At 45.4% G+C, this 45,412-nt stretch carries 40 protein-coding genes, 1 other RNA gene, 1 pseudogene and 1 other annotated feature (1 of these 43 running past the window's edge); of the genes and pseudogenes, 10 read left to right on the forward strand and 32 right to left on the reverse strand.

The annotated features are described in order from the left end of the window. Nucleotides 1-406, reverse strand: the 5' portion of a protein-coding gene (locus tag QOS07_RS02265; RefSeq protein WP_283587384.1) for a redox-sensing transcriptional repressor Rex. It extends 236 nt beyond the left edge of the window; the window shows 406 of its 642 coding nt (coding positions 1-406); it begins with the start codon at nt 404-406; the stop codon falls past the left edge of the window. A 226-nt stretch (nt 407-632) separates the two neighbouring features. Between QOS07_RS02265 and QOS07_RS02270 the strand changes: the two genes are divergently transcribed. Next, entirely contained in the window at nt 633-2,576 is a 1,944-nt protein-coding gene (locus QOS07_RS02270; protein WP_283587385.1) for an ABC-F family ATP-binding cassette domain-containing protein, read from the forward strand. A gap of 53 nt (nt 2,577-2,629) precedes the next feature. On the opposite strand, the gene QOS07_RS02275 is transcribed toward QOS07_RS02270, so the two are convergent. Both QOS07_RS02275 and QOS07_RS02280 read right to left on the reverse strand, forming a co-directional pair. After that, nucleotides 2,630-3,805 (reverse strand): pyridoxal phosphate-dependent aminotransferase, encoded by a 1,176-nt coding sequence (locus QOS07_RS02275; protein WP_283587386.1) that lies wholly within the window; start codon nt 3,803-3,805, stop codon nt 2,630-2,632. A gap of 24 nt (nt 3,806-3,829) precedes the next feature. Then, nucleotides 3,830-4,615, reverse strand: coding sequence for a carbon-nitrogen family hydrolase (locus QOS07_RS02280; protein WP_283587387.1), 786 nt, complete (start codon nt 4,613-4,615; stop codon nt 3,830-3,832). Nucleotides 4,616-4,997: 382 nt separating this feature from the next. On the opposite strand from QOS07_RS02280, the pseudogene proC reads away from it, so the two are divergent. After that, a pseudogene (proC, locus tag QOS07_RS02285) lies at nt 4,998-5,765 on the forward strand (pyrroline-5-carboxylate reductase). Between the two features lie 126 nt (nt 5,766-5,891). On the opposite strand, the gene tsaD reads toward proC, so the two are convergent. The 19 genes from tsaD to tadA all read right to left on the reverse strand — a co-directional run bounded on the left by tsaD (nt 5,892) and on the right by tadA (nt 22,344). Further along, nucleotides 5,892-6,917 carry a tRNA (adenosine(37)-N6)-threonylcarbamoyltransferase complex transferase subunit TsaD gene (gene tsaD, locus QOS07_RS02290; RefSeq protein ID WP_283587388.1) on the reverse strand — a complete coding sequence of 342 codons (1,026 nt, stop codon included), beginning with the start codon at nt 6,915-6,917 and terminating at the stop codon, nt 5,892-5,894. 4 nt (nt 6,918-6,921) lie between these two features. Beyond that, entirely contained in the window at nt 6,922-7,485 is a 564-nt protein-coding gene (gene rimI / locus QOS07_RS02295) for a ribosomal protein S18-alanine N-acetyltransferase (protein WP_283587389.1), read from the reverse strand. Beyond that, the gene (gene tsaB, locus QOS07_RS02300) at nt 7,469-8,194 is read right to left on the reverse strand and encodes a tRNA (adenosine(37)-N6)-threonylcarbamoyltransferase complex dimerization subunit type 1 TsaB (protein WP_283587390.1); all 726 of its coding nucleotides are present in this window, start codon (nt 8,192-8,194) and stop codon (nt 7,469-7,471) included. Before tsaB ends, rimI begins: the two co-directional genes overlap by 17 nt. Before the next feature lie 183 nt (nt 8,195-8,377). Continuing rightward, nucleotides 8,378-9,373, reverse strand: coding sequence for a UDP-glucose 4-epimerase GalE (galE, locus tag QOS07_RS02305; protein ID WP_283587391.1), 996 nt, complete (start codon nt 9,371-9,373; stop codon nt 8,378-8,380). A gap of 119 nt (nt 9,374-9,492) precedes the next feature. Continuing rightward, complete coding sequence (locus QOS07_RS02310; RefSeq protein ID WP_283587392.1) at nt 9,493-10,437, reverse strand: Ppx/GppA family phosphatase; 945 nt, start codon at nt 10,435-10,437, stop codon at nt 9,493-9,495. Then, complete coding sequence (locus tag QOS07_RS02315) at nt 10,424-12,673, reverse strand: RNA degradosome polyphosphate kinase (RefSeq protein ID WP_283587393.1); 2,250 nt, start codon at nt 12,671-12,673, stop codon at nt 10,424-10,426. The genes QOS07_RS02310 and QOS07_RS02315 overlap by 14 nt, the downstream gene beginning before the upstream one ends. A gap of 2 nt (nt 12,674-12,675) precedes the next feature. Then, nucleotides 12,676-14,190 carry an exopolyphosphatase gene (locus tag QOS07_RS02320; RefSeq protein WP_283587394.1) on the reverse strand — a complete coding sequence of 505 codons (1,515 nt, stop codon included), beginning with the start codon at nt 14,188-14,190 and terminating at the stop codon, nt 12,676-12,678. 177 nt (nt 14,191-14,367) lie between these two features. Continuing rightward, on the reverse strand, nt 14,368-15,138 hold the full coding sequence (locus QOS07_RS02325) for an acyl-[acyl-carrier-protein] thioesterase (protein ID WP_283587395.1): 771 nt from the start codon (nt 15,136-15,138) through the stop codon (nt 14,368-14,370). Nucleotides 15,139-15,140: 2 nt separating this feature from the next. Continuing rightward, on the reverse strand, nt 15,141-16,010 hold the full coding sequence (rsmI, locus tag QOS07_RS02330; protein WP_283587396.1) for a 16S rRNA (cytidine(1402)-2'-O)-methyltransferase: 870 nt from the start codon (nt 16,008-16,010) through the stop codon (nt 15,141-15,143). A 5-nt stretch (nt 16,011-16,015) separates the two neighbouring features. Then, nucleotides 16,016-16,375: an initiation control protein YabA gene (locus QOS07_RS02335; protein ID WP_283587397.1), complete on the reverse strand. Its 360-nt coding sequence runs from the start codon at nt 16,373-16,375 to the stop codon at nt 16,016-16,018. After that, entirely contained in the window at nt 16,372-17,403 is a 1,032-nt protein-coding gene (holB, locus tag QOS07_RS02340; RefSeq protein WP_283587398.1) for a DNA polymerase III subunit delta', read from the reverse strand. Before holB ends, QOS07_RS02335 begins: the two co-directional genes overlap by 4 nt. A gap of 14 nt (nt 17,404-17,417) precedes the next feature. Further along, the gene (locus QOS07_RS02345; RefSeq protein ID WP_283587399.1) at nt 17,418-17,741 is read right to left on the reverse strand and encodes a cyclic-di-AMP receptor; all 324 of its coding nucleotides are present in this window, start codon (nt 17,739-17,741) and stop codon (nt 17,418-17,420) included. A gap of 12 nt (nt 17,742-17,753) precedes the next feature. Then, the gene (gene tmk / locus QOS07_RS02350) at nt 17,754-18,407 is read right to left on the reverse strand and encodes a dTMP kinase (RefSeq protein WP_283587400.1); all 654 of its coding nucleotides are present in this window, start codon (nt 18,405-18,407) and stop codon (nt 17,754-17,756) included. Between the two features lie 13 nt (nt 18,408-18,420). Continuing rightward, nucleotides 18,421-18,669, reverse strand: a complete 249-nt coding sequence (locus QOS07_RS02355; protein WP_283587401.1) for a YaaL family protein — start codon at nt 18,667-18,669, stop codon at nt 18,421-18,423. Nucleotides 18,670-18,672: 3 nt separating this feature from the next. After that, the gene (gene recR / locus QOS07_RS02360) at nt 18,673-19,272 is read right to left on the reverse strand and encodes a recombination mediator RecR (RefSeq protein ID WP_283587402.1); all 600 of its coding nucleotides are present in this window, start codon (nt 19,270-19,272) and stop codon (nt 18,673-18,675) included. Between the two features lie 5 nt (nt 19,273-19,277). Next, a complete protein-coding gene (locus QOS07_RS02365; RefSeq protein ID WP_283587403.1) occupies nt 19,278-19,586 on the reverse strand; it encodes a YbaB/EbfC family nucleoid-associated protein in 309 nt (102 codons plus the stop codon). Nucleotides 19,587-19,614: 28 nt separating this feature from the next. Beyond that, a complete protein-coding gene (gene dnaX, locus QOS07_RS02370; protein ID WP_283587404.1) occupies nt 19,615-21,444 on the reverse strand; it encodes a DNA polymerase III subunit gamma/tau in 1,830 nt (609 codons plus the stop codon). Between the two features lie 268 nt (nt 21,445-21,712). Further along, nucleotides 21,713-21,799: signal recognition particle sRNA small type (gene ffs / locus QOS07_RS02375), an RNA gene on the reverse strand. A 41-nt stretch (nt 21,800-21,840) separates the two neighbouring features. Continuing rightward, a complete protein-coding gene (gene tadA / locus QOS07_RS02380; protein ID WP_283587405.1) occupies nt 21,841-22,344 on the reverse strand; it encodes a tRNA adenosine(34) deaminase TadA in 504 nt (167 codons plus the stop codon). Between the two features lie 229 nt (nt 22,345-22,573). Here tadA and nrdH point away from each other — a divergent pair, with 229 nt between their 5' ends. From nrdH to QOS07_RS02410, 6 genes are all read left to right on the forward strand, one after another. Next, a complete protein-coding gene (gene nrdH / locus QOS07_RS02385) occupies nt 22,574-22,795 on the forward strand; it encodes a glutaredoxin-like protein NrdH (RefSeq protein ID WP_283587406.1) in 222 nt (73 codons plus the stop codon). Nucleotides 22,796-22,902: 107 nt separating this feature from the next. Continuing rightward, complete coding sequence (gene nrdE, locus QOS07_RS02390; RefSeq protein ID WP_283587407.1) at nt 22,903-25,074, forward strand: class 1b ribonucleoside-diphosphate reductase subunit alpha; 2,172 nt, start codon at nt 22,903-22,905, stop codon at nt 25,072-25,074. Between the two features lie 88 nt (nt 25,075-25,162). Then, nucleotides 25,163-26,182, forward strand: coding sequence for a class 1b ribonucleoside-diphosphate reductase subunit beta (gene nrdF / locus QOS07_RS02395; RefSeq protein WP_283587408.1), 1,020 nt, complete (start codon nt 25,163-25,165; stop codon nt 26,180-26,182). Between the two features lie 407 nt (nt 26,183-26,589). Then, nucleotides 26,590-29,226 (forward strand): bifunctional acetaldehyde-CoA/alcohol dehydrogenase, encoded by a 2,637-nt coding sequence (adhE, locus tag QOS07_RS02400; RefSeq protein ID WP_283587409.1) that lies wholly within the window; start codon nt 26,590-26,592, stop codon nt 29,224-29,226. A gap of 165 nt (nt 29,227-29,391) precedes the next feature. Beyond that, complete coding sequence (mscL, locus tag QOS07_RS02405) at nt 29,392-29,766, forward strand: large-conductance mechanosensitive channel protein MscL (RefSeq protein ID WP_283587410.1); 375 nt, start codon at nt 29,392-29,394, stop codon at nt 29,764-29,766. Between the two features lie 275 nt (nt 29,767-30,041). Beyond that, on the forward strand, nt 30,042-30,329 hold the full coding sequence (locus QOS07_RS02410) for a hypothetical protein (RefSeq protein ID WP_283587411.1): 288 nt from the start codon (nt 30,042-30,044) through the stop codon (nt 30,327-30,329). Nucleotides 30,330-30,487: 158 nt separating this feature from the next. Here the strand turns inward: QOS07_RS02410 and QOS07_RS02415 are convergent, their stop codons facing one another. The 3 genes from QOS07_RS02415 to QOS07_RS02425 form a co-directional block, all read right to left on the reverse strand. Continuing rightward, a complete protein-coding gene (locus tag QOS07_RS02415) occupies nt 30,488-31,525 on the reverse strand; it encodes a DUF5692 family protein (RefSeq protein WP_283587412.1) in 1,038 nt (345 codons plus the stop codon). Nucleotides 31,526-31,725: 200 nt separating this feature from the next. Next, the gene (locus QOS07_RS02420; protein ID WP_283587413.1) at nt 31,726-32,946 is read right to left on the reverse strand and encodes an NAD(P)/FAD-dependent oxidoreductase; all 1,221 of its coding nucleotides are present in this window, start codon (nt 32,944-32,946) and stop codon (nt 31,726-31,728) included. 21 nt (nt 32,947-32,967) lie between these two features. Continuing rightward, the gene (locus tag QOS07_RS02425) at nt 32,968-33,879 is read right to left on the reverse strand and encodes a prenyltransferase (RefSeq protein WP_283587425.1); all 912 of its coding nucleotides are present in this window, start codon (nt 33,877-33,879) and stop codon (nt 32,968-32,970) included. A gap of 59 nt (nt 33,880-33,938) precedes the next feature. On the opposite strand from QOS07_RS02425, the gene QOS07_RS02430 reads away from it, so the two are divergent. Further along, on the forward strand, nt 33,939-34,919 hold the full coding sequence (locus tag QOS07_RS02430; protein ID WP_283587414.1) for a polyprenyl synthetase family protein: 981 nt from the start codon (nt 33,939-33,941) through the stop codon (nt 34,917-34,919). Nucleotides 34,920-34,938: 19 nt separating this feature from the next. Here the strand turns inward: QOS07_RS02430 and cydC are convergent, their stop codons facing one another. The 7 genes from cydC to QOS07_RS02465 form a co-directional block, all read right to left on the reverse strand. Further along, on the reverse strand, nt 34,939-36,687 hold the full coding sequence (gene cydC / locus QOS07_RS02435) for a thiol reductant ABC exporter subunit CydC (RefSeq protein WP_283587415.1): 1,749 nt from the start codon (nt 36,685-36,687) through the stop codon (nt 34,939-34,941). Continuing rightward, on the reverse strand, nt 36,687-38,396 hold the full coding sequence (gene cydD, locus QOS07_RS02440; protein ID WP_283587416.1) for a thiol reductant ABC exporter subunit CydD: 1,710 nt from the start codon (nt 38,394-38,396) through the stop codon (nt 36,687-36,689). The genes cydC and cydD overlap by 1 nt, the downstream gene beginning before the upstream one ends. Continuing rightward, nucleotides 38,396-39,412, reverse strand: coding sequence for a cytochrome d ubiquinol oxidase subunit II (cydB, locus tag QOS07_RS02445; RefSeq protein ID WP_283587417.1), 1,017 nt, complete (start codon nt 39,410-39,412; stop codon nt 38,396-38,398). Before cydB ends, cydD begins: the two co-directional genes overlap by 1 nt. Continuing rightward, complete coding sequence (locus QOS07_RS02450) at nt 39,413-40,846, reverse strand: cytochrome ubiquinol oxidase subunit I (RefSeq protein WP_283587418.1); 1,434 nt, start codon at nt 40,844-40,846, stop codon at nt 39,413-39,415. A 336-nt stretch (nt 40,847-41,182) separates the two neighbouring features. Then, nucleotides 41,183-41,548, reverse strand: coding sequence for a 50S ribosomal protein L7/L12 (rplL, locus tag QOS07_RS02455; protein WP_283587419.1), 366 nt, complete (start codon nt 41,546-41,548; stop codon nt 41,183-41,185). 62 nt (nt 41,549-41,610) lie between these two features. Next, complete coding sequence (gene rplJ / locus QOS07_RS02460; protein ID WP_283587420.1) at nt 41,611-42,111, reverse strand: 50S ribosomal protein L10; 501 nt, start codon at nt 42,109-42,111, stop codon at nt 41,611-41,613. 30 nt (nt 42,112-42,141) lie between these two features. Next, nucleotides 42,142-42,260, reverse strand: a sequence feature (ribosomal protein L10 leader region). 340 nt (nt 42,261-42,600) lie between these two features. After that, on the reverse strand, nt 42,601-43,794 hold the full coding sequence (locus tag QOS07_RS02465; RefSeq protein ID WP_283587421.1) for an aminotransferase-like domain-containing protein: 1,194 nt from the start codon (nt 43,792-43,794) through the stop codon (nt 42,601-42,603). Nucleotides 43,795-44,463: 669 nt separating this feature from the next. Between QOS07_RS02465 and QOS07_RS02470 the strand changes: the two genes are divergently transcribed. After that, nucleotides 44,464-45,255, forward strand: coding sequence for a 2-keto-4-pentenoate hydratase (locus QOS07_RS02470; protein ID WP_283587422.1), 792 nt, complete (start codon nt 44,464-44,466; stop codon nt 45,253-45,255). The last annotated feature ends 157 nt before the right edge of the window (nt 45,256-45,412 follow it).

Below are 45,412 nucleotides of genomic sequence, written 5' to 3' on the forward strand. Positions count from 1 at the left end.
CAGTGGCCGGGTAAACCGGAATTCCGCTCTTAATCTTGTTAGCTAGTTCCGGCTTAGTATCAAAGGCCGCACTGATCCGCAAGTTAGTATCCTGGTGGAAGTTAAAGTTAAGCAAGGCGCTACCAAGACTCCCGACCCCTACTAGTGCAACACTGACTAATGAATCCTGGTGCAAGATTCCCTTAAAGAACTTCAATAGGCTCGCAACATCGTAACCATAGCCACGCTTACCAAGCTCACCAAAGTAGGAAAAATCACGCCGGATGGTTGCTGAATCAACTTGAACTGCTTCTGACAGCTCAGTTGAAGAAACTCGTTCCTTATTTGCATTTAGTAAAATAGTTAAATAACGGTAGTAAATAGGTAACCGTCGGGCAGTTGCCCGTGGTATTTTCTTTGTCGTCATATTATCCCCCTGTCTCTCTACAGCATTTTTTGCCCCACAGTCCATGAAGTGCTATGCCAAATTTTACAGGGCTCGCTGCACTTGTGAAATTAAGTTCCTACTCATTCTAGCAATTTATTGATTATTTGTGAAGGGTTATACAATGCAATTTCACTTTTTTAATAAAATAGAAAGAAATCTGCTAAAATAATTTAGAAGGTAAATATTGATTTAGCGAGGTTTCAAAATGATTCTTTTGCAAGCAAATGACGTTGAGCGCCGCTTTGGTGCTGATGTACTATTCCATAACATAAATTTACAAGTTCAAGACCACGGGCGAACCGCCCTTGTTGGTCGTAACGGTGCCGGGAAAACCACCCTGCTTAAAATGATTGCCGGAATAACCGAGCCCGATGAAGGAACCATCAGCAAGGTTAAAAATCTTTCCATCGGCTACCTTGCCCAGGACCAGGGGCTCGATAGTCAAAATAACATCTGGGCTGAATTGGATACTGTCTTTGCGCCTCTTCACGAAGAGGAGAAGGAAATCCACCAGTTAGAGGAGCAGTTGGCAACGCTTGATTCAACGACGGATAGGTATCAGCAAATTCTGAAAAAGTACGACCGGCTCCAAACCGACTTTAAGAAGCGTGGTGGTTTCGAATACGAATCACGCATGCGGGGGATTCTGACTGGGTTCGGCTTTGGTGAAGAATACTACGATACACCGGTTAACGCCCTCTCTGGTGGCCAGAAGACTAAGCTAGCACTGGCAAAGATCCTTTTACAAGCGCCAAACTTGCTGATCCTTGACGAACCGACCAACCACCTAGACATGAATGTATTGGCCTGGCTAGAAGACTATTTAAAGAGTTATTCAGGTGCATTACTAGTTGTCTCCCACGACCGTTACTTCCTTGACCACGTTGTTAAGGATGTTTACGACTTAGATAACCGCACTCTGCGCCACTATACGGGCAACTACACCCAGTTCGTCCAGCACAAGCAGGAACGGCTAAAGGCCGAATGGAAGCATTACGACCAGCAGCAAAAGAAGATTGCCAAGCTGGAAGATTTTGTTAACCGCAACATCGTCCGTGCATCGACAACCAAGCAGGCCCAGGCACGGCGAAAGCAACTGGCAAAAATGGATAAGTTGGAACGGCCAACCACCGATAACCAGTCGATCCACTTCCACTTTCACAGCGATAAGGACAGCGGAAACGAAGTCCTTGATGTTGACCAGCTTAAAGTCGGCTATGATGATCAAATTCTTGCCGGACCACTTTCATTTGCAGTTCGCAAGCCACAACGAATCGGGATTATTGGCCCGAACGGGATTGGTAAATCAACACTCTTAAAGACATTGCTGCACCGGATTCCAGCAATTAGTGGGACCATCAAGCTTGGCGCAAACCTGGAAATTGGCTACTATGACCAGGAACAGCAACAATTACACCCGGATAAAACCGTCCTTGATGAAGTGTGGGATGACCACCCGGAAGTACCTGAAAAAGACATCCGGTCATTGCTTGGTTCCTTCTTGTTCGTTGGTGATGACGTATACAAGGTCGTTCACGAATTATCTGGTGGTGAAAAGGCACGCCTAGAATTAACCAAACTTTCCTTTAAGCCGATTAACTTCCTTATCCTTGATGAACCGACTAACCACTTGGACATTGATAGTCGTGAGGTTTTGGAAAGCGCCATTAATGAATTTACGGGAACCGTCCTCTTCGTCTCTCACGACCGCTACTTTATTAACCAGGTTGCCACGGATATTTTGGATATGCACAAGGATGGCATTAAGCATTACGAGGGTGATTATGATGATTACCTTGCCGCAACCACTGCCACCAGTTCAGAAAATTCAACTGCCACGGTTACTACTGCTACTAAGGCACCAATTTCACAAGGTAAGAAATCCTACCAACAAAGCAAGGAACAACAACGTGCCCGGCGGAAATTGCAGCGCGCTGTTGATAGCCTAGAAAAAGAAATGGGTGAATTAGAAGAACAGCAGGCCGCAATTGAAGAAGAAATGAGTCAGCCGACAGTTGCTACGGATATCGGTAAGTTGACCGACCTCCAAAAGAAACTCGACGGGCTGAAGGAAAAATCTGAAGAAGTCGAGCTAGAGTGGACCGACGCTGCCGAAAAACTGGAAAACTTTGACCAAGAAAACCAATAAAAATTGGATACTGAAAATTAAAGGGGAGTTGTTGCGGAACTCTTAGCCCATTTTTAAAATAAATCGAGTTTTCCGATCCGTTCAACCGCTTCTTCCAGCCGTGCTGGTGCAATCAACAGGCCAATCCGTACGTAACCCTCGCCATGTTTCCCAAAGCCCGCGCCAGGAGCTACGGCAACGCCTGCTTTATCAAGTAACAAGTCTGCAAATGATTCACTAGTATACCCTTTTGGTACTGGCATCCACGCATAAAAGGTCCCCTTTGGCACAAAGGCATGCCAGCCAATTTTTTCAGCGGCACTGACGAATGCATTCCGTCGTTTCTCATAACGACTAACAATCTTTTTGATTTCACCATCCCGTTGAGGGTCAGTCAAAGCATCAATCGCTGCATACTGTAAAGCAGGAAATAGGCTGACAAATAAGTGGTCTTGAATTAAATTCAGTGCACCAATAATATCCTTATTTCCAACCGCAAATGCGACCCGCCAGCCGGCCATATTAAAGGTCTTAGAGAAGGTGTAAAATTCGATTCCAACCTCCTTTGCTCCGGGAGTTTGCATAAAGCTGAGTGGCTCTTCCCCATCAAAGCCAAGCGCACCGTAAGCAAAGTCACTAATAATTCCAACATGGTATTTCTTAGCCCAGGCAACTAGTTCGGTATAAAACTCCTTAGTTGCCACCGCACCAGTGGGGTTATTTGGATAGTTTAAATAGAAAAACTTAGCGCGCCGGGCAACTTCTTCCGGGATTGCCTTTAAATCCGGTAAGAAATTATTCTCCGCTAATAACGGTACCGTTTCAAAGTTTACTTCGCCTAGCGCAGCGCCGGAAAAGTAATCAGGGTAGCCTGGGTCCGGTAGCAGGTAAGTATCACCCGGGTTCATCAATGCCCATGGCAGCTCAACCAGGCCAATTTTTGACCCACCCAGAATTGCTACTTCCTGTTCAGGATCAAAGTGGGCACCATACTTTTCGGCATAAAAGTTGGCAGCTGCTTTTTTAAAGGCCGGCAACCCCTGGAATGGCGAATATTTATGGGTTTTGGGATCTGCCACCCACTTTTGCGTTGCTTTAACAATGTAATCTGGTGTTGGCTTGTCCGGGTTCCCCTGCCCCAAGTTAATCACATCAACCCCGGAGGCTATTTTTTGGTTAACCTTCGCCACCAGGCTAGCAAAGAATTGTTTAGGTAAAGTATCGAGTAATTTTGACTGTTGAAATTCCATTTAACTTTCCTTCTCTCCTGATTCTTATTGGTACAACTTTGGCCGCCGGTCCGCAAATACTGGAATTGGTCCCCGCACCTTATTTAATTGGTCCAGGTCAAGGGTCGCAAAAGTAACCCCATCCTTTTCAACAGCATCAGCGATGACGTTTCCCAGCGGGTCGATTGCTAATGAATGACCGTTAAAGTGGTTATCCGGATCATCCCCCACCCGGTTAACTGCCACCACAAAGCATTGGTTTTCAACGGCCCGGGCTTTTAGCATAATTTCCCACTGTGGTATCCGTTCCGCAGGCCATTCAGCAGGAAAATACAATACCGCGGCCCCGTGCATGGCAACGGTCCGTACCCATTCTGGGAAACGAAGGTCGTAGCAAATAAAGCTTGCCCCGGGCACCCCTGCTAGCCGAAAGTAGTTTTGCTGGTTCCCCGCCGTCAAGTACCGATGCTCATTCATTAAGCGGAAAAGGTGGACCTTGTCATACTGGCCAACAATCTGTCCCACGGGGTCAACAACGAGGGTTCGGTTGTAGAACTTGCCATCCTCTTTTACTGCTACTGACCCGCCAACAATTCCTACCTGGTATTGGCGGGCTAATTGGTAAAACAGCTCCTGAGTTGACTTGCCACGGTCATCAGCTAAATCTGCTAACTTACCTAGTGCATATCCCGTATTCCACATCTCTGGAAAGACGACGACATCGGCATTGCCGGCCGCTGCCTCCTTAGTTAACTCGGTTACCCGCTGCCGATTTGCTGCCGGATCAGCATATTGAACATCAAATTGTGCAAGTGCGACTCTAATTTTCACAACTATCACCTCATTTAAAATTAAAACCCCGCCCATAAAGGACGAGGTTCCCCGTTTTACCACCTTAATTTACTGCCACTTCGCAGTGACCGCCTCAACAAGTTTAAAACTCCAAGTTGCTAACGGGACTAAACCGTCACGGGCTTACCATTTACTGGCTCACCCGCAAGCTATTAACAGGCCATCTTCCCTGGGCTGACAGTTTTTTCTCACCAACCAAAAACTCTCTTAAATGTACAACTACTAGGTACTCACCCGTTACGCGATTAAATTATCATTGCATGTATTCTAATTTAATTTTAATTTATTGTCAAATTATTCTAATGATTTTAACCGCCAGCTTTTTAGTGTAGAATTGAGATGTTTAAGGAGGTACTGAATGATGAAAATTACGGTAATTGGTGTTGGTAACATGGGGTCGGCAATTATAAAGGGGCTGCTTAATCGGGGCAATGACGAAGTAGCAGGAATGAACCCGGTTAATCCACGAGTCAGTAAACTAGCAAAGAAAGCCGGTTTTGCGCTCTACCACAGTGGTGAAGAAGTAGTCAGTCAAAAGCCAGACGTGGTAGTACTAACCACTCCAGCACCAGTTACCCTTTCTGTTCTTAAGAAACTCCAGGGTCTAGGAAAGAAAACGGTTATTATTTCAGCCGCCGCAGGTATCCGCATTGCTGAAATCAGCTAACTCTTTCCGGACAACCCAGTTGCGGCAATCATTCCCAATACTCCCGTTGCCGTTAATGCTGGAACAATCGGCTTAGCACTCAGTGAGAATACCCCCGCACCAGCCTATGATAAAATCAACCATGTTTTAAGCCAACTTGGCGACGTGATTACCGTCCCTGAATCCCAACTAGGTATTGTTGGTGTCGTTGGCGGTTGTGGTCCCGCCTTTGTCGATGTCTTTATGGATGCTCTCGGTGATGCAGCGGTTAAGTATGGTTTAGACCGGCAAACCGCTTACCAATTAATCGCCAGCATGGTCAAAGGGAGCGGGGCCCTTGCTTACCACAGTAAGTTAACTCCCGCCCAACTCCGTGACCAGGTCACTTCACCTGGTGGAACAACGATCCGTGGTGTAGAAGCACTAGAAAAGGCCGGCTTCCGTTACGCGGTCATTGATGCCGTTAATAAAGCTAACCACTAAATTCTGACAAATAACTAGCCAGCGATGTTTTCCATGCGGAATCGATTATTGTGAAATATACGAAAAAACAAGAGAGCCTGGAAAGAAAAATTTTCCAATCTCTCTTGTTTTTTATTCATCCCTAAATTACTTCATCCGTGCAAACATCAACCCGGGATCCGCATTAAGGTCTAATGCTGCCCGGTCACCATTCCGGTAATTGATGTAGCCAGCCGCACCGATCATCGCTGCGTTATCGCCACAAAGCTTTAGTGGGGCTTGCAGCATCGATACTTCGGGGTGGTACTTTTGCATATCATGGTCTAGCCGGCTGCGCAAACCATGGTTAGCGGCAACCCCGCCGGCGAGAATCAATTGCTTGACCGGGTACTCGTCCAGTGCCCGCATTGTTTTTTCGGCTAGCACATCGACCACGCTTTGTTGGAAGCTGGCTGCTAAGTCATACTTATCAAGTTTCTGTCCCCGTTGGTCAGCATTGTGGACCGTATTAATAAACGCACTCTTCAGTCCACTGAAACTAAAGTCGAAGTTTTCTTCCTTTTCCATTGCCCGTGGAAAGTGGAAACTATCCTTTCCCTTAGCTGCCCACTCATCAATTGTCTTTCCGGCCGGGTAATTTACGCCAAGCACCCGGCCAATTTTATCGTAGGCCTCACCGGCCGCATCATCACGAGTTTCACCAATAATTTCATACTCGTGTTCCCGTGGCATGTAAACCAGCTCGGTATGACCACCGGACACTAATAGTGCCATCTGTGGGTACTTAAATTCACCAACGTAACGAGCAGCGTAGAGGTGCCCCGCCATATGGTTAACTGGAACCAGTGGTAAATTATGCGCCCAGGCAACTACCTTCGCTGCGGTTACCCCGACCAGTAAGGAACCAACTAGGCCAGGACCATAGGTAACCGCCACCGCAGTCAGGTCATCATAGCTTACCCCCGCCTCTGCTAATGCCTGGTCAATACACCGGGTAATCCATTCGATGTGGTGACGGCTGGCAACTTCGGGTACGACACCCCCAAACCGCTGGTGACTATCAATTTGGGTCGCCACAACATTGCTAAGGATCTTAGTGCCATTTTCAATCACCGCAACACTCGTTTCGTCACAACTTGTCTCAAAGGCAAGAATTAAATTTCGTTCTGCCATGTACCTATTCTCCTCTGCTCAGTAAGTTTGCTTGCATATCAACTGCGTCCTCATGGTTATCCAAGTAGTAACGCTGCTTAATTTGATTTTCGCGAAAACCCAGCCGCTCATACAAATGGCGGGCAACAAGGTTATGAACCCGGACTTCAAGGCTTAAGGAGTGTAGTTGTAAGTGACGGGCATACGCAATTGCCGTTTTAATAAGGTAGGTCCCAATGCCCCCCTTTTGCCAATCAGGAGAAATTCCAATATTGGTAATATGAAGGTCAAGGTGGTACCAGTCAACTGCCATCCCAATAAAGCCAACCAGTTCTTCTTTGTGTTCCACCACGATATACAGCCGGTCATGATGCCGACTTAGTTCTAATTGAAAAGCAGCATAACTCCACGGGGCGGTACCGTAAATTTGCTTTTCTACTTCCACTAACCGATTAATATCTTTTTCTGCTGCTTGGCGGACAACGTAGTGGTGACCACCAATCATAATCAACCGCCGGCTATAATCCAAAAAAGGCTGCCGCCGTGCATTAACGGTACAGTGGTACCAGTATTTAAACTTCTCGAACATAATTCTTTTTTGCTTCTCCTGGATGAAGTTTTTGCCAGTTAGCTTCAGCTTCAGTTATCCGCAAATAGTGCGGAACAAACGGGTCAATTTCTGCTACTACCGGTAGCTGTTCACCGGCAATTGCTAGCTGGTATGTTGACGGAATGCTGTAAGCACGCGGTGCTAACGTTACGTTTGCTGGTAATTGGTCAAACTGCTCCGCAATCTTAGTGGTCATGTGGCCGACGAGGGTAACTGGCCGTTCAACCTTTTTTAGCTGTTCTAACAAGGTTGCCATTGCAAGGTGCTGGTCCTTAATCACGTTAACCAGTTGACCATCCTTCCACTGGTAGGCTCCAGCGAAGACATTGCCACGACGAGCGTCAAAGAAGGGCACTATGACCTGCTCGCTGTTTGGAAGCACGTTTCTTGCAACTACTTCGAGACTGGAAACACCTACCAGACCAACTCCCAATGTATCGGCAAGGACTTTGGCAGTGGTAGCAGCGATTCTAATTCCCGTGTATGAACCGGGACCCTGGGCGACTACTACCCGGTCCAGGTCTGCTGGTGCCCATTTTACTAGTTCAAACAGCTTATTGATGGTTGGCATCAAATAGATGCTATGGTTACGTACCATGTTAAGAGTGGTTGTTGCCAATAATTGGTCATCTTCAACCAGCGCCACACTCATTGGATGGTTTGAGGTATCAATGGCAAGTACTTTCATTCTCGATCATCCTTTCAATCATAGACCATCTTATCACACCAACCTGACTTATGGCGCTCAAATTACTCGGTTTTTAATAAGAATATTTTAATAGAAGAGACAAAAAGCCTCCTGGTGTTCAGCCTTACTCTGCCAAACATCAGGAGGTAATTAAAGTAGACGTAATTTAGGTCGATCGACTAATTAGTCGCGGTCATCATAGCCCTTTGGGTGGGTTGAGTGCCACTTCCAAGCAGTGGCAATAATGTCGTGGACGTCATCATACTTCGGCTTCCAACCAAGTACTTCCCGTGCCTTATCACTGGCAGCAACCAGTGAATCAGGGTCACCAGGGCGCCGCGGTGCCATTTTGGCAGGAATTGGCTTGCCAGTAACTTCCCGTGCTGCTTCCAGCATTTGCTTGTTGGAGAAGCCAGTAGAGGAACCGAGGTTAAAGGCGTTACTCTTGTTGCCAGCTTCCAAGTACTTAATGGCGAGGATGTGAGCATCAGTCAAGTCCATTACATGAACATAGTCACGAACATTGGTCCCGTCTGGTGTGTTGTAGTCATCACCAAAGATACTCAATTCGTCCCGCTTGCCTTGAGCAACTTGTAAAATAATTGGTACCAAGTGGGTTTCTGGGCCGTGATCTTCACCAATCGTCCCATCTGGAGCAGCACCAGCAACGTTAAAGTAACGAAGGGCGACAAACTTGATCCCGTATGCTTTGTCAGCCCAAGTCATCATCTTTTCCATCATCAGCTTACTCAAGCCGTATGGGTTAATTGGCTTTTGTGGGTCGGTTTCCTTGATTGGCATGTGTTCTGGAACACCATAGGTAGCAGCAGTCGAACTGAAGACGATGTACTTAATGCCGTGGTCATGCATTGCTTCCAGTAAGGTGATCATCCCACCAGTGTTGTTGTCAAAGTACTTCAGTGGCTTGCTCATTGATTCCGGCACAATAGAGAAGGCCGCAAAGTGAACAACCGCCGTGATGTCTTCATTGTCAAAAATCTTATCCAAGAACTTCCGGTCCCGAATATCGCCTTCGTAAAACTTAGCCTTCGGGTTGATTGCTGCCCGGTGACCAGTTGACAGGTTATCAGCAACCACTACATCTTCACCGTGTTCAACTAAATTCTTAACCATGTGGGAACCGATGTAACCAGCTCCACCAGCAACTAGAATTGCCATCTTGTTTCCTCCTTGTCACAGCTACCGCCATCATTATAATGGCGCTTTCATTTTCTTCAATTTGATTGTAGCACAGACTTGATAAAATGATTAGTAAATTTTAGTAAAATTAAGTAAACTTAGTCAAAGCTTAGTGATTGTTCGCGGTACTTAAAGAGAAGGCCTTCCCGTAGACCACTATTACTAAACTTTACCTCATCAATTGCCAACTGGCGCATCAATGCCAATAATGGCAACAAACCACCAACAATGACATCTGCCCGTTCCTTGTTAATTCCGCGGATTGCAGCACGGCCAGCACGGTCAGTTTCTAGCAATTCGTGCATAATGCCAAATGCCGTCTCCGAGGTCAGGGTTAAGCCATGGATCGGCGCCGGTTTGCCATCAATCGCATTACGCCAACGGTAAATTTTTGCCAGCGCCCGGTTGCAGCCCCCAAGTGCCACAATGTTAGTTTGCCGGAATCGGCTCAGCCAGCGCTGGTGCGACAATGCTTCATCAACTTCAACCATCGCGTCAAACAGGTCCGCTGGGTTAACTTGGTCGCCCAGGTGGTAACGCTGTGAAAGGATGACCGACCCCATCGGAATGCTAATCGTCTCTTCCGCCGCGCCATTGTCGACTGCTACTAATTCCATGCTTGCACCACCGGTATCAATGATTAAGCCATGGTTAACCGGCAAAGTGTTGCTAACGCCAACGTAATCAAGGTATGCTTCCTGGGCACCAGAAATCACCTTAATGTCAAAACCAGTCTCTTCTTTTACCTGATCGAGGAATTCTTGCTGGTTCTTAGCCTGCCGAACCGCCGCCGTTGCAACCGCCATTATTTTGAGCCGATCGTAACCATCACAAATCTTGCGAAATTCGTGCAAGGCCTCGAGCGTCCGCGCCATTGGCTCCTTTTTTAAGAGCTTTTCTGGTCCCATTTCGGAAGATAGTCGGACATAACGCTTTACATACTGCTTCGTGATTGCTTCGCCATCCTCCATCAGTTCACTAATTTTGAGCCGAACTGAGTTGGAACCAAGATCAATCACTGCCAGCATATTATTCTTCGCCATCAGAATCACCTTTCCCCTTTAAATGAAGTGTTGGCACATGCTTTGTTAGAGTTTCAAAAACCCCCGTAAAGTGGCGCCGGTCCTTCTGCTGGTCACTATCTTTCTTATTAAGCTGGACCGCTTCTTGAACAAAGTATTCTTGTGAATTAAATGGCTCTTCACCATGGCGGTCGATCCGTTCGTAGTGGTCTCCCACTAAGATCCGTGATTTAACATTATCCTTCCACATCACATTGAAGATGTGAATTGCCCGCGCCTTAGTATCCGGCTGGGTTACCGGGTATAATTCTTCAACCCGCCGGTTCAGGTTCCGGGTCATCATATCAGCACTGGCCAGGTAAATTTCCTCATGACCATTGCTAGAGAAGTAGTAAATCCGGGAGTGTTCGAGGAAGCGACCGACAATTGAGTGCACCTCAATGTTGTCATGTAATTCTGGAAGGTCGTTCCGTAGGCAGGTAATCCCCCGCACAAGTAGCTGAACCTTAACCCCGTTTGCCGCCGCATCATAGAGGTGGGCAATAATCTGCTTGTCAGATAAGGAGTTCATCTTCATTCTAATCAGTGCCGGGTTACCAGACTTGGCAACCTTAATCTGGTCATCAATCTTTTCATTAATAAAGTTACGGATCCCATCCGGCGAAACACGGAGCTTATAGAAGTACGGTGGGCGGGCAAAACCAGACAGCATGTTGAAGAGGTTAGTCATATCAACGCCCAGTTCATGGTCACAGGTAAACATCCCCATGTCGGTATAGAAGTGTGCGGTGACATCGTTATAGTTACCGGTCCCAAGGTGCATATACCGCCGGAGACCATCTTCGTCCCGCCGGATAACCAGGGCAACCTTACAGTGAGTCTTCAGGCCAACCAGCCCGTAAATAACGTGGCACCCCATCTGCTCCAGTCGTTGAGCCCAGCGAACGTTATTCTGTTCATCAAACCGGGCCTTTACTTCAACCAGAACGGTTACCTGCTTCCCCTGCTGCGCTGCCATTCCAAGGTACTTAATGATCGGCGAATTACCGGATACCCGGTAAAGGGTCATCTTAATTGCCAGCACTGCTGGATCGGTAGCCGCCTGGTGGATAAAGTTAACCACGGCATCGAAATTGTCATATGGGTGCTGGACCAGGTAGTCCTTTTGCCGGATCGACTGGAAAATGTTGTGTTCCATATCTAATGCCGGGTTGAGATAGGACTTAAATGGTTTAAACCGCAAGTCGTCGTGACCATCCACCATCCCTGATAACTTTTTCAAGAAGGTTAAATCAACGGGGCCATCAACCCGGTAAATTGACCGTTCGTTGACGTGCAGATTATCAATCAACTGTTCTTCAAGCCAGGGTTCAATCTCATGCTCGACTTCTAGCCGCATTACCTGTCCGTGTTCACGTTCACGTAACTGACGCTTAACCGCCCGTAATAAGTCAGAGGTATCTGCATCAGCGACATCAAGGTCCATATCACGCATTACCCGGTAGGTAGCACTGGCAAGAATTTGGTAACCAGGGAAGAGGAAACTAAGGAATTCCTTAATTACATCATCAATCAGGATGAAATTATTTTCCCCTGGCAGGCGAACTAAGCGCTTATAAATCTCGGGAACCCGTACAGTAGCAAACTTAATATCCGGTTCCTTGCTGTCATCATGGGGTTCAACCTGGTGACGGTTAACTTCCTGGTCCCCTTCCAGCGTCTGGTGCTTAACTTGTTTAGACGTTGGGTCCCGCCGCAACTGAATGGCAATATTCAGTGAACTATTTGAAATAAATGGGAATGGCCGGGAACTATCATCTGCCATCGGGGTCAGGACCGGCATTAGCTCGTAATTGAAGTAACGTTGAATAAACTCATATTGTTTTTGGTCCAGGTCCTTAATCCCTAAAATATTAATGTTTTCCTTGGCCAGTTGTGGGATCACCTGCTGGTTATAGATCTCGTAACGCTCCTTAACCATCCGGTGTTCCTTTTTGTTCACCGCATTGAGCTGTTCTTCAGGTGTTAAACCGGACGCATCAGTAGTAGTTACGTTTGCTGCCGCCAATTTATGCAGTGATGCCACCCGGACCATGAAGAATTCATCAACGTTACTCTGGGTAATTCCCAAGAAGTTGGCCCGTTCCAACAATGGGTTACTCATGTCCGTTGCTTCACCTAGTACCCGACCGTTAAAGTCAATCCAGCTGAGCTCCCGGTTCACGTAGTTTTCTGGTTTGTAAAAATCTTTGTACATCCCTAATTGCCCCTCTCGATTAAGACTGGTTGAATTCCATAAACATCCTTAAATAACTTTGCCTTTGAACTAAACGACCACTTTTCCAAAACCAGGTCATCATTAGCCGTTGCCCGAATCTTCAGGCGGCCGTCATTCGTTAGCTTCAAACTAATTTTTTTAATCTTTTGCTGGCGGGAATCATCAAGTGAATCGACCACCCGCAAAATCGCTGCTAGCTTAGCAATCGTTAGCTGAATGTCATCATCCAGGTGACGGTAGTGCGGTTGCATTGCCGTTGGCGATTCAGCACTGTGATAACGCGCCACCTCGGCAATAATTCGGTTGTCCTCATCCGACAGGCCAATCATTGAATTTGCACGCAGGATATAGGCAGAGTGCCGGTAGTGCCCCCGCTGGTTAATAAAGTTGCCGATATCATCAACCTTGCAAGCAATCTCCAGTAATAGCCGCTCGTGGTTGCCTAGCCGGTGAATTGGCCGGAGCTGGTCAAATAACTGGAGGGCAAACTTGGTAACAAAGTCCTGGTGGGCACCATCAACCCCGTAACGCTGGGCGAGATCGTCCGCCGATGTCCGGATCATCGTTTGAATTTGATGGCGGGATTGGTCATTTTGAACCGCAATCCCGTTTGATAATCCATCCATTACTGAAAGGTCGGTAACATAGACATTTGTCGGGTTGATTAATTCTTCCGCCCGCGCAATTACCAGGTAGTTTGGTACCAGGAGCGCCCGCTGCCGGTCCTCTACCGCAAATTGGTCCCACAGCCGTTCAGTTGGCGCCAGCAAATCAATCTTGTCGATGGGGTTATCAAAAATTTCCGCCGGCACTTCAGCCAAGTGTTCTCCCTTTTTGATATACCGCTTGGCAATCGTAGGCGCATTTTGGATTAGCAAGGTCGTTTTCTTCTTTTGAATCAGCTCTGGAGCAATATAGCCAAACTTGCTACCAATGTAGTCACGGATAATTTCCTGTGGGTTAGTCGTCGTCTGCCGCAACCGGTCGACCAGGTGGCTAATTTTGGCACCACCCAGGTCTAGTTCCCATAATGTTTCAAAATTTCCATTGTAGAAAAAGGCCAGCGTCATTGTATCCAGGCCAAGACTAACTAAGTACAGGCAATGTTTACTGATCTGACTAAATTCTTTTAGGTGGGTGACAACGCAACTCATTGATTGCGCCATCAGCTGGTTATTATTTAGCCAGTGGATCCGTAAGCCAGTCCGTACTTGTAATTGGTCAGCAACATACTGTGCGGAGATCTCATCGAGGTCTTCTAGGGCACCATAAAAAGCAATATCTTTTACCTGGTAGTCCTTAATCAATTGCTTGAACCCTTCAATGTTATTAACAATTGCCGACATATTCTCTGCATAATTTGCAATTCGTTGGTTTCCCACCATCAGGGCACCTGATTGGACGTTATTAATTATCTTTAAACTAGGCTGCTCAATTATCCGTAAACTTACCTGGTCAGGCTCCAGGAAAATTACCGCCGTTAATTTTTTTGTCACAATACCCCTCCTCTACGTGATCAGAAAAGTTTCCTAATTTAATTATAGTCCAAGATTAGGCTTGGCTAAAGATGAATTCATCATTAACAAAAAAGGCCGCACAGTGTCTAGTAGGGAACAAGAGCGGATCCTGCTGGATCAACACCTGTTTCTTACCAGCCACTTGGGGCCTATTAATTACTGAACTTTTTTCCACTTAATTGTGGCTGCCGTACACAACTCACCATTAGACCAAACTTCATGAACAGAGGTAGGGGCGTCGCTTTCCCCATCTGCCAACCGGTAACGACTAGTTACAGTTGATCCCTCCTTAACTTCAGATTCGTACTTAATCGTAAACGAAGCTACCTGGTGGTGACGTAAGAAATCTGCCCCCAGCGGGTCCATCAGCCAGTCAAAGTAACGGGCGTTATTAACGTGGTGGTTAATATCGATATCAAAGTACCGCACCCGGTAATCCTGGTTATCAAAGTCCGCCCCTAGTTCCACGGGTGATGCAAGTCGTGGCAGTCGTTTTTCAACCGGTGAGTTGAAGGGCACAATTAACTCATCCGGGATCCCCATCAGGCGCCGCTTCTTTAAGTTCATCATGACAAACATTGCTCGTAAGCGTACGTACTCATGCTGGTGGTTCAAATCAGTCATCCAAAACTCCCGAAGAGCAAAAAACCGGTTATAGGCAATTGCCTTTGTCCCAAGGATAACCTGGTCACCAAATGATGGCTGCTCATCCGATAGTGTTCCATCATAACCAATCACTACCCACGCACCGCCGCTCTTTTCAATCGTTTGCCGGTCCAAGCCAACAAAGATTGAGTGGGCATCTGAGACCATTGTCATCATGCTACACATCATACTCATGCTGGGGTGACCCGAATCAGTGCATTCATAGTATGCCAACTGGTGCTTCATTTCATAACAATTTGCGTTTTGTGTTAACTCTGCCAAATCTACTCTCCTATATGGTGGTACTGACGGTACAATTCTTGCCGGTTCAAGTGGTTTCGTTTGGCAACCAGCTTAATTGCCGCATTCGTCGATAGTCCCTTAACAATTTCTTGATCTACTTGTTCTATTGGTGTCCCGGCTACTGAATTTGTTTCTTCAGCCGGATGGTCATTACCGGCAACCAGCACGACAAATTCGCCCCGCGCCTGGTGGTCAGCAAAATAATCACGTAGATCACCCAGACTACCCCGGCTAAATTCCTCGTACCGCTTGGTTAACTCCCGTGCTAGTACTGCCTGGCGGTCTGGCCCAAATACTTCCGCCATCGTTGTTAAAGTCTTTTTCAACCGGTGTGGCGCCTCGTAAAAAATCATTGTTTCCGGCCGGTTTACCATCTCTTGCAGTTCGGTTACCTGTTGCTGGTGCTTCCGCTCTAAGAAGCCGTAAAAGTAAAATGGTTGTGGTGATAAACCAGATGCAATTAAAGCAGTTAGGCCGGCATTTGCGCCCGGAAGCGGCACTACCGGGATCCCTTCCTTTACGGCCGCTGCTACTAACTCTTTCCCTGGGTCAGAAATGGAGGGCATCCCCGCGTCACTACACTGGGCAATCGTCAACCCGTCCTTCAGCTTTGCCAGCAACTCTGGAATCCGTTGTTCCGTGTTATGTTCATGGAAGCTTACCTGCTTAGTTGTAATCTCAAAGTGGTTCAGCAACTGTTGAGTATGACGGGTATCCTCGGCAGCGATTAAGTCCGCCTCTTGTAAGGCCTTAATCGCCCGGAAAGTCATATCATCAAGGTTGCCAATTGGCGTTGGTACCAAATACAGCCGTCCACCTTGCTTGCCATTAAAACTACTGATCTGTTGCATCTCATCTACCCCTGTTTACTCTGCTGTCCATCCATGCCGCTAAAGATTGCTTCATCACAAAAAATACAGCTTTCGTTTGGTGCAAGGCGTTCACCGAAATGCTTCCGGCAAACATGGAACCCTTGATGGTAAAGCTCATTTAACGTTCGCCGGCCCGTTGATAATTGTTGCTCACCACGCTGGTCCCGCAGTTTCTTAATTGCTTCTTGCAGGTGCTTATTTTCAATCGTTAATTCAGCATTTTGTGCCAAGACAGTATTTAACTGGGCCTTTAGTGCCGCTAACTCGTCTGTCATTTCCGATAGATTATTGCCAAGGCGAGCTAAGTTGTCATAAATGCTATTTCGCTGTTGGTCATCATTCATGGGTGTGCCTCCGTTTTCCCATTCAGCGCTTGAACAATCTTAATGGTTAACTGTTCAACAACGTTTTGAAAACTAATATTTTGTTCCAACTCGTGCCGGGTGTCTAAGGTCAACTGGCTAACCGTCAGCAACTGCTTAACCGGGTAGTGGCGACTCACCTCCGTCAACAGCTGTTGGTCATTGATGAAGTGAAGACGGTCACTTTCCTGGATCCCATTTGCAATTAACAGTGTATCACGCCAGATCAAGGTTATCAGGTCTAGCAATACCTGCTGGCGTTGCCGGTCGCGATTAGCAAGTTTCACTAGTACCGTCGCTACGTCAACAAAGGCCATCATCTGACCCTTGCTTGCGTGCCGGTACCACTGAACAACTCCCTGGATAGCATTGCTAAACCAGTTATCAGCACACCAGTTTTCGATTTCCTTAACGGAATCAGTAATCCCAATTGCTACCTGGGCCTGCCCAGCAGGTATCTCATGAGCGGTTAATACCTGCAGCAGGTCTTCCCGACTTAACGGAGCCAATTCAAGTACCTGGGTCCGGGATTGAATCGTTGGCAAGACCGCGCTCTTGTTACTGGTCAGCATCAAAATATAAATCCCCGGACCGGGCTCTTCAATAAACTTTAACAGGCTGTTAGCAGCACTAGTCGTCATTTTCTCGGCATCTTTGATGATAAAGAGCTTTTGTTTACCCTCCATTGCACTCTTAGTAAATTCACTTTTGAGGTAGCGAATCCGGTCAATCTTAATCTGCCGGCCCTCAGGTTCGGCAGTCACAATATCTGGGTGGTTACCGCTTAAAATTCGCTGACACTCCGCACAAGTAAGGTCCGGCTCATTGTCATGGGGGTGGAGGCAAAATAGGCGCAATGCTAACCATTGCGCCACTTCAGCCTTACCAGCACCAGTCGGGCCCACCAATAGGTAAGCATGAGCTAGTTCTTGATTATCAATCACCCGTTTGAGGCGGTCAATTAAGGCGGGTTGTAATTGTTCTGCCCGCGTTGACTGTCCGTTTGCCAAGTTTAATCACCTGCTTAAAACTTTAAAAACTGCTCAACTGGCAAGATAAAGACCGTTGCCCCACCAATCCGAACGTTAACGGGAAAGGCAGAACCGCCTTCAACATCGATATGCATTTGCGAAGTAACGTATTGTTCACGCGACTCCGCATTTTTCTTAATAATCTCAAGTACTTCATTAACCCGTTCATCTTCAACCCCGATTAAGAAGGTTGCATTTCCTTCCCGTAAAAAACCACCGGTCGTTGACAACTGGGTTACATGAACTTCGGCCTTATTAAATGCTTTTCTTAAGCGGTTGCTGTCCTTTGATTGGACGATTGCGATGATCATCTTCATGGTTGTCACCTCTTAATTTTCTGCCTGAAATAGGTCTGGGAAGCGGGTATGAATCACCCGTCGAACATCTTCCACCACCTTTTCCAATGGCTGACTTGCATCAATTAGTTTAATCCGTTCAGGGAATTGGTGGTACAGGCGAAGGTAAGCCTGCCGAACTGTTTGGTGGAAAGCAAGTTTTTCCTTGTCAAGCCGGTTAACCTGGTTAGAACGGTGTTCCGCGATCCGCCGGATACCTAACTCTGATTCTACGTCCAGGTAAACCGTCAATTCAGGAAGCAACCCATCAATTGCAAACTGGTTCATCCGCCAAATATCATCTTCACCCAGGTGACGTCCAGCCCCCTGGTAGGCGATTGAACTATCAACATACCGGTCACATAAAATAACTTTACCAGCCTTTAGCCCCGGCAAAATTTCAGAAACAATGTGCTGGCGCCGGGCAGCCGCAAACAGCAATGCCTCAGTTCGGCCATCCATATCCGTATTTTCCGGACTAAAGAGGACCCGCCGAATTTGTTCTGAAATGTGGTTGCCACCTGGTTCCCGGGTATACATTACCTGTTCCTTACCAATCTCGGCTTCCAAATCACTTTGAATTTGGTTAAGAACGCTGGTCTTCCCTGCGCCATCCGGTCCTTCAAACGAAATAAACTTTCCTTGCATTCTTCTCTTACTCCTAATGACTGATAACACCCTTATTCAGCTTGCCATGTACCTTATACTTCCTGGCAAGTTTGTACAGATATAAGTATTTTTGTTCTTGGATCTTCGTTCGGTCGCGGAGCTCATTACTAACGTTTGCTTCATAAACTGCCCGCTGCGTCTCTTGTGCGTGATCCCAGCTTGCCTTCGTATCATAAATCACATCAAGGAGTCGCTGGTTACGCTCTTGCTCAACGTAGTTCTTCTTGCGTTTAAATAGCATCGATTACATCTCCGTTCGTCCTTGAACCGCCTTAAAGAGGGTCATTTCATCCGCATAATCAATGTCCGCACCAACTGATAGGCCGTGTGCCAACCGGGTAACCTTAATTTTAGCCGGTTTGATTAACTTAGCGAGGTACCCAGCCGTTAACTCACCATCAGATGAAGCGTTCGTAGCGATAATAACTTCCTTAACTTCTTCATCCTTTTGCAGCCGTTTCAGCAAGCTTGCAATGTTGATATCTTCGGGCCCTGTACCAGCAACCGGTGAAATCACCCCGTGAAGGACATGGTAGAGTCCGTGATACTCATGCATCCGTTCCAATGCCATAATATCTTGTGACTGTTCAACCACCAAGATTTGTGAATGGTCGCGGGTCTTGTCACGGCAAATTGGGCACGGATCATCTTCGGTAATGTTACCGCAAATACTGCAGTCATGCAGGTCCCGCTTAGCTGAAATTAACGACTTGGCAAAATTGGTTACGTCATCTTCTTGCATTCCTAACGTATAGAAAGCAAGCCGGGTAGCAGTCTTCTGGCCAATTCCCGGGAGCTTGGTGTAGCTCTCGATTAACTTAGCAAGTGGTTCTGGATACTGCATACTGCTTACATCCCCATCCCACGGGTGTACTTACCCAGTTTTTGTTGAGTTGCTTCATTAACCTTCTTCATCCCATCATTGATGGCCGCAACAACCAGGTCTTGCAACATATCAACGTCGTCAGGGTCCACGGCTTCTGGCTTAATCTTCAGATCCAACAGGGTATTATCACCGTTAAAAGTAGCCGTTACCATGTCATCTGGTGCTTTGCCGACAAATTCTTGCTTAGCTAGTTCTTCATGTTCCGCCATCATTTTCTTTTGCATTGCCTTAGCTTGCTTCATCATCTGTTGCATATTCATTCCGCGCATCATAATTCATCCATCCTTTTCTTTATTAATATTAGTTATCTTCTACTTTTACAATTTCACTGCCAAAGAGCTCTTGGGCCTTGCTGACAGTATCAGTTGGGCCACTTTCAGCAGATGTCGGTGGTTCGCCAACCGGTTCACCAGGCTCCGGTGGTAGTGGCGGTTGCTCACTTTCACTAGTAGCCGATTGAACTGGCTGCTGTGAAGCTGGGCGGGGTGATTGTTGTGGCTGGTGCTTGTCCAGCCCGTGTTCCTTAATGTACTCGCGTCTAATTTGTGGCCACTTATCCTTAGGAACAAAGACCACGTGCCGCTCATTTCCAGTTAGCTCTTGAAGTCCCTGTTCCATACTTGCCAACAATTCTGAATCATCCATTGCCTGCTGGAAAAGGAAAGCATAATCAAAAGCAACGATTACGCCATCCTCACTTGCTGCCACCGGTTTTGAAACGTGGAGTAGTGACCGTTGCGGAACGCTGAGTTTTGAAAGTAACTCCTGCCACAGCCCCTGAATTTCAACCAGGTCACGCCGCGTTGCTTTACCAAGGACCGGGTTAATCTGACTGAGTTTAACCTCAACCTTTCGCTGCTGAACCCGTGGCTGACTTGGCTGCTTGGCCGGTCGTGTACTTGCAGCTGGTGCTGACTGGAGCTTCTTTACTGTTGCCTGCAAGCTTTTAACTGTCGCCTGAAGCTGTTCAATCGTTTGCTGTGTATTCTGGTCGACAGTACTTGTTGTTTCATTTGCCTGTGGTGCTGGCTGAACATTTGCCTGGCCGTCAACCTGGGAAAGCTTAACCGTCAGTACCTCCAGATAAACATCCGGATGGGTGGTAAACCGCATTTCTTCCTGGATGTTATTAAGTTCATCAATCATTTGGTAGAGGGCTGTTGCTGGTGCCGCCTTGCTCATCTTTGCGAAATCTTCATCCGTTAATCCAGTGCTTTCCACCATAATTAGTTCCGGTGATTCCTGGTACAAGAGGACGTCACGGATAAAGGAGATTAGGTCTTCAATGAAGCGCTGGCCGTCTTTACCTTCGCCAAGGATATCCTTCATCGTATCAAGGGCCTCGGCACTTTGATGACCGGTTACCTCGAAGAAGTACTTTTCAAGGAGTTGCTTGGTCACACTACCAGTGACGGTTAGTGCATCAGCCAACTTGACCTGGTTATCACTAAATGAAAGCACCTGGTCCAAAATACTTAACGCATCACGCATTCCACCTTCAGCCGCATTGGCAATTACCCACAAGGCCTTTTCTTCATATTCGACATTCTTTTGGTCGAGAATGTACTTCATCCGGCCAAAGGCATCCTTGGCGGAAATTCGCCGGAAATCAAACCGTTGCACCCGTGAAATAATGGTTAACGGGATCTTATGGGGTTCCGTTGTCGCAAGGATAAAGATCACGTTTGCCGGTGGTTCTTCCAACGTTTTTAGCAGGGCGTTAAAAGCCCCCGTTGAGAGCATGTGCACTTCGTCGATAATATATACCTTGTAGTCAGCCTGAGTTGGCGCATACTTGGCCTTATCACGAATATCACGAATTTCTTCAACCCCGTTGTTAGAAGCAGCATCGATTTCAATTACGTCATTGAGCTGACCATTAGTAATCGCCTTGCACAAGTCACACTTATTGCATGGCTCACCATCCTCAAGGTGGTGACAGTTAACCGCCTTAGCAAAAATTTTTGCAGCGGAAGTTTTACCGGTCCCCCGTGGTCCTGCAAAGAGGTAAGCATGACTAATTTGGTGCGTGATGATTGCGTTTTTTAGTGTTTGGGTGACAACTTGCTGGCCAACCAGCTCATCAAACCGCTGTGGCCGCCAAACCCGGTACAGTGCCTGGTAACTCATCACGTCGCTTCCTTTCTGCAAATCTAAAATTACATAGTACTTAATATTATACTAGCTTTCTACCATTTTTCGAAATATTTAAAAAATAAAAGGAGTGGGAATAAGCATTAGTTTTCCCACCTCCATTTTCAGCTTTTAAAACAAACAACCTGTGACACAACCCCGGTTAGGCCCTGGGTTGTGTCACGCGATATCTCTGAAATATTCGGAGCTAAAATAAGGGACCGTGACAAAACCAAGTTATGTCACGGTCCCAGTTTAATTTCACTCAAACTTAGAGCACAAGGCACATCAAACTTAGTGCTGCTTCCTTCCGGACCTGACACGGTTCGTAAGCGCACCCTTGCCCTAAGGCCTTACGGCAACTAGTATATTACACTAAATCACTTTTAAATGCTAGCCCTTTGCGCGACGTTTTTTCCGTGCCGCCTTTTTTCGTTGACGGATTGCCCGGAAAAAGTTCTTTAGCATCTGGCTGCATTTTTCTTGTAAAACACCACTCGTTACATTCACTTGGTGGTTTAATCGTGTATCAGTCAATAAATGATATAAGCTATCAACTGCCCCCGCTTTCGGGTCCGGTGCTCCGTAATAAACGTTGGCAATCCGGGCGTTAATAATCGCCCCACTGCACATGATGCATGGCTCCAAGGTAACATACAGGTCACAGTCTTCCAATCGCCAGCTATGGAGTCGTTCACAAGCCTCCATAATTGCCAGCATTTCTGCATGGTAAGTAACATCTTGGAAGTGCTCACGCATGTTATGACCACGCCCAATAACCTGGCCATCTTTCACCACGACCGCCCCAATCGGCACCTCATTTAGGACTGCTGCCTGTTGTGCCTCGGCAATCGCTTCTCGCATAAATTTTTCTTGCTCAGTCAAATTTTTCACCATTTTCTTTTCCAACATTCTCTATTTCAGTGTATAATATTTAATTAGCTCATCAAGTTTATCTAGCGATTAAAATTAAAAAGTTTCACGCGGTTGCATCCGCACTATCAGTACCATATATTGTGTTTCACTAATTCTCGTCCACAATATACGGTACTTTTTTGATTGATTTTTTTGCTTTTTTGCTTATACTTAATAACATCAACATTCATTCATGAGGGAGGGTTAAGTAATGGTTACAGTTTTCTCTAAAAATAATTGCATCCAATGCAAGATGACTAAAAAGTTCCTTCAACAACACCAAATTAAGTTTGTTGAACACAACATTGATGAACAGCCTGAATACATCGACCAATTAAAGGCTGATGGCTTCATGGCCACCCCAGTTGTAAAGCTGCCAAACGGTAATGCCTTTTCTGGCTTCCGTCCCGACCGCCTTCAAAGTCTTGCTTAATCTATTCTAAGCTATTATTTCCAACCAGGCTACTCCGCAATTGATTTGCAGCTAGCCTGGTTTAATTATTGACTTAATTACTATTTTTCGAGAAAGTGAGTTTTATTATGGCCTTATCTGATATCGATATTACCAAAGTTAAGTATTTTGACCTCAACAACGAAGTTAACATTCCTCGTGATGGGAAAATTCAGCTTGATAAGGACCAAGAAGCACTTGCCGACTTCTTGGAACAAAATGTTCGTCCAAATACCAAGCATTTTTCGTCACTCCACGAACGGTTTGCTTGGCTAGAAGAAAATGACTACATTGAAGAAGGCTTCATGGATAAGTACAGCGATGCCTTTATTAAAAAGCTGTATGACTATTTAAAGAAGCAAAATTTCCACTTCCATTCGTTTATGGCCGCATACAAGTTCTATGCTCAGTATGCACTGCGAACCAATGATAAGGAATACTACCTAGAAAATTACATTGACCGGGTAGCAATGAACGCCCTTTACCTGGCTAATGGTGATGAAGACTTGGCAATGGACCTGGCTGATGAAATTGTTCACCAGCGTTACCAACCAGCCACTCCCACTTTCTTAAACGTCGGCCGGAAGCGTCGTGGTGAATTCGTCTCCTGCTTTGCAATCCAAACCACCGATGATATGAACACCATCGGCCGGACCATTAATTCTGCCCTCCAGCTTTCTAAAATCGGTGGTGGTGTCGGGATCAACCTTAGCAACCTTCGTGAAGCTGGGGCACCAATTAAGAAGATCAAGGGTGCTGCTAGCGGGGTTGTCCCAGTGATGAAGTTGTTAGAAGACAGTTTTTCCTATTCTAACCAGCTGGGCCAACGGCAAGGTGCTGGGGTTGTCTACCTCAGTGTCTTCCACCCAGATATCATTGAATTCCTGGGAGCAAAGAAGGAAAATGCCGACGAAAAGATCCGCTTAAAGACCCTCTCACTAGGGATCACCGTTCCCGACAAGTTTTACGAGCTGGTTGAAAAAGGCGAAGATATCTACTTATTTAGTCCTTACGATGTCCAACGCGTATATGGCGTACCATTCTCCTACGTCGATATCACAAAGGAATATGACAACATGGTTGCCAATGATGAAATTCACAAGAAGAAACTTAACGCCCGGGACCTTGAAGATGAAATTAGTAAACTTCAACAAGAATCAGGTTATCCTTACGTTATTAACATTGATACCGAAAACCGGGATAACCCGATTGACGGTAAAATTGTCATGAGCAACCTTTGTTCTGAAATTGCCCAGGTACAGGTTCCTTCTAAGGTTGCTGATGATCAATCCTATGAAACCCTTGGTACCGATATCAGCTGTAACCTTGGTTCTACTAACATTGCCAACATGATGGAAAGTCCTGATTTTGGCCGGTCTATCCGGGCAATGATGCGGGGGTTAACCCACATCAGTGATGTTGAGAACCTGGACGTTGTACCAAGTATCAAGCGTGGTAATGCATTGGCCCACTCTGTTGGTTTGGGAGCAATGGGTCTTCACAGTTACTTGGCTAAGAACCATATCCAGTATGGGAGTCCGGTAGCAATTGAATTCACTGGTGTCTACTTCATGCTCTTGAATTACTGGTCACTGGTTGCTTCTAATGAAATTGCCCGTGAACGGCAGGAAACCTTCCATAATTTCGAAAAGAGCAAGTATGCTGACGGTTCCTACTTTGATAAGTACATTTCAAAGGACTGGGGGCCGCAGTCAGATGTTGTTAAAGGGCTTTTCAAGGGGATCTTTATTCCGGGTCCCACTGATTGGAAGAAGTTGAGAGATAACGTAATGCAAGATGGCCTATACAACGAGTACCGCCTTGCAGTTGCGCCAAACGGCTCTACTTCCTACATTAATGATTCTACTGCCAGCTTGACACCAATTATTAACCGGGTTGAGGAACGGCAGGAAAAGATGATTGGTAAGATTTACTACCCTGCGCCATATCTTTCCGATGATACAATGCCGTACTATCAATCTGCCTACGACATCGACATGCGGAAGGTTATTGATACATACGCCGCAGCCCAGCAACACGTTGACCAGTCAATGTCAATGACGCTGTTCATGCGTTCAACCATCCCCGAAGGACTTTACGAATGGAAAAACGGTCGGACAAATAAGATGTCGACCCGGGACCTTAATATTCTGCGGCACTACGCCTACCAACGTGGGATTAAGTCAATCTATTACATCCGGACCTTCACCGATGATAATGATGAAATTGGCGCAAACCAATGTGAGAGCTGTGTTATTTGATTTTAAGCAGAATCACTGTTAGAATTTTTAGTACGACTATTTACGAAATTAGTAGGATAATTAGTTTTTTAAGGAGCAGGCTAATTAAATGAAATTAGAAGAATTTAAACCACTAGAAAAATATAAGGCAATTAATTGGAATGAAGTTTCCGATATGATTGACAAGGCAACCTGGGAAAAGTTGACGGAACAATTTTGGCTAGATACGCGGATCCCCGTTTCAAATGACCTTGATGACTGGCGTGAATTAGACGACGACCACCGCTGGACAGTCGGCCATGTTTTTGGTGGACTGACCCTGTTGGATACTGTTCAATCTGAAGCCGGAATGACCGCATTAAAGCAGGATGTTAAGACCCAGCACGAGACGGCCGTATTAAATAATATCCAATTCATGGAATCTGTCCACGCTAAGAGCTACTCAACGATCTTCTCTACGTTGAATACTCCCGACCAAATTAACGAGATCTTTAGCTGGTCTGACTCTGAGGAATACCTTCAAAATAAGGCTACCAAGATTGCTAACATGTACCTTAACCCGGCAGAAGACCCACTGAAGAAAAAGGTTGCTAATGTTTTCTTGGAAACTTTCCTTTTTTACTCTGGTTTCTATACCCCACTTTATTACCTCGGCCACAACAAACTAAATAACGTTGCCGAAATCATTAAACTAATCCTTCGTGACGAATCTGTCCATGGTACCTACATTGGTTACAAGTTCCAAGTGGGAATGCATGACCGGACCGAAAAGCAGCAACAGGATATGAAAGACTGGCTGTACAACTTCTTATATGACCTGTATGACAACGAAGAAAAGTACACCCACCTGCTCTACGACAAGCTCGGCTGGACTGATGATGTACTCACCTTTATCCGCTACAATGCTAATAAGGCATTGATGAACCTTGGTCAAGACCCGCTCTTCCCTGATACTGCAGCTGATGTTAACCCAGTGGTAATGAACGGTATTTCTACTTCAACCGTTAACCACGACTTCTTTAGTCAGGTTGGGAATGGTTACCGCCTCGGTGAAGTTGAAGCGATGAACGATGATGATTACCGGATCCAGGATCCTAACGCAAATAAGGACCGTAATTCACGCGAATAATTTTAATCGAAGCTGAAAATTGCTTTATAAGACCTCTCAAGTGCTTGTTCCCCAAGCGCTTGAGAGGTTTTTTCTCGTGTGCCATACAGTGGTCACGGCACCGTATCTTAATTGCTTTTAAAGTAACGAGACTAAATTAATTCCTGGTCTCGTTGCTGGTCATTTTTGTGAATGTATGATCAGTAGTCATTTGAGCAACCGGTTGCACAAATTTGCTGTCTGCATAATTTATACCAATGTTTTTCTTTGTACTTCAAGGCCTAACGCTATATCAATGTAAACGCATTCACAATTATTAACCATTGTTAAAATTCTCACAATGCCCTTGAAAAGTGCTAACGGCTATTGTAGTATTAACCATGTTCAATAGGTAACAAGTTAATTTGAAATGAAGGAGAAACTTGATTATGGCATCTGCAAAGAAACACCAAGTTAAGCAAGAACAAACTGAACAAGACAAGCAACAAGCTGCTCAAGAATTAATTAATGGCTTAGTTGAAAAGAGTCAAGTTGCGTTTGATCAATTGCGTAATTATACACAAGAACAAGTTGATAAGATCTGTCAGGCAATGGCCCTGGCAGCCGAAGAACACCACATGGACCTAGCAATCGACGCTGCAAACGAAACTGGTCGTGGTGTTGCCGAAGATAAGGCAATCAAGAACATTTACGCTAGTGAATACATTTGGAACAACATTCGTCACGATAAGACCGTTGGAATTATCGAAAACAACGACGAAGACCAAACGATTAAGATCGCTGACCCCCTTGGAATTATTGCCGGAGTGGTTCCTGTTACCAACCCAACTTCTACCACAATTTTCAAGTCAATTATTTCCGCTAAGACCCGGAACACGATCATCTTCTCATTCCACCCACAAGCACTCCAAGCTTCAATCAAGACAGCTAAGATCCTTCAAGCAGCTGCTGAAAAGGCTGGTGCGCCAAAGAACATGATCCAATGGATCCCACAATGTAGTCGTGAAAACACGAATGCATTGCTGCAACATCCAAACATTGCCACTATCCTGGCAACTGGTGGTCCCGGCCTAGTTAAGGCTGCTTACAGTTCTGGTAACCCAGCTCTTGGTGTGGGTCCTGGTAACGGTCCAGCCTACATCGAAAAGACTGCTAACATTGCACGTTCCGTTTACGACATTGTTTTATCCAAGACCTTCGATAACGGGATGATTTGTGCTTCTGAAAACTCAGTTGTCGTTGATGATGAAATCTACGACCAAGTTAAGGAAGAATTCAAGAAGTGGAACTGCTACTTCGTTAAGCCTGATGAATTACAAACCTTCTCTGACGGATTTATCGATCCTGAACGGCACCAAGTCCGTGGCCCAATCGCTGGTCGGTCTGCTAACGCCATTGCTGAAATGTGTGGTCTCAAGAACGTTCCCGACAACACCAAGGTCTTAATTGCCGAAATTGACGGTGTTGGTGATGACTACCCACTGTCAGCTGAAAAGCTTTCCCCAGTATTGACTATGTACCGGGCAAGTTCACAGGAAAACGCCTTTGATATCTGTCGTCAACTTCTTCACTACGGTGGTGAAGGTCACACGGCTGCTATCCACACCCTTGATGATGATCTTGCTACTAAGTATGGTCTGGAAATGCGGGCATCACGGATCATCGTTAACTCACCATCTGGTATTGGTGGGATTGGTAACATCTACAACAACATGACCCCATCACTTACCCTGGGTACTGGTTCATATGGTGGTAACTCAATTTCACACAACGTTACTGACTGGGACCTCTTAAACATCAAGGTAATTGCTAAGCGTCGTGAAAATCGTCAGTGGGTTAAGATCCCCCCAAAAGTATACTTTCAGCGGAATTCACTAAAAGAATTGCGCGATATTCCAAACATTAACCGGGCATTCATCGTTACTGGTCCCGGAATGAGTAAGCGTGGTTACGTTCAACGGGTGATTGACCAACTTCGCCTTCGTCAAAATGACACCCCATTCCTGGTCTTTGATGATGTTGAAGAAGATCCATCAACTAACACCGTTGAAAAGGGTGTTGCAATGATGAACGACTTTAAGCCGGACACCATTATCGCCCTTGGTGGTGGTTCACCAATGGATGCTGCTAAGGCAATGTGGATGTTCTATGAACACCCAGAAACTTCCTGGTACGGTGTAATGCAAAAGTACCTTGATATCCGGAAGCGTGCTTACCAAATCAAGAAGCCGGAAAAGTCACAATTAATTGGTATTCCAACGACTTCTGGTACTGGTTCTGAAGTTACCCCATTTGCGGTTATTACTGACTCCAAGACCCATATCAAGTACCCACTAGCTGACTACGCCTTAACACCAAACATTGCCATTGTTGACCCGCAATTCGTTGAAACGGTTCCCGCAAAGACAACTGCCTACACTGGTTTGGATGTTATCTGCCATGCTACTGAATCATACGTTTCTGTCATGGCTACTGACTACACCCGTGGTTGGTCACTGCAAACCGTTAAGGGAGCAATGGAATACCTTCCTAAGTCTGTTAAGGGTGACCTTTACGCACGGCGGAAGATGCATGACTTCTCAACCATGGCCGGGATGGCCTTTGGTCAAGCATTCCTTGGGATTACCCACTCACTGGCCCACAAGATGGGTGGTGCTTTCGGTCTTCCTCATGGTTTACTGATCGCCATTGCAATGCCACAGGTAATTCGCTTCAACGCCAAGCGGCCACAAAAGTTAGCCCTCTGGCCACACTACGAAACTTACCACGCAACAAAGGACTACGCTGACCTGGCACGGTTTATCGGCCTAAAGGGTAATTCTGATGAAGAATTAGCAGAAGCTTATGCCCAAAAGTACATCGATGTTGCTCATGAATGTGGTGTCACTCTGAGTCTAAAGGCAAACGGTGTTACCCGTGAACAATTCGATAAGATGGTTGACAAATTAGCCGTTGAAGCTTACGAAGACCAATGTACTACTACCAACCCGGTTGAACCACTGGTTAGCCAACTCAAGGAACTCCTTGAACGTTGCTACGATGGTACCGGGGTTGAAGAAGACTAATTCTAATTACCAAACCAATCAGTCTAAAAAGGACCTGTCACTCTTGGCAGGCCCTTTTCTTATCCGCTTTTGCTTATTAATTTTGCTTAAAATCAAGCGCAAGTAAGCGCAAAACGTTATTAAAACTGGTAAAATATGAATACTAAAATAATACAGGAGGCTAATATGATTAAAGAATTTAAGGACTTTATTGCCCGCGGGAACGTTGTCGATATGGCTGTCGGGATTATCATTGGTTCTGCCTTTACAGCAATCGTCACTTCCCTTGTTAACAACCTCATTAACCCCCTTATCGGTATCTTCCTTGGTAAAATTGACCTTTCTAACATGGTTTTAACGGTAGGCAGTGCCCAATTTAAGTACGGCCTCTTTCTTAACTCCGTCATTAACTTTTTGATTATCGCCTTTGTGGTTTTCCTAATGGTTAAAGCAATCAATAAGTTCCGGAAGAAAGAAGAGAAAAAGCCGGAAGCGCCAAGTCCAGAAGTGCAGTACCTAAAGGAAATTGCCGAAACGCTCCGGCAGAAAAACGATAAATAGTGATTTCTATCAGTTAAAAAGTAGGCCCCACTAACGTTCATCAATCGTGAACGCTAGTGGGGCTTTTCATCAGGAAACACAGCCTTCTCCACTCACTACATTTTGCCATTTTTGACTTACTGGTAACTAATTACCTAGTGATGGCTCATTACTAGTCGAATGGGTCTTTTTGATACTTACTTTTCCTGATTTTCTCGATATACTGGTGGTGATTAATGAGTTAGGGGAATTCATTAATCAGTGGTTGAAAATATTTATCTAAGGAGGGATGTCTTATGTTTAACACTGTATTTTGGGTTTTAGCCATTTGGTTTGTCGTCAACGTAGTTTGGATGTGGTTTAAGCTCGATGATCATAAGTTACAAAAGACCTTTGCTTGGATTAATGTTTGTGCCATTATTATCGGTTTCTGTGTATATTACATGGTAGATCACGCAAGCGGCGGTATTGCAGGTTGGTTCATCGCCATCAATTGGATCAACATCGTTGTGGCCGCCCTTCAGTTCTACTATGGTTACCGGAACCAGTCTGCTGGCAATGTGCACCATGCCGGTAGTAATTAGCTAACATAAAAGTCGTGAGCGCCCATCTCACGGCTTTTGTTCTCCTTTATCAATTTTCTCCCCAGATATAGGGATCAGTACTCCCAAAAGCGCATAAAGGCCTTAGAGTCCTAATTCACCGACTCTAGGGCCTTTTATTATGTCCCAGTAACTAGTAACTAACGACGAGCCATCGCTTCATCATAGTCCTTGGTACCAGCAAATACTGGTTGTAAGTATGGGTTAATCCGCATTGCCCGTGCCCGCTTCCAAATGATGGCAAATACAATCACGTTGATCACAATGGATAAGATCGCAATAATCCCCATCATGTGTGGGTCAGCAGCAGTTGGATGAACAGCCGGATTCATTACACCGTCCTTGTACAAGACTGGCAGAACCGCAAACTTGCCCCGATCTTGGAACAGTGGAAATACCTGGGCAAACATACACCAGATTGCTAGCGTATTGGCCCGGTTTTGGATCCAACCACCCTTGTTCCAGAATGATGCCGCAAAAGTTGGTGCCAATAACAGTGCCAGTCCACAATACCAGGAGTGTGTTGGCAAGTTATTGTAAGTGTACTCAAAGTTCCAGACGTCATATGCTAAGATAAACAGCCAGGTCATATCTGGCCATAACATATCTTGTTCGTTACGTGACGAATAAATACCAAACCAGCCGGTCATACAAAAGACATTGATAATTCCAGCTAAACCATTCAAAACGTTCCACCAGCCACCATAAAGCCAGACACCTTCTGATGACAGCCACCACTGACTACCAGTGGTCTGGAGAGCATGCATCCCCCGGATGGCTGATTCGAAGTCACTTCCAACCGCAATAAAAATGTTAATTGCAACGATGACGAATGGGAAGACCTTAAACCAGTACGCCTTACCTAAGTTTCCCCAGTGGTACTTTAGGATCATAAAACCAATACAACCAAAAGTGGCCGCATAAAGCTTAGCGTAGTGGAACCAGCTATTCATATGGACATACGTCGGATTATGCAGTGCCCATGACTGCCCCTGCCCCGCACAAACATAAATTGTAATGAAGTAGATTGTCAGTGCAATTGGCAAAATAACAAAGAAAAATAATCCACCAAACTTGGTCCGCCGTGCAATTTCGTTGGTAACAATCAAGCAGATAAAAACGAGAATCCAACCGAAAAATTGCCATCCCGCTTGACTGCCATAAACTTGAAATAGCATAGTCATTCTCCTCCTTAATAAGATTAATAGTTATTCCCTGTACAATTATTTTATAATAATATGGTTATTCTTTTGGTGTATATTTTTCAAAAACCATCTTGTTACAAGACATTCGTGTAAAAATGATCTAAACAAAACGACGAAAATATTGCTAGTTAACTTTAGCGATATTTTCGTCGTTTAATATTCGGTATTTAATTTTAGTGGTAAAGGTCAAAACGTCCCTTGGCAAAGAGTTCTTTAAAGCCACCTAGTTCCATCAATGATTTATTCATAATCATCTTCTTGAGAACCGAAGCGGGATAACCCTTGAAGGAATGACCGCTTGCTTCCCCGAACGCCCGGGTATTACCAACCGATGCAACGGTCCCTAATGACTTGTAAACGTAGGCTGCTGGACGCGCTATCCCCTTCACCCGGGCAGCAATGTCTTTTGCCACGTAGTTAGCCATTGACAAGGCAATCTGCGCTGTCGTTGGGTACGGACGCTTACCATTCGGTGGCATTACCGCAGCAACATCGCCAACCATGTACATGTCATCATGGTCGGGGGCGGTTAAATGTTCAGTATCCATTACCCGGCCACGACGCGCTTGCAGACCAGATTCAGCAACAACCGGACTGCCACTGACACCAGTCGTCCAAATAATCGTATTTGCTTCCACCTTGTGGAGTGGATCACCCTCGCTATCGCCTGCCCCTTGGTACAAGACCGTATCTGGCTGGATTTCTTGGATCCGTGCTTCAGTCGTAATTTCAATTTCTAACTTCTTTAACAGGTTAATGCCGTAATCTGCTAGTTTCTCATTAAACATTGGCAAGAGCCGCTTTGAAGCATCAATAATGTGGATTTTAATTTGATCTGGTGTAACGCCGGCTAATTTCGCATAACGTGGACGGGCATCGGCAAGCGCCCCCGCTAATTCAATCCCGGTAAAACCAGCACCACAAATGATCAATTTAAGGTCATTGGGGTTCTTTGTTTCTTGGTAGTCCTTCATCTGGGTAATGATATGGTTATGAATTGCCTCCGACTCTTTAACATTAGTCATTGGCAGGCTATTTTCTTCTGCCCCCTTAATACCAAAGGTTTCTGAGACAAAACCCAGGGCAAATACACAGTAGTCGTAAGATAATGGCTTATGATCCCTTAATTCAACAATTTTCTTGTCCTGGTCAACCTTTTCAACGTGGTCTAAAACCAAGGTAGTCATTTCCGGGTTCAAAACGTCAGTAATTGGGAAGGTAATCTTGCTAGCTGGCAGGTTACCGGAAGCAACTTCATGAAGGTCAGTTGCTTCATAGTGGTATGGATTCTCATCAACGAGGGTGATCTCTACTTGCCCCCGCAATTTCTTTTGCAGCTCAACAACTGTTTTTAGGCCCGCATAACCGGCACCAAGTACAATAACTTTCTTCATCTTTCTTCCTCCAATTTTTCTCTATAATAAAATACCAATCCAGTAAGTAATCATTTGGGCAAGTGAGCCCACTAATAAGATCTTTACACTACAACTAAACGTTTCCCGTTTAACCTGCTTATGAATGAGCAACTTGTTCTGCTGATAAGTAAACGGTAAAATGATTAGTGATAGCCAAACAGTCCATGGTGCAATTGCTAAAAATGGTGAAATGATAATCATGACAAAGGCCAACACGTTCTTCAGTGAGAAGGCAATTAACGCATTCTTCTTACCAATGAAGTGAACAATGGTTGTCCGGTGGTTGTCCTCATCCTCTTGTGCATCACAAATGTTGTTCGCCAACATCAAGTTGGAAATCCATAACTCATCTGGCAATGCCACGACAAAGATCCGCCACAGGTTCGCCCAGTTCCAGTTAAACTGCTGGTAAGCATTCAGGTAAACACTCAGGAGGACAATCATAAGGCCCATTGTAAAACCAGAAGCTAATTCGCCAAATGGTAAATTAGAAATGGGGTGCGGGCCAGATGAATACAGGATCCCAATGGCAAAGCAAAAGATTCCCATCCATAAGACTGGCCAGCCGGCACGGTAAACAAGCCAGAAGCCCATCAAGGCAGCAATCACAGAAAAACTAACAAGTAAGGTTAATACCAACCGGGGTGATAATCCTTCCCGCCCGATAATATTTGTCTTCTGCTTATAGTTCTGTTTATCAACTGCATGGTTAAAATCATTATAGTTATCCAGCATATCAACGGCCATGTTAAACAATAGCATTGCAATAAAAAAGATAATTGCTAATGACCAGTTAATCGAATGGAAATAATAAAGGCTAAAGGCCATCCCCAAAAGAAAGGGAACAACACTAGCAGTTTTCGCCTTTATTTCCACTAGTTCCAAAAAACATTTAATGACACCAAACCACATCCTTTCGGTATAATTATAACTAAGATCACTTACATAAGACATAAGGGAAACAATTAATTATGAATAATAAATGGCAAACCTATCCGCTTATCAGCGCACAATTGAATAATGTTAATCGTTGCATCCAGGACCAGATTACCTGTAACAACCATGACTTGCAAGCAGCCCTCTTAACAATGGCAAATAACGGCGGCAAATACCTCCGACCGGCAATTCTGTTAACAATCGGCCAGATTTGTGGAGCAAAACGTGACAATGACCAGCTGGTTAAACTAGCAGCATCCATCGAGATTCTCCACATGGCTACCCTGATCCACGATGATATCATTGACGACTCTCCCAAACGGCGGGGAACGGTCAGCATCCAAGCACGCTTTGGCAAGGATACGGCCGTCTATGCCGGCGACCTGCTCTTCACCATTTTCTTTGACCTCTTGCTGGATGCCGTGCCCGGTTCTGAATACCTGAAGGTTAACGCTCAAATCATGCGCCAAATCCTAAATGGGGAACTAGGGCAGATGAACCAGCGCTTTAATACCCACCAGGGACTTGAAGACTACTTAGAAGATGTCAGTGGCAAGACTGCCGCTCTTTTCCAGCTTGCCGCTCGCGAGGGTGCCCACTTTGCTGGCGCACCAGCACAAGACGTCACTACTGCTACTAAGTTCGGTCATTACCTTGGCATCGCCTTCCAGATGCTCGACGATATTCTTGACTATACCGGTGGTCAGCAGCTGAACAAGCCGGTCATGGAGGACCTTGCAACAGGGGTCTACTCCCTCCCCCTTTTATTAGCCTTACAGGAAGAAAAAGTCGCAAAAGAATTGCGACCACTTCTTGCTAAGCGCTACCAAATCACCGCCAAGGATATGCAACAGGTACAGCAAATCGTTATTAGTGCCGGTGCAGTGGACCAAAGCCGTCAGCTAGCGGGTCAATATACGCAGCGAGCCCTCGACTGCCTAGCCGCCTTGCCGGATAATCCTTCACGACGGTTCCTGGAAAAAATGACTAAAAAACTCCTAAAGCGAACGATCTAATTGCAAGGTCCGACCGGGATTAAAGTCCCTGGTCGGCCTTTTTTAGTTCTTGGTAACGTTGATTATTATTCCATAACTCACTTGGGGTACCGTGCATTGCAATTTGACCATCTTCAATAAAGATTACCTGGTCAACTTGGTCAATTCCCTGCAAGTGGTGAGTTATCCAAATTAATGTTTTTCCTGCTAATTGTGCAAAAATTGTGTCAATAACCTCCTGCTCCGTAATGGGGTCTAGCCCAACGGTTGGTTCATCAAGCAAAACGATTGGTGTGTCTTTAAGGAGAATCCGCGCCAGGGACAACCGGTGCCGTTCACCACCAGAAAACCGAAGTCCCGCTTCATCAACCTTCGTTTCAATTCCATTCGGCAAGTCCTTTACCATCTTTTCCAGGCCGACCCGGCGGAGAACGTCCCAAATTTGGTCATCAGATGCCTCCTCATTGCCGAGCCGGATATTATTAGCAATTGTCGTATTAAACAAGTATGGTTGCTGGTTAATCACACTAATATAATCAGCAATCCGATCGTTGAAGCGGTCGGTATCAACACCGTTTAGCGTTACCGTGCCACTTGTCGGTACCCGGTCACCACGAAGAAGTGCTGCCAGCGTACTTTTCCCCGCACCGCTTCGTCCAAGAATAGCCAACTTTTCACCTGGTTTAATGGTCAGGTTGATTCCTCTTAGCACCTCGCGGGTGGTTGATGGATAGGTGTAATGAAGGTTCTTAACAGTTAGCTGGTAAGGAGCGTTGACCGCTGGTAATTCGCCACTTGTGGAAGCGGGTTGGTCCAAGTTGTTTAACCGGATTAATGAATCAGTATAAACATTGGTTTCCTGGGCAGCAGCTGGCAACGGTGCAATAGCATCGATTAAGGGGAAAACTGCCAAAACAAAGGCAGCAATCCAGTTAGCGGCACCACCTGGCTGACCACCAAACCGTCCAGCACCCCATATAATCAGGCTGACAACTACAAGTAGGACCATCATTTGAACTAAGAAGTCACGGAAACGCTCGAACTTGTGCATTGCCTGTTCAGTTGCCAGATATTGCTTCTCGTTATTATTATGCAACTGGAGGTAACTATCACTGCGCCCTGCTAGCACCCAGTCAGCAACGCCGAGCACGTTATCAGTTAAGTTCACATAGAGGCTATCCTTAACTTCCTTTTCGTATGACTGACGGGCACCATTAACCAGGACGGACCATAGCGGGATAGCAAAAATCATCAGGCCAAAGACAACCAGCATCCATAGCCCCATTAGTGGTGACAAAATTCCAAGGGCAATAACAATAATTGCGTATAACCCCCAACTCACAAACATGGGGAACATTGTCCGGAGGTATAGGTTTTGGATATGGTGAATGTCATCTGACAGCAATCCTAAGATGTCACCCAGTTGGTACTTGCTATTAAAAGACGTTGCGTCGTGTTCAAGGGTATCATATAGTTTTTGCCGCAGCCGGGATGTCATCTTCAAAACCCAGTTGTGGCTAATAATCCGTTCCAAGTACCGGAAAGCTGGGCGGGCAATCCCAAAAGCACGGGTCAAAACAATCGGCACATAAACCAGGAGGATGTTCTCTGGGCGCGTGGCCGACTTACTAATTAAGAAACCAGCACTAAACATCAGGCCGGCACCACACACAAACGTGATCACCCCAATCGTAATTGCGAGGATCAGCGTTTTCCGGTAATGGCGTAAGTACGGCCGTACCCATTGGTCGTGCTTTAGTGCCCGCAATAACGGTACCTTCTTAAACATTAATCTTCACCTCGCATTTCCTTCATTAACCGCATAAAGTAACCATCCTTTTTCTTTAATTCTGCAAATGTTCCTTGCTCGACCAGTTCACCGTGGTTCATTACCAAAATGTAGTCCATCTGCTTCATCCAGTGAAGACGGTGGGTAGCAAAGAAGACCAGCCGGTTGTCCATCAATGGTAACATCCGGTCCTTTAAGTCCATTTCCGTTTCGATATCCAGGTGGGCAGTCGGTTCATCAAAAATCATTACCCGCCGATCCTGGTCAAGGAAGGCACGGGCCAGTGCGATCCGTTGCGCCTGACCGCCAGATAATACCCGGCGTCCGCTACCGATCACAGTATCAAGCCCTTCCGGCAGGTCTGCCAACAGGTCGTCTAAGCCAACAACATGGATTGCTTTTAATACCTGGTCATCACTGACATCTGGGGTGTAAAAGGCAATGTTTTCACGTAACGTGGCGGTAAATACGTATGGATTTTGTGGGATGTAGAGTAATTGTTGCCGCCATTCGGGAATGTCTAACGTGGTAGTTGACTGCCCCTCGATATTAATCTCACCTGCCGTCGGCGTTAAAAAGCCGCTAAGCAAGTTAATGAGGGTTGTCTTACCAGCCCCACTCATCCCGATAATACCGATTTTTTGGTTGCCCTTAATTTGGAGGGAGAATGGTTTTATCGCCACCCCATTTGGGTACTTAAACTGGAGGTTGTTCAGCTCAAGCTGGTCGTTAGGTCCCCACTCATGAAGCTTTACGTCAGCAACTGGTTCCGCCGGCTCATTAATTAGGTGGTGAATCTTCTTAAAAGCATTTTTTCCATTTAAGGTTGCATGGAAATCCCCCGCAAAATTCCGAATTGGCAGGAAGTATTCTGGTGCCAAAATTAGGACGGCAAGGGCAGGAAAAAGTGTTATTTTCCCATTAATCAAGCCAAAACCAAGGTAGACGGCGATCACGGCAATCGACAAGGTGGTAAAGAAGTCTAACGCAAAGGTCGACAGCATGGCGATCTTCAGCACTCGCATTGTCCGTTCCCGGAAGGTCTCACTCGAGTTAAAGATACTCTTTGAATACCGTTTACTTAAACCAAGGTATTTTAACGTATCAATTCCCCGCAATGAATCAATAAAGTTATTCGATAATTTCTGAAAGTTGCCAAATTGCTTTTCCGCCTTTGCCTGCGCTGCTTTTCCCAGGATAATCATGAACATCACAATCAGCGGGTACATGATTAGTAAAATCACTGCCGAACGCAGGTCTAAAAAGCACGTCGCAATTAATACCAGGACGGGCACAATCATCATCGTCATCACTTTTGAAAAAGTCAGTTTAATGTACTCACGAACTTCGCCGATCCCATCGAGGACCATCGTGATCATGCTACCAGTCCCCTGTTTTTGTACAAGGGCTGGTCCTAGCTTAAATAATTTTTCAAGGAGTGACCGGCGCAGACTTTGGGCGGTTCGGCCCGCATAGTTATCTAACCAGCGGTCACTAAGCCAGGCCAATAGCTGGCGACCGGTGAAGCAGGCGGCAAATGCCACTAGCATTAGCCGGTCAAGACGGTGTCCTTCCCACAAACGAGTAATAACTGCACTCAATGCAAGAGCCTGACCAATAATCAAAAAGGCTTGCAGAACATCAAGTCCCGCAAGCCTTTTACTGATTGATTTAGCTCCCGCGAGTTGAAATAGCTCTCGATCAATCATTAATTAGCCTCCCCAACTTTAGGCATTTCAATCCGCTTCCGGAAAATCCAGTATGCCCAAATTGTGTAAGCAAGTACACAAGGTACTAAGATAACGGTCGCAATCGTCATTACAATTAAGGTGTAATTTGATGATGATGCACTTTGAATGACTAGGTCAAACTTGCTGCTGATTGAAGAAATCATTACCCGTGGGAAGAGTCCACAGAAGATTAGTGCAACCAGTGAAATCAGTGTTAACCCACTAGCAGCAAAGGCAAAGCCCTGCTTGTTCTTGAAGGTTGAAACGTGGGCCCAAACTGAGAAGCCAACGATCAGTACTAGGCAAAGCAGTGTAGCAACTGGGTGAACCTTGATAAAGTCGGTCTGGAACAGCAGCAAAAGTGCAAAGACAACTTCGCCGACGTACAGTACCCAGTAAAATGCCTGGGCATAATTTTGTGACCGTTCGGAAACTGGTCCCTTCGTCTTCAAGGTGATGTAGTTCAAACCGTGAAGGTAAGTCAACAAAGCCAACGCAATCCCACCAACAACTGAGAACCAGTTGAAGTAGTCAAAGAAGTGAGCGTGGATGTTACCTGCAGCATCAATTGGCATCCCCTTAATCATGGAGATAAACATTACCCCAAAGAGGAATGGCACCAAAAAACTGCAGAAGGCCATAATCTTATCCAAAATTGGCTTCTTTGAATCGGGACTCTTAGCCCGGAATTCAAATGAAACACCCCGGAGAATTAAACCGACCAGGATAAATAATAAGATAAGGTAGTAGCCAGAGAATAAGGTTGCATACCAGTATGGGAACGAAGCAAACATGGCACCACCCGCAGTGACTAACCATACTTCATTACCATCCCATACCGGACCGATTGTTCTAATGATCTGGGTGCGTTCGCCTTCATTATGAGCGAGCATACCTACTGCCATTCCGACACCATAGTCAAATCCATCCAGGAAGAAGAAGCCGGAAAATAGCACGCCAATTAACAAGAACCACAAAGCTTGTAGAAATGACATTTAGAAGGCCCCCTTTGCAAATGGATCCGTTGCCTTTTTATCGGCCTGAGCAGCTTCCCATTCAACTGGATCGTTACGCAAGAAACGTGCAATCAGCGAAATCAGGATAATTGCCAAACTAGTAAAGAGAACAAAGTAGATAATGTTAGAAGTTAATAGCGATGCAACAGAGACGTTTGGCGAAACACTTTGTTGGATCGTAAACAAACCATAGACAGTCCATGGTGCACGACCGAATTCAGTGATAAACCAACCAGCGGTGTTAGCAAGGAATGGAGCAAAGGTCAAAATGGCCATTACCCATAGCGCCCACCGGTGATTGTACAAGATCTCCTTGCCTTTTCTTGTCATAATCAAACCAACAATGGATACTAATGCCAACAGAGCACCGAAACCACACATTACCCGGAAGCTCCAGAACAGAGTGTTAACAGGAACGTAGTAGTTCATCTTTTGACCATCAATATGGGTACCATACTTCTTTTCTAGTTGGGCGTTGATTTCTTCCATCCCGGTAACAGAGCCAGAAGTCTTGTGATAGGAAAGGACACTCAACATCATTGGGATTTCAATCTTGCCATTAACTTGATGAGTCTTTGGATTTGCAACCCCGACAACCGTCCATGGTGCTGGACTCTTCGTTGTCTTGTAAACTGCTTCAGTTGCAGCAAACTTCATTGGTTGTTCCTTAATTAGGTATTGCATTTGCATATCCCCAACTGTAATGGAACCCAGTGAGAAGATCAGCATTAACCATAGGCTAATCCGCATTGTCTTGTGGTAGATTGTCTTATTTTCATCTGACAGTGAACGCTTCTTCAACAGTTGGAAAGCAGTTAACCCCGCAATAATCGTGGCACCGGTTAATAAGGCACCCATTAGGACGTGGCCCAGTTCAAAGATAACTTGGGGGTTAGAAATTAATGCACCAAAGTCAACCATTTCGGCCCGGCCATTACGAACGGTAAAGCCAACTGGGTGCTGCATGAAGGAGTTGGCAGTCAAGATCCACAGGGCTGATGTCATCGTCCCGAAGACAATCATCCAAATAAAGAATAAGTGCAGGCCCTTCTTGACCCGGTCCCAGGTGAAGACCCAGAGACCAATAAAGGTAGATTCGATAAAGAATGAGAGGAGTGCTTCAAAGGCCAGTGGGGCACCAAAAATGTCACCCATAAACCGTGAGTAGTCAGACCAGTTCATCCCAAATTGGAATTCCTGAATTAACCCGGTAACGACACCGACAGCAAAGCTCAGCATGAAAATGTTACCCCAGAATTTAGCCATCTTCTTATATGACTCATTCTTGGTACGAACATACATCGTTTCCATCACTGCAACGACGAACACCGTCCCGATAGAAAACGGAACGAAGAAAAAGTGAAAGACCGTCGTCATCGCAAACTGGAAACGAGCTAAACTAACAATATCCATTGTTAATCCCTCCAGTAAACAAATAACTTATCACGTGTTTAAAAATAATTGCTATTCACAAGTTAAGTGTACAACTCATAGCGCTTTCTTTCAAGGCAGATTAATTTTTTTATATCGTCTTTTGTTATTTTAATTAATTATGATGTGAATTCCAGCAGTAAAAGGATTTGCTGGCATCTTATAAGGAAAAGCGATTCTAATCTATTAATAGTAGAATTGGCTAATCAATAGATAACACGTTATAAATGAATAGCTGATCATATTTAATTTGGGAGAAAAAATTTAAAATAAAAAAAGAGGTTGCCGCAGCAACCTCTTTTTTTATTTAGTGAAGAACTACTTAAGGGTAACAGTAGCACCAGCGGCTTCAAGCTTTTCCTTGATGTCGTTAGCTTCGTCTTCCTTAACGTCTTCCTTGATAGCTGAAGGAGCACCGTCAACAAGGTCCTTAGCGTCCTTAAGGCCAACACCAGTGATATCCTTAACAGCCTTAATAACCTTAACCTTAGCTTGACCTGGTTCAGTCAATTCAACAGTGAAGCTGTCCTTAGCAGCAGCGTCACCACCAGCAGCACCTGCAGCTGCAACTGGAGCAGCAGCAGAAACGTCGAATTCGTCTTCGATAGCCTTAACAAGATCGTTAAGGTCAGAAATTGATGCTTCCTTTAATGAAGCAATGATAGCATCCTTATCAAAAGCCATGTTTATTTCCTCCAATATTTAGGTAATTAATTTTAATTTGATATTGAACCGATATACGGTAATTATGCGGCTTCGTCTTCCTTGTCGGCAACGGCCTTGACTGCACGAGCAATCTTCCGCATTGGGTCTTGCAATGCAGATGCAAGCATGGACAGCAGGTCTTCGCGACTTGGCATCGTAGCGTATTCGTTGATTTCATCAAGAGTCTTAACACTCTTTTCGATGAAGCCACCCTTGATTTCAAGAGCGTCGTGGTCGTCAGCGAACTTCTTCAGAATCTTAGCTGGAGCAATTGGGTCTTCGTCAGAGAAGGCAACAGCAGTTGGGCCAACAAAAGTGCTCTTCAGATCTTCGTAATCAGTACCTTCAACGGCACGGTCAAGAATCTTGTTCTTGATAACTGACATCTTAACACCGGCATCACGGAGTTGCTTACGCAAATCAGTAACTTCGGCAACAGTCAAACCACGGTAGTCAACAACGATAGCTGATTCAGCATTGTTAATCAAATCAGCGGTTTGCTTAACAATTTCAGCTTTCTTTGCAATAGCTGCTTCACTCATGAATTTCACCTCCTGCAATGTATTTTGATCGGATTTATAAAAAAATCCCTATGACCGCAGACATAGAGAAGGAATTTACATTTCTTCCTCGGCAGGTACGAATTAAGGCAAGTTGCCACCTGAGTCTTAGGCAGAGTCATATTTAATCAACTCTAGTAGTATAGCATATCAGTAAATTTGTTGTAAAGGGATATTTAAAACAAAAACAAAAAGGCTGTGAAATAAGTCCACCTATATAGATCAAAAGCGAACAGCGCGGTACACAAATGAGGTCCAGAGCCCGTCAAAAGACGAACTCTGGACCACTATTTGTGCTTGCGGGGGCTCGGCCCCACCTTGTTCCGAATATTACAGAGATATCACGTGCCACAACCCAGGGCCTTAGTGTCTAGCATAGGACAATCGCTAGCCCGTTCCGTTAACAACGTCCTATGCTAGCAGCCATCAGGCCCTAACCGGGTTTGACCCGGCACAGCTCCCCCCTATTTTTTACTTATTTACGGCTTCTTGGAGTGCTTCACCTAACTGCTTCAAGCCAACCTTGATCTTGTCTTCCGCCATGTTGGAATAATTCAAGCGGAAGGCACCCGGTTGTGGCTTACCGGCGTAGAATGGATCACCAGGCACAAAGGCAACGTTATGCTTAAGACATTCCTTGAAGAGCTCAACTGTGTCATCAACACCAGGCACTTCAACCCACAGGAACATCCCGCCTTCAGGATCCGTATACTTAACGCCAGCAGGGAAATATTCTTTAATTCCTTCTACCATCAACTGCTTACGCTTGCCATATAGAGCACTGATCTTTGCGACGTGTGCATCAAGGTCGTTGTTCTTCAAGAATTCAACAACAGCATACTGGGCAAGGTTATCAGTATGCAAATCAGCTGATTGCTTCAGCACGGTTAACTTGTTAATTACTTCTGCGTCAGCTACTACCCAACCAAGGCGGAACCCAGGTGCCAAGGTCTTAGAAAAAGTACTCATGTAAAAGACATGTCCCGTCTGATCAAAAGACTTAACTGCCGGTACATGCTTACCAGCAAAACGAATTTCACCATAAGGATTGTCTTCTAGTACTAAGACATTGTACTTAGCAGCCAGTTCGGCTAACTTCTTCCGGCGATCAACCGCCATGGTTCGGCCAGTTGGGTTTTGAAAATTAGGAACCGTATAGATTAGTTTGGTTTCCGGATGGGCCTTCAATGTTTCTTCAAGGGAATCCATCTTCATCCCCTCTTCATCCATCGCTACGCCCACAAACTTTGCCCCGTAGGATTTAAAGACATCCAGTGCACAAAGGTAGGTTGGCTGCTCAACTAAAACGGTATCGCCAGGGTTAACGAAGGCTTTCCCAACTAGGTCAAGGACTTGTTCAGAACCGGTCGTCACTAAGACGTTTTCAACCTTACCAGTGACGTTTTCCTTCTCCTTAACGTGCTGTAAGATTAATTCCCGGAGTGCAGTTACCCCCTTGGCAGCACCATATTGCATCGCTACTTGTCCTTGCTCATCAAAAACCTTATCAACAGCCGCCTTCATTTCCTTGACGGGAAATAACTCAGGAGCTGGCAACCCGCCAGCAAAAGAAATAATCTTTGGATCAGCGGCCGCTTTTAGAATTGCACCCACCGCATCCGTTCCATCAGCTGGTACTCGTTTAGAATAATTAAACTTTGTCATCGTCGTCACTCCTTAAGTAATTTTCATGCATTTCAATCGTTTTCTAATAAAAATGTCGTTGGCAAGTAGTATACACTAGATTTAGTTGCTTGTTAAGAATAAATTATTTTTTACTTCACCACTAACTTTTATCTACATCTTACACGCAACGGTAATTTTAGTTTCGCGGATTAATAATACTAAAAAGGTAGTTGACAGATTAAAATTTGATGAGTATAGTTTAGTTAAACTTAATTACAAGCAAAAAACAAAGCGCAGGAAGTCGCAGGAATAAACTGGCAGCAGAGATCTAGTGGTTGGTGAAAACTAGATGCGGTTATTCCTAAAATATCACCTGCAAGTTGGTTACTGAAATTAGTAAGTCGACCTGGTCGTCACCCATTACAATGACAACAGATTATTTGTCTGGTTAAGGTGGATTTTTCCATGAATAAAAGGTGGTACCACGATTCGTCGTCCTTTAAGTGTCTAATTGATGCTTAGGGGACTTTTTTTGTTTGTTCTTAAAATAACTTAATGTGAGGTGAGCACAGTGGAAGATAGTGACATTAGTGACATTAATATTTTGATCCAGCAGCAAGAAATGATAAATAACCATCGTGCTCATACGTGTGGGCAACTATAAGCGGGTATGAGTTTTCATGGTCTCAACAAATGGAGGTACATGATATGACTAAGTTAAACGAAAAACAAGAAGAATTTGCTCAAGCTCTTCATGATGCATACGTTAGTGGCAACCCCTTAAATGAAGCAGACTGGACCGGTGTGGTCACCGATGATGATACTGCGTACGCCATCCAAAACCGGGTAATGGCATTAAAGTCTGTCCCAGTAGGTGGGTATAAGGTCTCCTTAACCAGCAAGAAAACCCAGGACATGTTCAACGCTGATTCACCACTTTATGGGGCACAAGTCGACCGACACTTCTTGCCAGCACCGGCAATGGTTAACCTTGCTGACCAGATGGAACCACTAGTTGAAGTTGAACTAGCCTTCCGGGCCAAAGAAGACCTTTCAAGCACCGACAGTTTGGCGGACCTACTGCGAAAAACAACCGTTGCCGGGGCTTTGGAAGTCCCTGACTCCCGCTTTAAGGACTGGTTCCCTAGTTTAGGTAAATACAATGTTATGTCAGACTGTGCGGTTGGCGGCCTAGTTGTCTATGGCACGGAACAGCCAAGTAGTAAAGTATTTAGTGATGTCGCTGAAGCTGCCAATGTCAAGGCACAGCTCTTCCTTGATAACCAGAAGTTAGACGAAGGACAATCATCCGAGGTGCTGGGTAACCCCCTGAACTCACTACAATGGCTAGTTCAAAAGTTAGAAAGTCAAGGCAAGAAATTTAAGCAAGGACAACTAGTCTCCTCCGGTACTTTTGTCCTGCCGCCTTCCCTCAAGCAAGGTGAGTGGTTAGTTAAATTTGACCACGGCCTCGGTAACGTCGAGCTTAATGTTCAGTAACCTTTTTTCAGCCATTAACTTCTCTCCTAATGCAAAGAGCACTAGCAATCGATTCACGACTACTAGTGCTCTTTTTATAACCCGGAATGTCAATTTAAATTAGAAATTGGTCATCTGTAATATACTTCATGAATACTTCCAAAGGTGTTTGATAATT

The sequence above is a fragment of the Limosilactobacillus viscerum genome (assembly GCF_947387525.1).
Classification (GTDB): domain Bacteria; phylum Bacillota; class Bacilli; order Lactobacillales; family Lactobacillaceae; genus Limosilactobacillus; species Limosilactobacillus viscerum.

Coding starts and splice junctions, on each gene's coding strand:
- QOS07_RS02310 (WP_283587392.1), bottom strand. CDS start 10,437: ATGGCGAAGAATAATATGCTGGCAGTGATTGATCTTGGTTCCAACTCA.
- QOS07_RS02275 (WP_283587386.1), bottom strand. CDS start 3,805: ATGGAATTTCAACAGTCAAAATTACTCGATACTTTACCTAAACAATTC.
- mscL (WP_283587410.1), top strand. CDS start 29,392: ATGATTAAAGAATTTAAGGACTTTATTGCCCGCGGGAACGTTGTCGAT.
- QOS07_RS02270 (WP_283587385.1), top strand. CDS start 633: ATGATTCTTTTGCAAGCAAATGACGTTGAGCGCCGCTTTGGTGCTGAT.
- adhE (WP_283587409.1), top strand. CDS start 26,590: ATGGCATCTGCAAAGAAACACCAAGTTAAGCAAGAACAAACTGAACAA.
- rplL (WP_283587419.1), bottom strand. CDS start 41,548: ATGGCTTTTGATAAGGATGCTATCATTGCTTCATTAAAGGAAGCATCA.
- tadA (WP_283587405.1), bottom strand. CDS start 22,344: ATGGTGAAAAATTTGACTGAGCAAGAAAAATTTATGCGAGAAGCGATT.
- QOS07_RS02335 (WP_283587397.1), bottom strand. CDS start 16,375: ATGAATGATGACCAACAGCGAAATAGCATTTATGACAACTTAGCTCGC.
- QOS07_RS02315 (WP_283587393.1), bottom strand. CDS start 12,673: ATGTACAAAGATTTTTACAAACCAGAAAACTACGTGAACCGGGAGCTC.
- dnaX (WP_283587404.1), bottom strand. CDS start 21,444: ATGAGTTACCAGGCACTGTACCGGGTTTGGCGGCCACAGCGGTTTGAT.
- rsmI (WP_283587396.1), bottom strand. CDS start 16,010: ATGCAACAGATCAGTAGTTTTAATGGCAAGCAAGGTGGACGGCTGTAT.
- QOS07_RS02420 (WP_283587413.1), bottom strand. CDS start 32,946: ATGAAGAAAGTTATTGTACTTGGTGCCGGTTATGCGGGCCTAAAAACA.
- QOS07_RS02345 (WP_283587399.1), bottom strand. CDS start 17,741: ATGAAGATGATCATCGCAATCGTCCAATCAAAGGACAGCAACCGCTTA.
- QOS07_RS02415 (WP_283587412.1), bottom strand. CDS start 31,525: ATGCTATTTCAAGTTTATGGCAGTCAAGCGGGATGGCAATTTTTCGGT.
- QOS07_RS02425 (WP_283587425.1), bottom strand. CDS start 33,879: ATGTGGTTTGGTGTCATTAAATGTTTTTTGGAACTAGTGGAAATAAAG.
- QOS07_RS02470 (WP_283587422.1), top strand. CDS start 44,464: ATGACTAAGTTAAACGAAAAACAAGAAGAATTTGCTCAAGCTCTTCAT.
- QOS07_RS02410 (WP_283587411.1), top strand. CDS start 30,042: ATGTTTAACACTGTATTTTGGGTTTTAGCCATTTGGTTTGTCGTCAAC.
- QOS07_RS02465 (WP_283587421.1), bottom strand. CDS start 43,794: ATGACAAAGTTTAATTATTCTAAACGAGTACCAGCTGATGGAACGGAT.
- cydC (WP_283587415.1), bottom strand. CDS start 36,687: ATGTTTAAGAAGGTACCGTTATTGCGGGCACTAAAGCACGACCAATGG.
- rplJ (WP_283587420.1), bottom strand. CDS start 42,111: ATGAGTGAAGCAGCTATTGCAAAGAAAGCTGAAATTGTTAAGCAAACC.
- tmk (WP_283587400.1), bottom strand. CDS start 18,407: ATGCAAGGAAAGTTTATTTCGTTTGAAGGACCGGATGGCGCAGGGAAG.
- nrdF (WP_283587408.1), top strand. CDS start 25,163: ATGAAATTAGAAGAATTTAAACCACTAGAAAAATATAAGGCAATTAAT.
- tsaB (WP_283587390.1), bottom strand. CDS start 8,194: ATGAAAGTACTTGCCATTGATACCTCAAACCATCCAATGAGTGTGGCG.
- rimI (WP_283587389.1), bottom strand. CDS start 7,485: ATGTTCGAGAAGTTTAAATACTGGTACCACTGTACCGTTAATGCACGG.
- cydB (WP_283587417.1), bottom strand. CDS start 39,412: ATGTCATTTCTACAAGCTTTGTGGTTCTTGTTAATTGGCGTGCTATTT.
- nrdE (WP_283587407.1), top strand. CDS start 22,903: ATGGCCTTATCTGATATCGATATTACCAAAGTTAAGTATTTTGACCTC.
- QOS07_RS02355 (WP_283587401.1), bottom strand. CDS start 18,669: ATGCTATTTAAACGCAAGAAGAACTACGTTGAGCAAGAGCGTAACCAG.
- cydD (WP_283587416.1), bottom strand. CDS start 38,396: ATGATTGATCGAGAGCTATTTCAACTCGCGGGAGCTAAATCAATCAGT.
- QOS07_RS02430 (WP_283587414.1), top strand. CDS start 33,939: ATGAATAATAAATGGCAAACCTATCCGCTTATCAGCGCACAATTGAAT.
- QOS07_RS02365 (WP_283587403.1), bottom strand. CDS start 19,586: ATGATGCGCGGAATGAATATGCAACAGATGATGAAGCAAGCTAAGGCA.
- QOS07_RS02450 (WP_283587418.1), bottom strand. CDS start 40,846: ATGGATATTGTTAGTTTAGCTCGTTTCCAGTTTGCGATGACGACGGTC.
- tsaD (WP_283587388.1), bottom strand. CDS start 6,917: ATGGCAGAACGAAATTTAATTCTTGCCTTTGAGACAAGTTGTGACGAA.
- recR (WP_283587402.1), bottom strand. CDS start 19,272: ATGCAGTATCCAGAACCACTTGCTAAGTTAATCGAGAGCTACACCAAG.
- nrdH (WP_283587406.1), top strand. CDS start 22,574: ATGGTTACAGTTTTCTCTAAAAATAATTGCATCCAATGCAAGATGACT.
- galE (WP_283587391.1), bottom strand. CDS start 9,373: ATGGCAATTCTAGTTGCTGGTGGAGCTGGTTACATCGGTTCCCACATG.